At 60.5% G+C, this 56,653-nt stretch carries 52 protein-coding genes and 2 pseudogenes (2 of these 54 only partly in view); 35 read left to right on the plus strand and 19 right to left on the minus strand.

Annotated features, from left to right (window positions below; genetic code table 11):
- The 3 genes in view from K6N12_RS21210 to K6N12_RS21220 are tightly spaced (at most 18 nt apart) and all read right to left on the minus strand, a layout consistent with a single transcriptional unit that may run on beyond the window.
- Positions 1–156 carry the 5' portion of a VOC family protein gene (locus K6N12_RS21210; protein ID WP_047622188.1) on the minus strand. 255 nt of this gene lie to the left of the window's left edge, so the window shows 156 of its 411 coding nt (coding positions 1–156); its start codon is at positions 154–156; its stop codon lies off the left edge, out of view.
- 18 nt (positions 157–174) lie between these two features.
- Entirely contained in the window at positions 175–1,272 is a 1,098-nt protein-coding gene (locus K6N12_RS21215) for a Gfo/Idh/MocA family protein (protein ID WP_097627861.1), read from the minus strand.
- Positions 1,273–1,282: 10 nt separating this feature from the next.
- Positions 1,283–2,293: a Gfo/Idh/MocA family protein gene (locus K6N12_RS21220; RefSeq protein WP_222148966.1), complete on the minus strand. Its 1,011-nt coding sequence runs from the start codon at positions 2,291–2,293 to the stop codon at positions 1,283–1,285.
- A 367-nt stretch (positions 2,294–2,660) separates the two neighbouring features.
- Between K6N12_RS21220 and K6N12_RS21225 the strand changes: the two genes are divergently transcribed.
- Entirely contained in the window at positions 2,661–3,821 is a 1,161-nt protein-coding gene (locus tag K6N12_RS21225) for a fumarylacetoacetate hydrolase family protein (RefSeq protein ID WP_097627859.1), read from the plus strand.
- A 63-nt stretch (positions 3,822–3,884) separates the two neighbouring features.
- On the opposite strand, the gene scpA is transcribed toward K6N12_RS21225, so the two are convergent.
- Entirely contained in the window at positions 3,885–6,023 is a 2,139-nt protein-coding gene (scpA, locus tag K6N12_RS21230; RefSeq protein ID WP_097627858.1) for a methylmalonyl-CoA mutase, read from the minus strand.
- A 233-nt stretch (positions 6,024–6,256) separates the two neighbouring features.
- Between scpA and K6N12_RS21235 the strand changes: the two genes are divergently transcribed.
- The gene (locus K6N12_RS21235; protein WP_097627857.1) at positions 6,257–7,615 is read left to right on the plus strand and encodes an LLM class flavin-dependent oxidoreductase; all 1,359 of its coding nucleotides are present in this window, start codon (positions 6,257–6,259) and stop codon (positions 7,613–7,615) included.
- Position 7,616: 1 nt separating this feature from the next.
- Here K6N12_RS21235 and K6N12_RS21240 read toward each other — a convergent pair whose 3' ends face one another.
- The 5 genes from K6N12_RS21240 to K6N12_RS21260 form a co-directional block, all read right to left on the minus strand.
- Positions 7,617–8,270, minus strand: a complete 654-nt coding sequence (locus K6N12_RS21240) for a methionine ABC transporter permease (RefSeq protein WP_097627856.1) — start codon at positions 8,268–8,270, stop codon at positions 7,617–7,619.
- Complete coding sequence (locus K6N12_RS21245) at positions 8,251–9,336, minus strand: methionine ABC transporter ATP-binding protein (protein ID WP_097627855.1); 1,086 nt, start codon at positions 9,334–9,336, stop codon at positions 8,251–8,253. Before K6N12_RS21245 ends, K6N12_RS21240 begins: the two co-directional genes overlap by 20 nt.
- A gap of 89 nt (positions 9,337–9,425) precedes the next feature.
- Complete coding sequence (locus K6N12_RS21250) at positions 9,426–10,265, minus strand: MetQ/NlpA family lipoprotein (RefSeq protein WP_097627854.1); 840 nt, start codon at positions 10,263–10,265, stop codon at positions 9,426–9,428.
- Between the two features lie 243 nt (positions 10,266–10,508).
- Positions 10,509–11,069, minus strand: a complete 561-nt coding sequence (gene msuE / locus K6N12_RS21255; protein WP_097627853.1) for an FMN reductase — start codon at positions 11,067–11,069, stop codon at positions 10,509–10,511.
- Between the two features lie 217 nt (positions 11,070–11,286).
- The gene (locus K6N12_RS21260) at positions 11,287–12,489 is read right to left on the minus strand and encodes an MFS transporter (protein ID WP_131711317.1); all 1,203 of its coding nucleotides are present in this window, start codon (positions 12,487–12,489) and stop codon (positions 11,287–11,289) included.
- A gap of 352 nt (positions 12,490–12,841) precedes the next feature.
- On the opposite strand from K6N12_RS21260, the gene K6N12_RS21265 reads away from it, so the two are divergent.
- The 6 genes from K6N12_RS21265 (at position 12,842) to repC (ending at position 19,708) form a co-directional block, all read left to right on the plus strand.
- Positions 12,842–13,300, plus strand: a complete 459-nt coding sequence (locus K6N12_RS21265; protein WP_097627851.1) for a helix-turn-helix domain-containing protein — start codon at positions 12,842–12,844, stop codon at positions 13,298–13,300.
- Between the two features lie 27 nt (positions 13,301–13,327).
- Positions 13,328–15,277, plus strand: coding sequence for an AfsR/SARP family transcriptional regulator (locus tag K6N12_RS21270; protein ID WP_097627850.1), 1,950 nt, complete (start codon positions 13,328–13,330; stop codon positions 15,275–15,277).
- A 130-nt stretch (positions 15,278–15,407) separates the two neighbouring features.
- A complete protein-coding gene (locus K6N12_RS21275; RefSeq protein ID WP_097627849.1) occupies positions 15,408–15,647 on the plus strand; it encodes a hypothetical protein in 240 nt (79 codons plus the stop codon).
- Between the two features lie 309 nt (positions 15,648–15,956).
- Complete coding sequence (repA, locus tag K6N12_RS21280) at positions 15,957–17,171, plus strand: plasmid partitioning protein RepA (RefSeq protein ID WP_097627848.1); 1,215 nt, start codon at positions 15,957–15,959, stop codon at positions 17,169–17,171.
- A gap of 42 nt (positions 17,172–17,213) precedes the next feature.
- On the plus strand, positions 17,214–18,266 hold the full coding sequence (gene repB, locus K6N12_RS21285) for a plasmid partitioning protein RepB (protein WP_097627847.1): 1,053 nt from the start codon (positions 17,214–17,216) through the stop codon (positions 18,264–18,266).
- Positions 18,267–18,415: 149 nt separating this feature from the next.
- Positions 18,416–19,708 carry a plasmid replication protein RepC gene (gene repC, locus K6N12_RS21290; protein WP_097627846.1) on the plus strand — a complete coding sequence of 431 codons (1,293 nt, stop codon included), beginning with the start codon at positions 18,416–18,418 and terminating at the stop codon, positions 19,706–19,708.
- A 142-nt stretch (positions 19,709–19,850) separates the two neighbouring features.
- Here the strand turns inward: repC and K6N12_RS34170 are convergent.
- Positions 19,851–20,069: pseudogene (locus K6N12_RS34170) on the minus strand (integrase); the annotation flags it as partial.
- 147 nt (positions 20,070–20,216) lie between these two features.
- Here K6N12_RS34170 and K6N12_RS21295 point away from each other — a divergent pair.
- The 3 genes from K6N12_RS21295 to K6N12_RS21305 all read left to right on the plus strand — a co-directional run bounded on the left by K6N12_RS21295 (position 20,217) and on the right by K6N12_RS21305 (position 23,658).
- Positions 20,217–20,744 carry a hypothetical protein gene (locus tag K6N12_RS21295; RefSeq protein WP_097627845.1) on the plus strand — a complete coding sequence of 176 codons (528 nt, stop codon included), beginning with the start codon at positions 20,217–20,219 and terminating at the stop codon, positions 20,742–20,744.
- 230 nt (positions 20,745–20,974) lie between these two features.
- The gene (locus K6N12_RS21300) at positions 20,975–21,541 is read left to right on the plus strand and encodes a sugar transferase (protein WP_097627844.1); all 567 of its coding nucleotides are present in this window, start codon (positions 20,975–20,977) and stop codon (positions 21,539–21,541) included.
- Positions 21,542–21,663: 122 nt separating this feature from the next.
- Entirely contained in the window at positions 21,664–23,658 is a 1,995-nt protein-coding gene (locus K6N12_RS21305) for a polysaccharide biosynthesis protein (RefSeq protein WP_097627843.1), read from the plus strand.
- A gap of 110 nt (positions 23,659–23,768) precedes the next feature.
- Here the strand turns inward: K6N12_RS21305 and K6N12_RS21310 are convergent, their stop codons facing one another.
- The 3 genes from K6N12_RS21310 to K6N12_RS21320 form a co-directional block, all read right to left on the minus strand.
- Positions 23,769–25,043 (minus strand): O-antigen ligase family protein, encoded by a 1,275-nt coding sequence (locus K6N12_RS21310; protein ID WP_097627842.1) that lies wholly within the window; start codon positions 25,041–25,043, stop codon positions 23,769–23,771.
- A 343-nt stretch (positions 25,044–25,386) separates the two neighbouring features.
- Complete coding sequence (locus K6N12_RS21315; protein ID WP_097627841.1) at positions 25,387–25,638, minus strand: hypothetical protein; 252 nt, start codon at positions 25,636–25,638, stop codon at positions 25,387–25,389.
- A 37-nt stretch (positions 25,639–25,675) separates the two neighbouring features.
- Positions 25,676–26,077: a DUF2934 domain-containing protein gene (locus K6N12_RS21320; RefSeq protein ID WP_097627962.1), complete on the minus strand. Its 402-nt coding sequence runs from the start codon at positions 26,075–26,077 to the stop codon at positions 25,676–25,678.
- 144 nt (positions 26,078–26,221) lie between these two features.
- On the opposite strand from K6N12_RS21320, the gene K6N12_RS21325 reads away from it, so the two are divergent.
- Both K6N12_RS21325 and uxuA read left to right on the plus strand, forming a co-directional pair.
- A complete protein-coding gene (locus K6N12_RS21325; RefSeq protein WP_097627840.1) occupies positions 26,222–26,941 on the plus strand; it encodes a GntR family transcriptional regulator in 720 nt (239 codons plus the stop codon).
- 44 nt (positions 26,942–26,985) lie between these two features.
- Complete coding sequence (gene uxuA / locus K6N12_RS21330) at positions 26,986–28,173, plus strand: mannonate dehydratase (protein ID WP_097627839.1); 1,188 nt, start codon at positions 26,986–26,988, stop codon at positions 28,171–28,173.
- A gap of 65 nt (positions 28,174–28,238) precedes the next feature.
- Here the strand turns inward: uxuA and K6N12_RS21335 are convergent, their stop codons facing one another.
- Positions 28,239–28,886 carry a TetR/AcrR family transcriptional regulator gene (locus K6N12_RS21335; RefSeq protein ID WP_097627838.1) on the minus strand — a complete coding sequence of 216 codons (648 nt, stop codon included), beginning with the start codon at positions 28,884–28,886 and terminating at the stop codon, positions 28,239–28,241.
- Positions 28,887–29,021: 135 nt separating this feature from the next.
- On the opposite strand from K6N12_RS21335, the gene K6N12_RS21340 reads away from it, so the two are divergent.
- Positions 29,022–30,206: an HlyD family secretion protein gene (locus tag K6N12_RS21340; protein WP_097627837.1), complete on the plus strand. Its 1,185-nt coding sequence runs from the start codon at positions 29,022–29,024 to the stop codon at positions 30,204–30,206.
- A gap of 24 nt (positions 30,207–30,230) precedes the next feature.
- Positions 30,231–31,814, plus strand: a complete 1,584-nt coding sequence (locus tag K6N12_RS21345; protein WP_222148967.1) for a DHA2 family efflux MFS transporter permease subunit — start codon at positions 30,231–30,233, stop codon at positions 31,812–31,814.
- Between the two features lie 82 nt (positions 31,815–31,896).
- On the opposite strand, the gene K6N12_RS21350 is transcribed toward K6N12_RS21345, so the two are convergent.
- Positions 31,897–32,763: an aldose 1-epimerase family protein gene (locus K6N12_RS21350; protein WP_097627961.1), complete on the minus strand. Its 867-nt coding sequence runs from the start codon at positions 32,761–32,763 to the stop codon at positions 31,897–31,899.
- Positions 32,764–32,861: 98 nt separating this feature from the next.
- Positions 32,862–33,191, minus strand: a complete 330-nt coding sequence (locus tag K6N12_RS21355) for a DUF6665 family protein (protein ID WP_097627835.1) — start codon at positions 33,189–33,191, stop codon at positions 32,862–32,864.
- Positions 33,192–33,334: 143 nt separating this feature from the next.
- Between K6N12_RS21355 and K6N12_RS21360 the strand changes: the two genes are divergently transcribed.
- The 6 genes from K6N12_RS21360 to K6N12_RS21385 all read left to right on the plus strand — a co-directional run bounded on the left by K6N12_RS21360 (position 33,335) and on the right by K6N12_RS21385 (position 37,874).
- Positions 33,335–34,957 carry an ABC-F family ATP-binding cassette domain-containing protein gene (locus K6N12_RS21360; protein WP_097627834.1) on the plus strand — a complete coding sequence of 541 codons (1,623 nt, stop codon included), beginning with the start codon at positions 33,335–33,337 and terminating at the stop codon, positions 34,955–34,957.
- Between the two features lie 104 nt (positions 34,958–35,061).
- On the plus strand, positions 35,062–35,448 hold the full coding sequence (locus tag K6N12_RS21365; RefSeq protein WP_097627833.1) for a VOC family protein: 387 nt from the start codon (positions 35,062–35,064) through the stop codon (positions 35,446–35,448).
- A gap of 69 nt (positions 35,449–35,517) precedes the next feature.
- The gene (locus tag K6N12_RS21370; protein ID WP_097627960.1) at positions 35,518–36,108 is read left to right on the plus strand and encodes a hypothetical protein; all 591 of its coding nucleotides are present in this window, start codon (positions 35,518–35,520) and stop codon (positions 36,106–36,108) included.
- Between the two features lie 101 nt (positions 36,109–36,209).
- Positions 36,210–36,374: a DUF1328 domain-containing protein gene (locus K6N12_RS21375; protein ID WP_003571841.1), complete on the plus strand. Its 165-nt coding sequence runs from the start codon at positions 36,210–36,212 to the stop codon at positions 36,372–36,374.
- 417 nt (positions 36,375–36,791) lie between these two features.
- Positions 36,792–37,313 (plus strand): DUF992 domain-containing protein, encoded by a 522-nt coding sequence (locus K6N12_RS21380; protein WP_097627832.1) that lies wholly within the window; start codon positions 36,792–36,794, stop codon positions 37,311–37,313.
- Between the two features lie 90 nt (positions 37,314–37,403).
- On the plus strand, positions 37,404–37,874 hold the full coding sequence (locus tag K6N12_RS21385) for a GNAT family N-acetyltransferase (protein WP_097627959.1): 471 nt from the start codon (positions 37,404–37,406) through the stop codon (positions 37,872–37,874).
- A 15-nt stretch (positions 37,875–37,889) separates the two neighbouring features.
- Here the strand turns inward: K6N12_RS21385 and K6N12_RS21390 are convergent, their stop codons facing one another.
- Positions 37,890–38,819: a LysR family transcriptional regulator gene (locus tag K6N12_RS21390; RefSeq protein ID WP_097627831.1), complete on the minus strand. Its 930-nt coding sequence runs from the start codon at positions 38,817–38,819 to the stop codon at positions 37,890–37,892.
- 72 nt (positions 38,820–38,891) lie between these two features.
- Between K6N12_RS21390 and K6N12_RS21395 the strand changes: the two genes are divergently transcribed.
- Entirely contained in the window at positions 38,892–39,809 is a 918-nt protein-coding gene (locus tag K6N12_RS21395; RefSeq protein WP_097627958.1) for a DMT family transporter, read from the plus strand.
- Positions 39,810–39,850: 41 nt separating this feature from the next.
- On the opposite strand, the pseudogene K6N12_RS21400 reads toward K6N12_RS21395, so the two are convergent.
- Positions 39,851–40,486, minus strand: a pseudogene (locus K6N12_RS21400) (hypothetical protein).
- 160 nt (positions 40,487–40,646) lie between these two features.
- On the opposite strand from K6N12_RS21400, the gene K6N12_RS21405 reads away from it, so the two are divergent.
- From K6N12_RS21405 to glpK, 13 genes are all read left to right on the plus strand, one after another.
- Positions 40,647–44,174: an AAA family ATPase gene (locus K6N12_RS21405; protein ID WP_097627830.1), complete on the plus strand. Its 3,528-nt coding sequence runs from the start codon at positions 40,647–40,649 to the stop codon at positions 44,172–44,174.
- 41 nt (positions 44,175–44,215) lie between these two features.
- Entirely contained in the window at positions 44,216–44,476 is a 261-nt protein-coding gene (locus tag K6N12_RS21410) for a DUF4242 domain-containing protein (RefSeq protein ID WP_003595804.1), read from the plus strand.
- Positions 44,477–44,904: 428 nt separating this feature from the next.
- Positions 44,905–45,369, plus strand: coding sequence for an Hsp20 family protein (locus K6N12_RS21415; RefSeq protein WP_097627829.1), 465 nt, complete (start codon positions 44,905–44,907; stop codon positions 45,367–45,369).
- Positions 45,370–45,421: 52 nt separating this feature from the next.
- Positions 45,422–45,655 carry a hypothetical protein gene (locus tag K6N12_RS21420; protein ID WP_097627828.1) on the plus strand — a complete coding sequence of 78 codons (234 nt, stop codon included), beginning with the start codon at positions 45,422–45,424 and terminating at the stop codon, positions 45,653–45,655.
- A 411-nt stretch (positions 45,656–46,066) separates the two neighbouring features.
- Positions 46,067–46,840 (plus strand): DeoR/GlpR family DNA-binding transcription regulator, encoded by a 774-nt coding sequence (locus K6N12_RS21425; RefSeq protein ID WP_097627827.1) that lies wholly within the window; start codon positions 46,067–46,069, stop codon positions 46,838–46,840.
- Between the two features lie 143 nt (positions 46,841–46,983).
- Entirely contained in the window at positions 46,984–48,498 is a 1,515-nt protein-coding gene (glpD, locus tag K6N12_RS21430; RefSeq protein WP_097627826.1) for a glycerol-3-phosphate dehydrogenase, read from the plus strand.
- 41 nt (positions 48,499–48,539) lie between these two features.
- Positions 48,540–49,619, plus strand: coding sequence for an ABC transporter ATP-binding protein (locus K6N12_RS21435; RefSeq protein ID WP_097627825.1), 1,080 nt, complete (start codon positions 48,540–48,542; stop codon positions 49,617–49,619).
- 9 nt (positions 49,620–49,628) lie between these two features.
- A complete protein-coding gene (locus tag K6N12_RS21440; protein ID WP_097627824.1) occupies positions 49,629–50,699 on the plus strand; it encodes an ABC transporter ATP-binding protein in 1,071 nt (356 codons plus the stop codon).
- Positions 50,700–50,701: 2 nt separating this feature from the next.
- The gene (locus tag K6N12_RS21445) at positions 50,702–51,568 is read left to right on the plus strand and encodes a carbohydrate ABC transporter permease (protein WP_097627823.1); all 867 of its coding nucleotides are present in this window, start codon (positions 50,702–50,704) and stop codon (positions 51,566–51,568) included.
- A gap of 1 nt (position 51,569) precedes the next feature.
- Positions 51,570–52,481: a carbohydrate ABC transporter permease gene (locus K6N12_RS21450; protein WP_003595819.1), complete on the plus strand. Its 912-nt coding sequence runs from the start codon at positions 51,570–51,572 to the stop codon at positions 52,479–52,481.
- Positions 52,481–52,777 (plus strand): DUF2160 domain-containing protein, encoded by a 297-nt coding sequence (locus K6N12_RS21455; protein ID WP_054184982.1) that lies wholly within the window; start codon positions 52,481–52,483, stop codon positions 52,775–52,777. Before K6N12_RS21450 ends, K6N12_RS21455 begins: the two co-directional genes overlap by 1 nt.
- Positions 52,778–52,858: 81 nt before the next feature.
- Positions 52,859–54,583 carry an ABC transporter substrate-binding protein gene (locus tag K6N12_RS21460; protein WP_097627822.1) on the plus strand — a complete coding sequence of 575 codons (1,725 nt, stop codon included), beginning with the start codon at positions 52,859–52,861 and terminating at the stop codon, positions 54,581–54,583.
- 149 nt (positions 54,584–54,732) lie between these two features.
- Positions 54,733–56,235, plus strand: a complete 1,503-nt coding sequence (gene glpK, locus K6N12_RS21465; protein WP_097627821.1) for a glycerol kinase GlpK — start codon at positions 54,733–54,735, stop codon at positions 56,233–56,235.
- Positions 56,236–56,258: 23 nt separating this feature from the next.
- On the opposite strand, the gene K6N12_RS21470 is transcribed toward glpK, so the two are convergent.
- Positions 56,259–56,653, minus strand: partial view of an ABC transporter permease gene (locus tag K6N12_RS21470; RefSeq protein ID WP_097627820.1) — the 3' end only. 610 nt of this gene lie beyond the right edge of the window; 395 of the gene's 1,005 nt are visible here — the last part of the coding sequence; the start codon falls outside the window, past its right edge; its stop codon occupies positions 56,259–56,261.

Below are 56,653 nucleotides of genomic sequence, written 5' to 3' on the forward strand. Positions count from 1 at the left end.
CAGCATGCCGCCGCCGGCATCGAGGAATGCTACTTGCATGCCATTCGCCATCGTCTTGCGCAGCACCAGGCTGAGTCCGAGCAGGCCACAGTAGAAATCGACGGTGCGGTCCATGTCGCTGACCGTCATGCCGACATGCTCGAAGGATTTCAGCATGGGAATGCCCTTCCCAGTTCAGACGGTAGCCGCAGCACGCCATTCCCCTGCCGGCAGCCAGGAGCGATAGAGCGGATGATCGGCGGCGATCGGCATCGGCGTCGGTTGTCCGGTTCGCTGCGAGAAATAGGCGGCCGTTACCAGTTCCAGCGAATTGCGGGCATCCTGCAATGTCACCGGTGGGTCGGTGTCCTCGACGATCGCCTTGTGGAAGAGCTCGAACTGACGGGTGTAGCCATCCTCGCCAGGCACATAGGCGGCGAGCACTTCGTCGATCCGCGCCTGATGTTCCTCTGTCCCGGCGACGAAAGTCCACGGGTCACGGCCCATCGTATAGGGTTCGATGATGCTTTCGGCGACGAGGTCGTTGAAGCAGAAGCGCAACCGCGAGATCTCCTTGCGCGAACCCAGCGTCATCGAGAGCGTCGCCAGCGAGCCATTCTGCATCTTCACCGAAAGGGCTGCCGTATCCTCGACCTCGATCGGATTGACCAGCGTCGCCCCATAGGAAAACACCTCGGCGCAGGGGCCATGTACATAGTTCAGCATGTCATGAGCGTGGATGGCGTGGCCGAGAAGGCCGCCGCCGAGTTCGCTCGCCCATTTGCCGCGCCACGGCACGGCGTAATAATCCGGCCCGCGCCACCAATGGGTTTCGATCGTCGTCAGGAACGGCTTGCCGGCAAGGCCGCTTTCGATCAGTAGCTTCAGCTTCTGCAGGCCGGAGCCGTAGCGATACTGGAAGATCGGCATCAGCTTCCTGCCGGGGTAACGATCGAGGATGCGCCCCATCTCGTCGACCTCGGCGATCGAGCCGAAGAGCGGCTTCTCGCAGATCACGTGCTTGCCGGATTCGATGCCCTTGCGGCAAAGTTCGAAATGCGAGCTCGGCGGCGTCGAAATGTCGATGATGTCGAGATCGTCACGGGCAAACAGCGCATCCGCATCCTGCGTGTATTCGCCAATGCCGTATTCCTCGCACAGCCCCTTGCCGCGTTCCTCGTCGAGCGAGCAGAGCACGGGGACTTCGAAAAGCTCCTTGTTCCAGCCGAAGCCGGCCAGATGCCGCGCAGCGATGCCTGCGCCGATGACGCCGACGCGCAATTTCCTGGTCATGATTTCCTCCTCAGCGAGCGCCGATGCGAGCGGCTTTCGCCTGGGCTTCGAGCGAAAGACGGCAGACTTCAAAAACGTGATCCTGGGTCATCGCCGTCTGCGTGCGGTTGCCGACGTAGGCGGTGAACGCGTCGAAATAATCGAGCTTTTCGCCGCTGCAATCGATATGGGTCATTTCCTTGCCGTTGACCAGGAAGAGATGATCCTTGCCCGGCCGGCCGGCAATGTCGATATATTTGCGCAGCTCGATGTAACCTTCGGTGCCGAGGATGGTCAGGCGCCCGTCACCCCAGGTCGGCAGCGCCTCCGGCGTGAACCAGTCGACACGCACATAACCCGCCGCCTTGTCGGAGCGCAGAAGCACCTCGCCGAAATCCTCGAAGGCGGGCTTGTCAGGCATCCCGAAATTGCCGATCGAGCTTGCGATGACCTCGCCTGTGGTCGAGCCGGTATAGAACAGGAACTGGTCGACCTGGTGTGAAGCAATATCGACGATGATGCCGCCGAAGGCCTCGGGATCGAAGAACCAGTCCGGCCGGGTCGGCAGTTGCAGCCGGTGTGGACCGACGCCGAGCGTTTGGATCACTTGGCCGATCGCGCCTTCGGCGACGAGCTTGCCGGCCTTGACGGCGGAGCGCACGCAGTGGCGCTCGGAAAAGCAGATCGAGAAGATCTTGCCGGTCTCGGCAACGGTGCGCCTGACGTCCTCGAGCTGGGCGAAGGTCGTCACGCCAGGCTTGTCGGTCATCACATCCTTGCCCGATCTCATCGCGCGGATCGCAAGCCCGGCGCGGTCACGCGGGATCGCGGAAATGCAGATGACGTCGATCGACGGATCGTCGAACAGCTTTTCCCGGTCGATCTGCGGCGCGTCAGGATAGGTCTTCTCAAAGGCCTCGCGCAGTGCCGGCACCGAGGTCTGCGGGCAATAGCCGACGAATTCGCCGCCTGAAGCAAGCAATCCCTTCACGTGATCGAACGTATGCCCATGGTCGATTCCGACGACGGCAAATCTTAGCATCGCTGCAATATCCTCCCGGGGTTCTCGTGCGGCCGGCTGACGCCAGCCTCCTCCATGTCGCGCAAAACAGATAACGAAAGCCGGCTCCTGTCAAGGCGAGATGGAGGGCAAAATCGTCGCGGCCTGTATTTAAATATTTGAAATTTAACGGTAATTTTGTATCTAAATAGTTATTTTGTGGCCTTTTGCAATTGGATTCCCCGAGGAAGCCCGCCGCTTGAGCCGATCAGACAAAGGTCTTTTTCCCCCACGCATCTTGCCCCGCCTTCATGAATGTGATCGATTTTGGTCGTCGCCGGGTCGGAGGGCGGCAACACCCCGCAATTTTTAAAAGAGCTCTTCTCGCTCGCCTTGATGGAAGATCACCATGTCTCAAGCTCTTCTCGATGTCGCCGCTTCGGATGGTCTTTTTGTCGGTCGCATCTGGAATCCCGAAGCGGAGGGACCGAGCATTGTGACGTTACGCCAGGGCATGCTGGTCGACATCACGTCGCGCGAGACGCCGACGCTGAGCGCCCTGCTCGAGCGGCAGGATGCCGTCGCCTTCGTCCGTGCAGCAAATGGCAAGGCGGTTGGCTCGCTGGCGGACATCGCCGCCAACAGTACCGGAGCTCCGGATCAAACGCGCCCGTATCTCCTTGCGCCCGTCGACCTGCAGGCAGTCAAGGCCTGCGGCGTTACCTTTGCGCAGTCGATGATCGAGCGCGTCATCGAGGAGAAGGCCGCCGGTAATCCGGAGCGTGCCGCCTCGATCCGCGAGCGAGTCAGCACGCTAATCGGCGGCAGCCTCGCCAATCTCAAGGCCGGTTCGCCGGAGGCTGCCAAGGTCAAGCAGGCGCTGATCGACGAGGGCATGTGGTCGCAATATCTCGAGGTCGGCATTGGGCCGGATGCCGAGGTTTTCACCAAGGCGCCGGTGCTTTCCTCGGTCGGCTGGGGTGCGGATGTCGGCCTGCATCCGATCTCAACCTGGAACAATCCCGAGCCGGAAATCGTGCTCGCGGTCAACAGCCGCGGCGAAATCAAGGGGGCGACGCTCGGCAACGACGTCAACCTGCGCGACGTCGAGGGCCGCTCGGCGCTGCTGCTCGGCAAGGCCAAGGATAACAACGCCTCCTGCTCGATCGGTCCTTTCATCCGCCTGTTCGATGCCGGCTACAGCCTCGATGATGTACGCAAGGCCGAACTCGACCTGAAGGTGTCAGGCCAGGACGGTTTCGTGTTGCACGGCAAGAGTTCGATGTCAAAGATCAGCCGCGACCCGACCGACCTCGTCAAGCAGACGGTCGGCGCCCATCATCAGTATCCCGATGGTTTCATGCTTTTCCTCGGCACGCTGTTTGCGCCGACGCAGGACCGCGACGCGCCGAAGCAAGGCTTCACCCACAAGATCGGCGATGTCGTCGAGATTTCCTCGGCAGGCCTCGGTGCGCTCGTCAACACCGTGCGCCTTTCCACCGAATGCTCGCCCTGGACCTTCGGCATTTCGGCGCTGATGAGCAACCTCGCAAAGCGCGGGCTGCTCTAATTCTTTGATTTTGCGCATTTCCGGGCGGAAAATCGCGTCGCACTTTTCCTGGAAATGCTTCAGCTACTGGTTTCTTCGCCTGCCCTCCAGCAGATCGAGGACGGAGTTTGCCGCCTCGAGAACATTTGTCCCCGGGCCGAACACGGCTGCAACGCCGTGTTCGTGCAGGAATTCATAGTCCTGACGCGGGATAACGCCGCCGCAGACGACGATGATATCGCCACCGCCCTGTTCCCTCAGCCTGTCGATAAGCTGTGGTAGCAGCGTCCTGTGACCGGCCGCCAGCGACGAGACGCCGACGACATTGACCTTTTCGCTGAGTGCGACGCCGGCAGCTTCCTCCGGTGTCTGGAAGAGGGGACCGGCGAGCACATCGAAGCCGATGTCGCCGAAGGCCGAGGCGATCACCTTTGCGCCTCGGTCGTGTCCGTCCTGACCGAGCTTGGCAACCATGATCTTCGGCCGGTGCCCCATGGCTTCCGTCACCTCCGTCATGCGAGTCTTGAGCACGGCGAGTTCCGGCTCATTTTCATAGGCCTCGCCATAGACGCCCTTGATCACCACAGGGGTGGCGGCATGATCGCCGAAGGCAGCACGCATCGCGTCCGATATTTCGCCGACCGTGGCGCGGGTTCGGGCCGCTGCGATCGCTGCTTCCAGCAGGTTGCCCTTGCCGCTCTGTGCGATCTCTACCAGGGCCGCCAGCGCCTCGCGCACGGCTCCGCCATCGCGGCGCCGCTTCGTTTCTTCGATACGTCTGATCTGCGCTTTGCGCACCGCGCTATTGTCGATCTCCAGAATGTCGATCGGCTGCTCGTTGTCGAGCCGGTAGCGGTTGACGCCGACAATGACCTCTTCGCCCTTGTCGACGGCCGCCTGACGGCGTGCGGCCGCTTCCTCGATCAGCCGTTTCGGCAGGCCTTCCGCTACGGCCTTGGTCATGCCGCCCAGTGCCTCGACTTCCTCCATCAAGGCCCAGGCCTTGTCGGCAAGCTCGGCCGTCAGGCTTTCGACATAGTAGGAGCCCGCCAGGGGATCGACCACTTTTGTCACGCCGGTTTCGTGGCTCAGGATCAGCTGCGTATTGCGGGCAATGCGCGAGGAGAATTCCGTCGGCAGCGCGATCGCCTCGTCGAAGGAGTTGGTGTGCAGCGACTGCGTGCCGCCGAGCACGGCCGACATCGCCTCGAAAGCGGTGCGGATGATGTTGTTATAAGGGTCCTGCTCCTGCAGCGAGACGCCGGAGGTCTGGCAATGGGTGCGCAGCATCAGCGAGGACTGTTTCTCCGGATGAAACCCTTCCATGATCCGCGTCCAGAGCAGGCGGGCGGCGCGCAGCTTGGCGGCTTCCATGAAGAAGTTCATGCCGATGGCGAAGAAGAAGGACAGGCGGCCGGCGAATTCGTCGACGCTCAGGCCTTTGGCGATGGCGGCGCGCACATATTCGCGGCCGTCGGCCAGCGTGAAGGCCAGTTCCTGCACCAGCGTCGCGCCGGCTTCCTGCATGTGGTAGCCGGAGATCGAGATGGAGTTGAACTTCGGCATCTCGCGGGCGGTATAGTCGATGATATCGGCGACGATCCGCATCGAGGGTTCGGGGGGATAGATATAGGTGTTGCGTACCATGAACTCCTTGAGGATGTCGTTCTGAATGGTCCCCGAGAGCTCGGCCTGGGGAACGCCCTGCTCTTCGCCGGCGACGATGAAAGAGGCGAGGATCGGAATGACGGCGCCGTTCATGGTCATCGACACCGACATGTCGCCGAGCGGAATGCCGTCAAAAAGGATCTTCATGTCCTCGACGCTGTCGATTGCCACACCCGCCTTGCCGACGTCACCCTCGACGCGCGGATGATCGCTGTCATAACCGCGGTGGGTGGCAAGATCGAAGGCGACCGACAGGCCCTTCTGGCCGGCGGCCAGATTGCGGCGATAAAAGGCGTTCGATTCCTCTGCCGTCGAGAAGCCGGCATATTGGCGGATCGTCCAAGGCCGGCCGGCATACATCGTCGCTCGCGGGCCGCGGGTGAAGGGAGCAAAACCGGGAAGCGAACCAAGGTGCCCGGCGCCGTCGAGATCCTCAGCCGTATAGAGCGGCTTGACGGCAATGCCTTCCGGCGTCTGCCAGGTCAGCGTTTCGGGCGAGCGGCGCAGTTCCTTTTGCGCAAGCTCCGCCCAATCCGACAGTGTCTTCTTCGTCATGCGGTTCCTCCGGCTTTTTTCATCCCCACCCTACCATTTTATAGGCTCCTCGTGCGATAGAGCCCGAACAGGATGATTTTAGGCCGAGCCGGCCCAAAATCTGAATCCTGTTCTATATTATATAGTTAGAGCATGATGTCGTCCGAAAACCGCTCGCACTTTTCGGCTTCATGCTCCAGGATAATTAATGCGGCAAATCCTTGATTTCTATTGCCGGCATTGGGACCCGCCTCATGAAGACCATGCAGATCTATGCCTTCGATATGAACTGCGTCGGGCACATCAACCACGGCCTGTGGACGCATCCGCGCGACTGCTCAGCACATTATACCGATCTCGACTACTGGACAGAGTTTGCCAAGACCGCCGAACGCGGCAAGCTGGACGGCATCTTCCTGGCCGATATCGTCGGTGTCTATGATGTCTACAAGGGTAGTCCGGCGCCGGTGATCGAGACGGGCGCGCAGATCCCGGTCAATGATCCGCTGATTCCGATTTCGGCGATGGCCTATGTCACCAAACATCTGGGTTTCGGCGTGACCGTCAACACCACCTATGAGCCACCCTTCCTGCTGGCGCGGCGCATGTCGACGCTCGACCACCTGACCAAGGGACGGATCGGCTGGAACATCGTCACCGGCTATCTCGACAGTGCGGCCCGCAGCATGGGTTTCGACAAGCTGCCGGAACATGATGCGCGCTACGATGCGGCCGAGGAATATCTCGAAATACTCTACAAGCTCTGGGAAGGGAGCTGGGACGACGATGCGGTGCTGCGCGACAAGGCGGGCGGCATCTATGCCGATCCCTCCAAAGTGCGCACTGTTCGTCACGACGGCAAATATTACCGGATGGAAGGCATCCATCTTTCCGAGCCCTCGCCGCAGCGCACGCCCCTGCTCTTTCAGGCCGGCGCCTCGGCACGCGGGCAGGATTTCGCCGCACGCCACGCCGAATGCGTCTTCATCGCCGGGCCCAATCCCAAGGCGGCCAGGCCGACCGTCGATGCGCTGCGGGCGAAGGCGGAGGAATTCGGCCGCGGCGCCGACGCATTGAAGATCCTGAGCCTGATCACTGTTGTCGTCGGGCGGACGGAGAAGGAAGCGCAGGACAAGCTCGAGGACTATCGCCGCCATGCGAGCGTCGAGGCCTCGCTTGCGCATTACTCCGCTTCTGTGGGCATCGATTTTTCGAAGTATGGATTGGACGACGTCATCGACCGGAACTCGACCAACGCCAATCAGTCCGCACTTGCGGCCATTACGAAACAGGCAGCGAAGCCGGTGACGCTGCGTGACATCATCGACCAGATGGTCCTCGGCAGCCGGATGAAACCGATGGTGGGCTCGCCCGACCAGATCGCCGATCATCTCACGGCATGGATCGAAGAGAGTGGCATCGACGGCTTCAATCTGGCGCGGACAGTGGCGCCGGAAAGCCTGCGCGATTTCGTCGAACTGGTGGTGCCGGTGCTGCAGGAGCGCGGCGTCTTCAAGGCGGACTATGCTGCAGGACCGTTGCGGCAGAAGCTTTTCGGCGGCGGGAACGGCAGGTTGCCCGCCGCTCATCCCGCCGCCCAATTCCGGCGCTGATTTATCGGTGGTCCAGTCTGGCGACCAGCCGGTCGCCAAGCCACTGGATGCCGCAGACGAGCACGATGAGGACGGCCACCACCGCGATCATCACACTGGTTTCGAAACGCTGATAGCCATAGCGGATGGCGAGATCGCCGAGGCCGCCGGCGCCGATCGCGCCCGCCATGGCCGAGGCGCCGATCAGCGTCACCAGCGTGACGGTGAAACCGGCGACGATGCCTGGCAGCGCTTCGGGCACCAGCACCTCGCGGATGATCGTCCAGCGGCTGCCGCCCATGGCGCGCACGGCATCGATCAGCCCTCGGTCCACCTCGCGCAGCGATACTTCGGCGATGCGGGCGTAATAGGGCGTTGCGGCGATGGCGAGCGGCACGATGGCCGCCCAGGTGCCGAGCGCGGTGCCGACGATCAGCCGCGTCAGCGGGATCAGCGCCACCAGCAGGATGATGAAGGGCACCGAACGGAAGCCGTTGATGACGCCGCCGAGCACGCGGTTGATCCAGAGGTTTTCGGCAATGCCGCCGCGCGCCGTCGCGACCAGTGCAAGGCCAAGCGGCAGGCCGGCGACGAGCGAGATCACTCCCGAGGCGATGGTCATCAGGATCGTCTCCCTAAGGGAGCGAACAAGCAGTTCAAGCATGATCGGTGTCATAACCAAGTACCTCCACCCGGGCGGACCGGGCCGTCAGGAATTTTTGGACCTTTCCGGCAAGCGCGGGGTCGCGCGCGGGAACGGCGATGAAGAACCGCGCCACCGGCTGGTTCTGGATGTGGTCGATGCCGCCATGGACGAGGCGGAAGGAATGCGGCAGCGCCGCCGAGAGTTCGGCAAACAGCGCGCCCTGCGCCTGCGGCCCGGCGAGATCGACGCTGAGGATCGCTTCGCTGCCCGCCGTCGCCGACAGCCGGCCGGCGATATGCTCGGGAAGCTGCGGCCGGATGCCGCCGAGCAGGCTGCCGGTGATATCAGCCTGCGGGTTGGCGAAGATCGACCAGACCTGTCCCTCCTCGACGATCCGCCCGGCATCGATGACCGCGACGCGATCGGCAATGCCGCGGACCACTTCCATCTCATGGGTGATCAGCAGAATGGTCAGCCCGAGCTTACGGTTGATGTCCTTGAGCAGCGTCAGGATCGACCGGGTCGTTTCCGGATCGAGCGCCGATGTCGCCTCGTCGGACAACAGCAGGGCCGGGCGTGCCGCGAGCGCCCGGGCGATGCCGACGCGTTGTTTCTGGCCACCGGACAGCGATGCCGGATAGGCCTTCGCCCTGTCGGCAAGAGCGACGAGCTCGAGCAGCTCATGCGCCCGTTTCAGGCGCTCACTCTTTGCAAGACCCTCGATCTTCAGCGGCAGCGCGACGTTTTCCTCGACGGTCTTGGCGGAAAGCAGATTGAAATGCTGGAAGATCATGCCGATGCGGCGGCGCAGCGGCTGCAGGTCCTGTTCTGAAAGTCCGGTGATATCTCGGCCTTCGATGAGGATCTCGCCGCTATCGGCGCGCTCCAGGCCGTTCAAGCAGCGGATCAGCGTCGATTTGCCGGCGCCGCTGCGGCCGATGATGCCGAGGATTTCGCCTCTCTTCACCGTCAGCGAAATGCCGTCGAGGGCGGCCGTGGTTCCGAACCGCCGCTTCACCTCGGTCAGCCTCACCACCTCTTCGGTCGCCGTTTGCGGCTCTGCCTCGATCGCCGTGGTGGAAACAAAGGAATTCATGTGTTTTTCCTTACAAATGCTGAAGGCGGCCCGGGCAAAGAACGCCCGGACCGCCTCTCGGCAGGCCTTAACCCCAGCCCTGTTTCGGATCAATAGGCGCTGAGACCGGTTCCCTTGTAGACCTTGTCGAACTCGGCCTTGACGGTGTCGTTCTGATAGGAAGACACGAGCGTCTTGACCCATTCTGAATCCTTGTTGTCGTCCTTGACGGCGATGAAATTGCGATACGGATTGTCGACAATCGGCTCCTGCGCGATGCGTTCTGCCGGAGAAAGACCGCTCTTCAGCGCCCAGTCGGTGTTGACGACACCGGCATCCAAATCGTCGATGGACCTGCCGACGATGCCTGCGTCGAGCTCCTTGATGTCGATCTTCTTCGGATTGTCGGTGACGTCGGCGATCGTTGCGAGAATGCCGGTGCCGTCCTTCAGCTTGATCAGGCCTTCGTTCTGGAGAACGCGCAGCGCCCGGCCTTCGTTCGAGGGATCGTTCGGCACGCCGATGACGGCACCTTCCGGGATCTCGGCGACGGACTTGTACTTCTTGGTGTAAAGGCCGATCGGCCAGACGCCGGTATAACCGACGCGCGTGATGTGGTAGCCGTGCTGCTTGATCTGGTTGTCGAGATAGGGCTGATGCTGGAAGGCGTTGGCGTCAAGTTCGCCGCGCTCCAGCGCTTCGTTCGGCTGTGTATAATCGTTGAAAGTGATCGTTTCGATCTTGAGGCCCTTCTTGGCCGCCTCGGTGGTGACCACGCGCCAGATGTCCTCCTCCTCGCCGGCCATGATGCCGACCTTGATCGACTTGTCCGCGGCAAAGGAAGGAGCGGGTGCTGCAAAAGCAAAGAGCGTGGCAGCGGAAACGGCGACGGCGGCAAGAGCCGCGCGGCGCGAAAGGGGGAAGCCGTGAAGATTGTTGTTCTTGATCATTGTTATATCCCGTCTGACTGAATGAGGCCAAGCGCCCCGAGCAGACAGATCATGGCAAATGCGCCCATCGGGAGCGAAGCACGAATGTCCGATGTCGAGGAAGGCTTGGAAAAACTCTTGCCCCGCCATCGATATCAGCAGGATAAATTTCCACCAAATTTATGGATTATCATGGCTTGCAAGAATGGCCCGAACGAGAAACGGCGCCTCGAAGGCGCCGTTTCAAGTCTGTGCGGGTACTTTTCACTCGGCAGCGATAAGAGCCTGCTTTTGGGCAGGAAAGAAGGCTGCGAGCTCGCCGATGACCTCGCCGATCCGCTTGGAAAGCGGTTCGGATGAGACGCGGTAATCGGTGAAGTCACGATCGGAGGCGTAGACGGCTGTCGGCAGCGTATGAGACATGAAGAAGCCGAAGAGCGGGCGCAGCTGATGCTCGACCATCAGCGCATGCCGGTCGCCGCCGCCTGTCGCGGTGATGATGACCGGCTTGGCGCGCAGCTCATGCGGGTCGATCAGGTCGATCAGGTGCTTGAACAGGCCGGGATAGCTGCCCTTGTAGGTCGGCGCGCCAATGACCAGCAGATCGGCATTGACGATATCGTCGATGACTTCCCTGGCGCGGCTGTCGAGATCGTCGCGGCGTAGCGCCTGGCCGAGCGACGGACCGACATCGGTCAGATCGTAGAGGGTGTTGTCGAAGCCGTATTTGTCACCGGCAAGGCCGGCGATGTTTTCGACCAGCGTGAAGGTCTTCGAGGGACGGTTGAAGCTACCCGCCAGGCCGACCAGTTTGTAAGCAGACATGCCATTTTCCTTCCGATATCGTGCCGGGACCGATTATTGGATAGATATTATCTATAAAAATAGTGGATTAAAGGAAGCCTATCCCTCTTCATCATGATGAGGAGAAAAATACATTCTCATCTGCGGGTGGTCGCCTGCTTGCGACAGCGCATCAGTCACCGAGCCCCGAATATGGCGGATATTTCGGGTCGATGCGTTGTCGAGGCGCGATATCGCCTCAGACTGGCTTTGGCTTCGGGATGCGCGGCAGGAAGATCGTCAGCAGACCGAGAAGCGGCAGATAGGAGCAGATGCGGTAGACGAAGTCGATGCCGTGGGTATCGGCGAAACTGCCGAGCAGTGCTGCACCGAGCCCCCCTGCCCCGAATGCGAAACCGAAGAAGACGCCGGCAATCAGCCCGACGCGTCCGGGCACAAGTTCCTGCGCGAAGACGACGATTGCCGAGAAGGCCGACGCGAAAATCAGGCCGATGGCGACGCTGAGCACGCCCGTCCAGAACAGGTTTGCATAGGGTAGGATCAGCGCGAAGGGAATGACGCCGAGGATCGAGAACCAGATGACGAAACGAGCGCCGAAGCGATCGCCGATCGGCCCGCCGAGAAACGTGCCGACGGCGACCGAGCCGAGGAAGAGGAAGAGCATCAGCTGTGCCTGCTGGACGCTGAGCGCAAACCTGTCGATGACATAGAAGGTGAAGTAGCTCGACACGCTGGCCATGTAGACGTTTTTCGTCGCCGTCAGCAGCACGAGGATCAGCAGCGCCCAGACCACCCTGTTCTGCGGCAGCGGCAGGGTCCGGCTCACCGCAGGCTTACTGGCGTTCTGGCGACGATGGCCAATATACCAGTTGCCGACCCAGCTCAGCACGACCATGCCGACCATGGCGATGGCGGCAAACCAGGAGACGCTGTGCTGGCCGAGCGGCAGCACGATGAAGGCGGCGAGCAGCGGACCGATCGCCTGACCGGCATTGCCGCCGACCTGGAAGAAGGACTGCGCGAAACCGTGGCGGCCGCCCGAGGCAAGACGGGCAACGCGCGAGGATTCCGGGTGGAAGACCGCCGAGCCGAAGCCGATCAGGCTGGCGGCGACGAGCAGCAGGGCGAAGCTGCCGGCATTGCCGAGCAGGATGAGGCCGCAAAAGGTGCTCGCCATGCCGAATGGCAGCGAATAGGGCATCGGCCAGCGGTCGGTGACGATGCCGACCAGCGGCTGCAGCAGCGACGCTGTGACCTGGAAGGTCATGGTCAGCAGGCCGATCTGGACGAAATCAAGATCGTAATTCGCCTTGAACAGCGGATAGAGCGAGGCGAGCAGCGACTGCATGATGTCGTTCAGCATGTGACAGAAGCTGACCGCCATCAGGATAGACATCGTTGTTTTTTCGAAACGGGGCGCGCGCTCGGCAACAGTTGCCATGGAATTCCTCCTGGACGGCCCGGTTGGTTGCCGTGCCGCGTCGCTTTATTCGATGGATTTCGGGCGATCGGGGCTGGGAAGACGATTGAGCGGCGGTCGCTGAAGTGCATTTAGCGTAAGGCGGGGGGCAGCAACAGCCCAGTTTCATCAGGATCGGTACGGCTTTTGTTCGATTTGCCGTTTTGCAGCCTATCCTGCGCTGCTTTACCCCTTGCCGGACGGGGGTTTTCCTACCACACTGGGTTGCGATCATGGCATGTATCGTATGCGATGTGAAAACAACCATGGAAAACGGCGACGGGGGATACTACAGCTGCGTCGATTGAAATGCGATCGAGGCTGAAAACACGCGATGAATGTCAAGACACCGAATGCAATAGACGGCTATGTCGGAGGGCGCATAAGAATGCGCCGGCAGTTGCTCGGAATGAGCCAGGAACGGCTTGCCGAGCAAATCGGCGTGACCTTTCAGCAGGTTCAGAAATACGAGAAGGGCATCAACCGCATCGGCGCGAGCCGTCTGCAGCGAATCGCCGATGTGCTTCACACGTCGCCAAGCTTTTTCTTTGAACAGGAAAATTCCGAGCCGTTGACGTTGCAAGGGCTCGATCTGCCGGCAAATAGCGACCCGGTTGCCGAATTCCTGCAAACGAAAGAGGGATTGGTGCTCAACCGCGCCTTTCTGAAGATCGCCGACCGGAATATCCGGGAAACGATCATCGCATTGGTGAAGGCGATGGCACAGGCGGAAAGCAGCGGCGTAACATTGGGTGCCCCGGTCGCGGATATCACCCTTCCGCTCGGAGAATAGTCAGGCATATCGGCAGGCATTATCCGCATGAAGCTCAGGCTCGAATCATTTGGTGAGTTGCGGCTGATCGACCCCGCCGGGCGACCGGCGGCGTTCCCGGAAAAAGGCCTGCTGGCGATTTGTTATCTGCGGGACCGTGATCTGCGGGACGGAGCCGGGAGCGAATATCCGCGCTCGGCGCTGGCGCGGTTCTTGTGGGACAGCCACGACAACTCTGACATCATGGCCAACCTGCGCAAAACCATATCGCGCATTCAGAAGCGTCAGACCGAGCTCGGTGCCGAGCTTTTGGCCTTCACGGCGACCGGCGTGCGGGTCAGGTCGGATGCATTTTCAGGTGATCTCTTCGAACTTGCCGACCCCGACGGCGACGACGCACTTGGCAGGCTGCGGCGGCTGGTTGCCATCCTTCGCCAGGATTTCCTGGCTGGGCTCGCCGACCAAAGCGTGAGGACGCGGCAGTGGATCGCCGGCCAGCGTGACCGGCACATGGCAGTTCTGGTGGATGCGCTGAAGACGGCGCTGCCCGCTGCCCGGTCGCGAGAGGATGTCAGCCTGATCAAGGAGGCGGCGCTCAGGATTTTCCGCGAGGCACCGGATGACGAGAATATTCGTCGCATCCTTCTCGATGCCTATGAGTCCGAAGGTCAGCTGGAGAAAGCGCGCCGCCTTTTCGAGACGAGCAGGCATCAGTTGGAAAGCGCAGTCGATATCGGCCTTGACGTGCAGGCGCTGGGAGAGGTCCGCAAGATCTTCGCCGGTAGTCGACCACCACAGAGCGTTGCGGTGCCGCTCATTGATGGCGGCGTTCGAGTTCCCGGTCCCCTCCCCCGTCTGGTGCTGTTGCCGCCGAGCGGGACGGATGCCATCGGTGCCTTGCCGATTCTCTCCGAGGCGCTGATCGAGGACGTGACCATCGGCCTTTGTGCGCTGAATACTGTTTCGGTGGTAGCACCCCATACGGCCGCTCGCATCGCACATAATGCCGACAAGGCCCAGCTGATCTTGCGCCATTCGATTTCCTATGTTCTCGACACGAGGCTGACCAATCGTGCGGGCAGCCCTGCGCTCTTTGTCCAGCTGATTTATGCCGGCAGCGATGAAGTCATCTGGGCCGAGCGTTTCAGCCTCGAGAAATACGAATTGATAAGCCACCGGCGCGACATTGCGCGGCAGATTGCCAAAGAGCTTGCCGGGCAGGTCCGCCGGCATGAGACCATGCGCGATTCCTTCGAGGGCAATTCGGCCGCCTATCACAGCTATCTTCTCGGTCTGCGGGACATCAAGCGGCTCGCCCTCCCCGATGTACGCCGCTCCCGGAAGGCTTTTCGCGAGGCGCTTCAGCACAGCGCACATTTTGCCCCTGCGCTCAGCGGATTGTCGCGCACTTTTCTTGTCGAATGGCTGTTGACGGCACGCGGCGACAGCGAGCTGCTCGGCCTTGCGGAGGAGTACGCGAACCGGGCGATCGTTGCCGATCCGTCGTTTGCGGCCGGCTTTCGCGAGCTGGGCGTTGCCAAACTTTATCTCAAGGACATCGATGAAAGCGTCGTGGCGCTGAGGCTCGCGGAAGAACTCAGCCCACATTATGCTGACGGCATTGCAAGTTATGCCGATACGCTCGTCCATGCGTCGCGCCCTGCCGATGCATTGGCCAAGATCGAGCGGGCCATCTCCCTCAATCCGTTGAGTCCGACCGACTATCTATGGACGGCGGCCGGCGCGAATTTCGCCCTTGGCCATTATGCCGAGGCGCTCGAGCAAATTTCTATCATGGACGATCGTACACCGGCCGACCGGCTTTCGGCTGCCTGCTGGGCGATGCTCGGCGATTTGAAAAACGCGCGTATCTATATGCGCAAGGTGCGCGAGATCTATCCGGATTTCGATGTCGACAAATGGCTTTCGGTCGTTCCCTTCAAGGAGCAATGGCAGAAGGAACAGTATCGCGAGGCATTACGCAGGGCCGGCTTCTGAAGTCTGGCGCCGAAAAGTGTAAGCCGGCAATTCCTGTCACGCCTGTGTCACGCGCGTCTTTCGTTCAAGAGGATTAAGCTGTCTTTGCTCTGTCGGAATGCGCCGGCAAGGGAAGCTGGAGAATTCTCAGATGCACGATGCAAACGAAGCAACCACGACGCCGAAAAGTGACGACGAGCTCAAGGAGCTGGTATCGCTCGCCCGGCTCGTTGCCTATGCCCGAGAGAACGCCAGAGATTTGAACGCCGAATTCTCCGCCTATTGCCTCGACCTTGCGTTTGGCGCCCTGATGCAAGACCTCGATAGAAGCGGCGTATCCCTGTCCCACGAAAGCGGTCAGGACGGTAGTCTGCTCGGCACGCGGCACTGAGCGGCGGTCGCAGTCCAGCTGACAGCCGTTGCAGGCTTGCCTGGAAAACTCCACGCATTCATATTTCGATTCCTGCTTGTGCCAATCGGCTATCATAGCGATACGGCGTTTGCTCTGGCGATTCGGTCTATAACACCCCGCGGCTGCGCCGGCAGCGCCAGCGGGCGCCATGTTCAAGCCTTTGAAAAGGATTGGACAACCTCGCGGTAGGGTCTTGTTAACCCTATTTGCCTTGCCACCCCTCCAGAATCGGCGCTAAATGCGGTTTCAAAGCTCGCAGGGCTTTTAAATCGCATTTTCGAGATTTCCATGAATATGGCACCGCAGATAGAAAAAGCAATTTCCGATGTCGATCAACTGATTATTGGTCAGGCGCAGGAACTATCCGACAAGCTGAAGCAGCATCGGCTCGAAATGTTTCCGCCGCGTGCGCTGAAGGGGCTTAGGGAATTTCAGCTGGCCGAAGCGGCGCGTTTTCTCGGCGTGACCAGCGGCTATCTTCGCAATCTGTCGCTGGAAGGCAAAGGCGCCCTTCCCCAGGTCACGCCATCAGGCCGCCGATCTTATACGGCCGAGCAGATGGAAGAGATGCGCAGCTTCCTGGAGCACAATGCCCGCGCCGGAACGCATTATATGCGTCACCGTAAAGGCAGCGAACATCTCCAGGTCGTAGCCGTTGTCAATTTCAAGGGCGGCAGCGGCAAGACCACCAGTGCCGCGCATCTTGCCCAGCACCTTGCCCTGACCGGCCATCGTGTTCTTGCTGTCGACCTCGACCCACAGGCATCTCTCTCCGCCATCCACGGCTTTCAGCCTGAATTCGACGTCAACGAGAATGAGACGCTCTACGCCGCCATTCGCTATGACGATCAGCGGCGGCCGCTGAGGGAGATCATCCGGCCGACGAATTTCCCGAACCTGCATCTGGTGCCGGGCAATCTCGAGCTGATGGAGTTCGAGCATGATACGCCGCGCGTGCTTGCTCAGGGCAAGGCTGGCGACTATGGCCGTGTCTTCTTCGCGCGGCTGGACGAGGCGCTGTCTTCGGTCGCCGATGACTACGATGTCGTCATCATCGACTGCCCTCCCCAGCTCGGCTTTTTGACGATGAGCGCCATCTGCGGCGCCACGGCGGTTCTGATCACCGTCCATCCTCAGATGCTCGATGTCATGTCGATGTGCCAGTTCCTGCAGATGCTCGGCGAAGTGTTGAACACGCTGAAAGGTGCTGGCGGCGATATGAACCTCGACTGGCTGCGTTATCTCGTGACCCGCTACGACCCGCAGGACGGGCCGCAGACGCAGATGGTCGCCTTCATGCGTTCGATGTTCAAGAACCATGTACTGACCAATCCGATGTTGCGCAGCGTCGCGATCTCGGATGCGGCGATGACCAACCAAACGCTTTACGAGGTCGAGCGGAGCCAATTCACCCGCGCGACCTATGACCGCGCCATGGAGGCGATGGATGCGGTCAACAATGAGATCGTCGACCTTATTCACAAGGCCTGGGGGCGGAAATGACCGGAAAGTTTACTACGGTAAACAGGGACAAGGAGCCGGCTGATGGCGCGTAAGAACCTCCTCTCGGGCCTGATGGACGATTCCAAGAAGTTTACTGCGGTAAACAACGCGGACGAGCCACTTCAGAGGGACGAGAAACAGCAGATCACCTACAAGGGAATCGGCGCGCTCGGTGCCGTCACGCGCAGTATCGATGCGCTCGCTGCCAAGGCGGACGCGGCCAAAGCGATCGAGGAGAAGCTGGCAACCGGCGAGACCGTGATCGATCTCGACCCCGCCCTGATCGAAGATTCGTTCGTGACCGACCGGCTGGCGCATGCCGACGAACAGTTTCGCGAACTGGTCGAGGCGATCCGCCTGCGTGGTCAGGATTCGCCGATCCTCGTCCGCCCGCATCCTGACAAGGACGGACGGTATCAGATCGCTTTCGGCCACCGTCGCGCCCGGGCCGCCAAAGAACTCGGCAGACCTGTCCGCGCCGTCGTCAAGAAACTTGACGATCGCGACCATGTGATCGCACAGGGCCAGGAGAATTCGGCGCGCGCCGATCTCTCGTTCATCGAGAGGACAATGTTCGCCGACAAGCTCGACTCGTTGGGTTTCGATAGGGAAACGATCATGTCGGCACTCAGCGCCGACAAGACGACGGTTTCCAAGATGTTGTCCGTCACCAAGCGGATCCCGGCCGAAGTCCTGACCGCGATCGGCGCGGCAAAGACCACCGGCCGTGACCGCTGGCACGATCTGTCGGTAAAATTCGAGACCGAAAACATCTCTGCGGGGGCGATCGCGTTCAGCAGGTCGCCGGAATTCGAGACAGCGGAGCCCGATGCCCGCTTCGATATGCTGGTTGCCTTCATCAGTAGGAAGCAACAACCGGCATCATCGACAGCGACGCTTCAGCCCGCGGCTCACGCCTGGCAGCGCAAGGACGGCGCGGTCAAGGCGAAGATCAAGGATGACGGGAAACAATTCACCATTGCGCTGAAGGCGGAAAAGGCATCTGCCTTTGGAGCCTATATCGCCAGCAATCTGGATCGTCTTTACGAGGCGTTCGAGAAGACACAGGATTCGACGAAAAACGGAGATCAATAAGCAAAAGAAAAGGCCCCCGAACGTTGCCGTCGCGGAAGCCCTCTCTGATCTAGACACCCAGAGAATCACATTTCCGCGAATCATAGTCAAGAGTCTTTGGCACCGAATTTGGTGAGCTGCGTTCTTTTGCCTTGAAGAAGGCGAAGACAATGGAAAGCGGAAGTGTGACGACGCCCTTCGGGCGGCGGCCGATGACGTTTGGCATGCTGGCAAGCCAAGCGGCTGCTCGAAACATCGAGCCCGGCCAATCAATTGATAAGTGGAAACTCTATCGTGCGCTGTGCGAGGCGAGGCCGCTGCTCGGCGTCACCGACCGGGCGCTCGCTATTCTGAACGCCTTGCTGAGCTTCTACCCCAAGGGAGAGATCTCTGAAGACAACGGGCTTGTCGTGTTTCCTTCCAATGCACAACTCTCCCTGCGCGCGCATGGAATGGCGGAGCAGACGATCCGCCGGCATCTGGCGAGCTTGATCGAGGCCGGCTTGCTGATCCGCAAGGATAGCCCGAACGGCAAGCGTTACGCCCGCAAGGAGCAGGGCGGAGAGCTGCGCGAGGCATTCGGCTTCTCGCTGGCGCCGCTGCTCGCGCGCGCAGAGGAGATCGAGCGGCTGGCGGCGGAGGTGGTTGCGGAACGGTTGCACCTGCAGCGGCTCAGAGAACGTCTGACGCTTTGCCGGCGCGACGTCGCCAAACTTATCGAGATGGCGTTAGAGGAGGGGGCTGCCGGCGATTGGAGTGCGATCCATTTGCATTTCCGCAATGCCGTCGAGCGCCTGCCACGGTCGGCATCCGCGGAACAGGTCGCCGCCACGCTCGACGAATTGGAACTGTTGCGCGAAGAGATCGTCAATCAGTTGGAAATGCAGGTTAAAACCCGCAATCAAGGCGGCAATGCCCAACACACTGAGCGGCACATACAGAATTCAAACTCACAATGCACTTCTGAACTTGAACCAAGCTTCGAAACGAAGCAGGGCGCGAGGTCGGATGATCGATCGGCAGGTCGGGCCGAACCGATAGCCCAAATACACAAAGATGAACGGAAGAACGAGCATGTGTCCAGGGCACACGCTGCCTCCGCTGCCAATGGTGGGCTCAAATCCTTCCCGCTGGGGCTGGTGCTGCAGGCCTGCCCTGAGATTGCAGCCTATGGACCACAAGGGTCGGTCGACACGTGGCGCGATCTGATGGGGGCGGCCGTGGTCGTTCGTTCGATGCTCGGCGTCAGCCCCTCTGCCTATGAAGAGGCCTGCGAGATCATGGGGCCTGAAAATGCCGCAACCGTCATGGCCTGCGTCCTCGAAAGGGCAGGCCATATCAACTCGGCCGGCGGCTATCTGCGCGATCTGACACGCCGCGCCGAGAAAGGAGAATTTGCCATCGGTCCGATGCTGATGGCCCTTGCCCGCGCCAATTCGCCGATCAGAGGGAAGACAGGATGAAGGTTCGCTTTTCAAGACCGATCCAGCACAACTTTTATGGTTAACGAAATGTGACGGAAATGAAAGCGGAGATAACTTCTGATTGGGGGCTTCTTGCTTTTGGATCATGCAGTTAGATGGTTGCACATGGCGCGAACAGGTCGCCCGCGGATACCGCGTCCGGCACCTTCTCGACGAGGCGCGTCACTTCTTGGTCGTTGAGGCGGTCCGGTCCAACATCCTTGCCTTGGCCACGGACGCGGCGGGAGAGGGGACCCTCTGCAATCCGGGCAAACTTGATCCAGGTCTCAACCTCGATCCAACCGGTCGTACCACGCAGCGTGACGAGCAGGCCTTTGTCAGCCGCGGCCGCGGTCCAGCCCGGTGATCTCCGAGCGAGGGCGACGGGTGGTTTTGTCTCTGAATATGCCAATGACCACTCTGCTTCCAACCTGGAAACACGTGTTGCGTTTAACGCGCGTGTGTTAGGAAACCCGAATTCAAGACGAGAGATCCACGGGTGAGGCCCATGAACGTTGCTCTATACGCGGACTACATTGCGGACCTGAGGACCTTGTTTGCCGAACTGGATACGCATCCTGAACGATTTCAGACTTTTAACGTTCGTCTGGAGTTGGTGGCGGCGGGCGGCCTCATCGTCTATGAGACGAAACGGCGCAAAGGCCTGACGGACAGCATCTATTACGGCCACTCGGCTGAAACCGCGTCCAACCATCAGATATCGCAGTCCACGGCTTTTTCCGCAATCGACCGGTTTTTCGCTCTTGGTCAGTTCGTCGCAATGGCCGGCGGGATTGATAAGCGCGCCGGAAGCGGCAGTGCATCTGCGCGCGCAGTGGACGCCCAATACCCCCACTGCGCAGTCAATTTTTCCTATCGCAAGAAGGGTCAGCCGGCAGCCCGGTCGATGCTGATGGTATTCATCGGGTTTAATGATGAGGCGGATGCTTTGCAGCGTCTGTCGACGATCGACGATCCGTCTGCCTTGGTGGCGGAGCGGCCGTACCGCTCGCTTAAGTCCTACGAGTGGAAGTGAATGGCCCAGGCCTGTATTGCCGATACCGTTCCCGTCATCCCTACGTCCAGCTATCAGGCAATGGCACGACGGCATCGTCTGATGGCTAATTCTTCCAGGCGAGAGCGGGCCGCCAATATGTCGGGTGATTCACGATGTCTCGCAGTTGACGCGAAACGCTTTTTGACGATACGGCAAGGCGATAGCGCAAAGAGCGGTAAGCGCCGGTGAGCAAGGAAGAGCTGCGGAACATGGACTTGAAACGGGCGGTGGATTTTTTCCTGGCTGTGATTGCTTCGATGATCCTGTTCGTTCCGATCCTTATCGTCGCTCTTTGTGTTCGCCTCACTTCGCCGGGACCAATCCTCTATTGGTCAAAACGTGTCGGCCGTTTCAATCGGGTCTTCCTGATGCCGAAATTCCGCAGCATGCGGGTAGACACGCCAACCGTCGCCACGCATCTGCTCGAAAATCCGGATCGGTTCTTGACACCCATCGGCTCGTTTCTGCGCAAATCGAGCCTCGACGAACTGCCGCAACTCTGGTGCATTCTGGGGGGCAGGATGAGTTTCGTCGGCCCACGGCCGGCGCTTTACAATCAGGATGATCTGATCGAGCTGCGGACGGCCCATGGTGTCGACCAGCTTCTGCCCGGATTGACCGGGTGGGCGCAGATCAACGGCCGCGACGAGTTGCCTGTTCCGGAGAAGGTGAAATTCGACGTCGAATATCTTAAGCGGCGTTCATTCGGCTTCGACATGCGCATCCTGTTTCTGACCGCGGGCAAGGTAATCCGCCGCAAGGGAATACGGCATTAGGCTACCTACTTCTGATAGATAAGCGGTGCGGAAGACCTTGGTTTCCGATTATTTCAGTTGCGCTCGTTGCAGAAAGCGACAAGAAGGTGGTTGTCTGTTGATCTGCGAGACGCTGGTGAGCGATGCCTGAAAATTCTCCCTCTGAGACCTCGCGCTCACGATGGTTGTTAGTGCCGATGCAAGCGCTCGTCGCCCCTTTGCTGGCGATGCCGCGGGTTGCCAAACGCGCTCTGGCATTGCTGGTGGATTCCAGCTTTTGTGTGTTGACGATCTGGCTGGCCTATTGCTTCCGGCTGAATGAATGGACGGTGCTGACCGGCGTGCAGTGGTTGCCGGTTTTCGTTTCGCTGTGCATGGCGCTTCCCATCTTCATCGTCATGGGCATGTATCGGGCGATCTTCCGTTATGCCAATCTGGCCGCTTTCATTACCGTTTTAAAGGCGATTGCGATCTACGGCTTCGCCTTCATGACGATATTTACGGCTCTCAGCGTGCCTGGTGTCCCGAGAACCGTCGGCATTCTCCAGCCTTTCCTGCTGCTGATCGGGATCGGGCTGTCGAGGCTGGGAATCCGTTATTGGCTCGGCGATGCCTACCAGCGTATCCTACACAAGAATATGCTCGCCAAGGTCCTGATCTATGGGGCGGGCAAGGCAGGGCGGCAGCTGGCTGCCGCTTTGACGAACAGCGCCGAACTCAACGTCGTCGGTTATCTGGATGATGATCCGCGCCTCAAGGGCGGCGTCATGGGTGGTTTGCCGATCTATGACCCCTCGGATCTACCGGTGCTTGCCGAAACCCTTGGCGTGCACAATGTGCTTCTTGCTTTGCCATCTGCCTCCCGGCAGCGACGCAACGAAATCCTGGAGCATATCCGCAAAGCCAGGGTGAATGTTCGCACATTGCCTGATCTCACGGCGCTCGCTCAGGGACGTGTCGCCGTCTCCGACATTCGTGAGCTGGAGATCGAAGATCTGCTGGGGAGAGAAGCGGTCGCGCCGCGTCAGGAGTTGCTCGACAAGGCGATGCGCAACAAGGTGGTGATGGTCACCGGCGCCGGCGGCTCGATCGGCGGCGAGTTATGCCGCCAGATTCTGCGCAATGCGCCTTCCAGCCTGATCCTCCTCGATCAGAACGAGTTTGCGCTTTATAATATCGATGCCGAGTTGCGGAAGCTCGCCGAACTCTACGAGCATGAAAATCTGCAGATCGTTCCGATCCTCTGTTCCGTCCGCGATCAGGATCGCATCGAGCATATCATCCAGAGCTGGCGACCGCAGACGCTCTATCATGCCGCGGCCTACAAGCATGTGCCGCTTGTCGAGCACAATGCCGTGGAAGGCATCAAGAACAACGTCATGGGTACGCTTGTTGCGGCGCGCGCGGCGCGTAAATACGGCGTCTCGAATTTCGTGCTGATCAGTACGGATAAGGCCGTGCGTCCGACAAATGTGATGGGCGCCAGCAAGAGACTGGCGGAGATGGTTCTGCAGGCGCTCGCCGCAGAATCGGCAACCGACAGACTGCGAACGAATTTTTCCATGGTCCGCTTCGGAAACGTCCTCGGCTCCTCCGGATCCGTCGTGCCGCTTTTCAGGCAGCAGATCAAGGAGGGCGGCCCCGTCACGCTGACGCATCGTGAAATAACCCGCTATTTCATGACCATTTCGGAAGCCTCGCAGCTCGTCATCCAGGCCGGCGCGATGGGCGAGGGCGGCGATGTGTTCCTGCTCGATATGGGAGAACCCGTTCGCATCGCCGATCTTGCCCGCAAGATGGTGGAGCTGTCCGGGCTGAGCGTCCGCGACGAGAACAGCCCCGAGGGGGATATCGAGCTTTCCGTGACCGGTCTCAGGCCCGGCGAGAAGCTCTATGAAGAACTTCTGATCGGGGATAATCCGGAAACAACCGAACATCCTCGGATCATGAAGGCGCGTGAGGATTTCCTGTTCTGGCCGGAGCTTTTGAAAAGGCTCAACTCGCTGAACGCGGCATTGGATCGAAACGATATGGTCGCTGCACGTGCGATATTGGCCGAGCTTGTTTCGGGCTATTCGTCGACGGGTGAGGTCTCGGATCTAGCTTTCACCGGCGCCGAAACCAATACGGCCGCCTGAGCCGTCGCAGACGACGAAGCGCGTCTGCGTCAAACCTGATTTATGCAATGCGCTTTAGTTTTTATACATGCCGTCATCCATAGCCGCCCACTTCCGCGGGCGACAGGCAATTAGCTTCGAACGACGGGCGCAAAGCCCGTGCTGCCGCGATCGACGCAAATGAGAGCGACGAGATAGGCGAAGATCGGATCCAGGGCCTTCTGATTGAACATGATGCCGAAGCTGCCGGTTATAACGTAGCTGCTGACGAGCAGCAAAGCGAGCGCGATGGCCAGATCCCGGCCCGGCCCGGCTTCCTTTCTCCAGGCGCCGATTACGGGTGTCGCGAGCATCAGCGAAAGCGCTGCAATGCCGAAAATGCCGGCGTCGATCCCCGCGGTCAAAAAACCGTTGTGAACATGGGAATAGGTCAGTTGCGGCCTTAGGCTGTCGGGCAGCTCTGCCAACACCGAAGCCATCCGGTTTTGCGGACCATATCCCGTCAACGGGTCCTTGCTGATTGCCGATACTGCGCCTTTGTAAAGAGCAAACCGTGCACTCAGCGATGTGACCTCGCCGTCGCTGCGTTCGAGCGATGCCATGTTTTGCTGCAGCGCTTCGATGCGATGAAGGATTTGGCCGCTGCCCAGGGCAATAAGTCCGGCAAACAGCAAAGAGCCGGTAATGGCGAGGCTGCGCAAGCTCAGATGGAAACTGTGTTTGCGAAAATACCAGAGAAAGATGACGATATGAACGGGAATGACCAGCCAGGCCGAGCGCGTTCCCGATAGTAGGACGCAGCCCAGACCGGCGGCATATCCCAGTATGGCAATTCGTTGCTCGACACTCTTGGGTGATTGAACGTTGAGAAGCGCGATTCCACCGAAGAGAACGCCTATGACGCCCAGCAGCGCGGCGTTCGATGTCCCGGCCTCCGCTCTTTCCATCAGGAACATGATCTGCAGCAGACTGAAAAGAAAGGTAACGATCATGCCGATACCTGCGCCGAGGATGAAAAGCGGCACAAGGCGGCCATCGGGGGAGTGGCGCATTCGCGGCAATAACAGCCAGACCGAAAAGAAAGGCAGCAGCCGGAATATCCAGTCCAGTTCTTCGGAGTAGGGTGGATTGACGAATATGCTCGCGATCATCACCAATGGGTAGATCGAGATGCCGATGGCAACCAGCCGGTCGGATTTGGACAGGTTCAAGGCCAGGCCGCCCGTAGCCAGACAGCAGAGACCCCACACCATCGATCCGAGAAGAATGAACGAGTTAAAGTTCGGCGAAAGTCCGGGAAGGATTGCGAACAGAAACACCGCAATGCGGTTGTTCCGATCTAGTGCGCTTCCCGCCCCATTTTCGGGATAGAGCACTGCTATCTTCAGTTGTCTGAGGTATTTCACTTGCCGATCCTGACCACGCTCATGCCGCTTCGCTAAGGATCGTGATCACGCCTGTCAAGCAGGGGATTGCGCGCAATCTATGGCTTTAAGCCTCGTGGTATTCCAGCAACAGGATCTATGGGCGAAGGTGCTTCCATGGAATGTCGCAATCCGACATATCGCCAGCTTCAGCAGTAGACACGTTTGAGGTGCAGGTTGGCCGGAGGTTTGGCGGCATTTATTTTCGCATGAGATCGCCGAACTCGACGTCACGCCCGAGGACGCAGTGCGGGCGCGATGCATCGCCGGAGATGATGCGAAGGTCGCGGTCGTACGGTCGGCTTGGACCTCGCGGCAGTAACGGCTATCGCCAATAGCGGCGTGTCATATTATCGGTCGATGATCGACCGAGGAGATAGCCGAGGCCGAATGCAAGAATGCCGGTGCCGAGCACCAAGGCGGTTGCGGTTTGCGGGTGAGCCCTTGCGCCGGAGACGACGGCGTAGGCCTCCCGCTTCACCCCATCGGCGGCCGATATCGCAGCTTTGGTCAACCCCTCTGGCTGCTCGGCGGGTGTTCCGGTAAATCCGGCGTTCAAGTTTTGTTTGTCGGCCATGTCGGGACCTTTCCTGAAATGAGCTGGAGGGAGACGTTCAACTCTGCTCGCGCGTGCCGGGGGAGGCTTCGCGTTGATCGGCATCTTCGAGATCCGTTTTGACGAGGAAGGCATCGGTATGTTCGCGCCCGGCCTCCCGCAGTGCTGCGAGATTGGGAGTATTGCCGATTTCGCCCCGTGCATCGAGTTCATGCTCGGCCAGGGCCCAATGATGCCGGTGCTGGCCTTCCGGCCTGCCTTCTTTCTCCCAGAGGGAATATGCCCTTTTTCGAATTTCCTCCTCGCGGGTCGCTGACGGCGATCCGCCACTCTGCCTGTCGATTTCGCTTGCGGCTTGCCGAACCTTCTTCCGTCCGCGTGTGTCCGCGGCAGATGGCAATTCCGGCTGGGCGCCGAGTGCCTTGGTTTCGCTTGCCTTGCGTCGTGCTGGGTTTTTCATGAGCGTCTCCTTGCGGATTTCAACCAACTCGGTCGATCTAAGTTCCAAAAAGAGTGTCTACTCATTAGCTCAGGGAATAGCTTGGCAGGGCTGTGATAACTGGTATACTAGTATGCCAAGCAAACTTCAAAGTCCGGGTATGTTATGCCGCAGGCGTCAGAAACCAAGGTTTTGGTCGTCCCGTCGCAAGAGATCGGCGGCAGGCTGCGCCGGGTCACCACCGCGGGCGCCATTTATGAGCGCCTGCATGCCAATATCGTTTCCCTTCGGATGCCGCCTGGCATGTCACTGCAGGAAAAGCGCATCGCCGAGGATTTCGGCGTCAGCCGCACACCGGTCCGCGAGGCGCTTCTGAGGCTTTCTGAAAGCGGGCTGGTCGATATCTATCCGCAGTCGGGTACCGTCGTGTCGCGGGTGCCGGTCTCGGCGATCCCTGAAGCGGTCGTCGTGCGCAAGGCGCTCGAAGGCACGACCGTCGAGACTGCTGCTCTGACTGCCACCGCTGCCGATATTGACCGTCTCGACGCCATCATCGCCCGGCAGCGGTCGCATGCCGCAACCGGCAATGCCTCGGGCTTCCATGAAGAGGACGAGGCCTTTCACGAAGCGATCGCGCAGATATCAGGTTATCCCGGCATATGGGCAATCCTGAAGACGGTAAAGGTGCAGATCGATCGGGCGCGGCGGCTGACGCTGCCGGTGCTCGGGCGAATGGACAATGTGGTGCACGAACATATCATCATCCGCGATGCGCTCGCCGCCCATGATGCGGCGGCGGCACGTGCTGCAATGATCCATCACCTGAGCGCCGTCATTCCCGATGTCGACGAGCTGCGCTCGCGCTACCCCGATTATTTCTGCTGACGGCAGATCCAGACACGAAACGAAAAGCCAAGGAAGGAAGAAGGATGCGGCAAGGTTGGAGATGGTTTGGGCCGGAAGCGCCGGTGACGCTCGATGATGTCCGCCAGACGGGCGCGACCAACATCGTCTCTTCGCTGCACCAGGTGCCGATCGGCAGGGCCTGGACGGAAAAGGAGGTGCGCGAGCGCCAGTCTCTGATCGAGACGACGCCTGGCAACCGTTCGCCGCTGGTCTGGTCGGTGGTCGAAAGCATTCCGATCCCCGATGCCGTCAAGCGCAAGGGCGGGGAGGCGAAGGCTGAAATCGAGGCGTGGATCGCCAGCCTTGAAGCAGTCGCCGCCTGCGATATTCCGATCGTCTGCTACAATTTCATGCCGGTGGTCGACTGGACCCGCACCGATCTCGACTTCGTGACGCCGACGGGCGCCACCGCCATGCGCTTCGATCATGAGCGCTTCGCGGCCTTCGACCTCTTCGTTCTGGAACGGCCGGATGCGGAAAAGCAATATTCCGCGGAAGACCGCGAACGGGCCCGTGTCGTCTTTGAGGCGATGTCGGAAGAGGAAATCGCCGAGATCACCCGTATCATCACCTCGGCTTTGCCTGGTTCGACCACCGAGCCTCTGACCATTCCAGCCTTCCGGGAAAAGCTGGTCGCCTATAGCGGCATCGACGCCGCACGGCTGCGCCGGCATCTGATTGAATTCCTGGAGGCGGTAACCCCGGCTGCCGAGGCCCGCGGCGTCAAACTGACGCTGCATCCCGATGATCCGCCGCGTTCGCTGTTCGGTCTTCCCCGCATCGCCTCGACGGGCGACGATTATGCCGCTCTCTTCGATGCCGTGCCATCGCCAGCAAACGGCATGTGTTACTGCACCGGCAGCCTCGGCGTACGCGCCGAGAACGACCTGCCGGCGATCGCCCGGCGCTTCGCCTCGCGCATCCACTTTGCCCACCTGCGTGCCACGACCCGCGAGGGCGACGGCCGGACCTTCCATGAAAGCGCGCATCTCGAAGGCGATGTCGACATGGTCGCGGTGCTCAGGGAACTGGTCGCGGAAGATAAGCGCCGCAGTGCAGAGGACACCATCGTCTTCCGCTCGGACCATGGCCACCGCATGCTCGACGATCTCGATAAGACCGTCACCCCCGGTTACCCGGCGATCGGCCGCATGCGCGGCCTCGCCGAACTGCGCGGCATCCTGCATGCGCTGGGCGCTCCGCCGAACTGAGGCGACCCGGACGCCGCGTCGCGCCTTTAGCGGAAATCGTCGCGCTCTGAAGCCCAATCGATGCTTCAGAGCGCGCAGCCCTTCAAGAACAGATCTGTGCACATCCTCGCCCTTGCGGCGATCTCTTCAATCCCAGGCGGCTGTTGCTGACGCAGCATCGCGGCGCGCTGCGGCTCCAAAATCATCATGCCGCGCAGCATGCCGCAGGCGGCATGCGGATCCTCAAGGGTTATCAGCCCGCGGTCGATCTGCTTGCGAAGCCAGTTCTCCATCAGCGTGTTGGTTCTGACAATGGCTTTCTCATAGAAGCTGGTGGCGATTTCGGGAAAACGGTCCGACTCGCTGATGACGAGCCGGGTCACGGTGATCGTATCCAGCGAGAGCGTCAGCATGCCATAGGCCGTCAGCATGCGCTCCAATCCCTGCCTCAGGTCCGCCACGGCGAGTGTGCCGGGGTCGAGCGCCGTGACGAAGCGTCCCGTGCGCTCCGTGATCATTTCGGAAAAGAGATCCGCCTTCGTCGGGAACAGGCGGTAGAGCGTCTTGGTCGAAACCCCGGCGTCCTGTGCGATTGCAGCGATGCTTGCGGCGGCATAACCGCTCTCATGGAACTGCCGGTTGGCCGCCTCGATGATCACGCTTCTCGTATCGTCGTCGCAACGGACTTGCGGTCGGCCTCGTGGCCTCTTCTCGATTTCGTGATTTTGGACCATGACAATTTTCCAAATTCTCGTTGACATCCATTTTCTAATACATATTTTGGAAAACAGCAAGTTTCCAAAGTGCATTCCACCTGAATTCAATGGCCGCGGCCGATAGCGACAGCGACCACTCCCAGGAGAGAGACAATGTCCGTCAAAACGCTGCAGGCCTTGAACAACAACGCACCTGTCCCGGAGACCACGGCGGAAGCCGCCCCCGCAACCCTTGATGCCGGCGGCACACCGCACATCGTCGAACCTGCCGTCGTGTCAGAGCCTCCCGCCCGCAAGCGCGCCGGCCGCGGATTGCTGCTCGGCGCAACCGCCATCGTCCTGATCGCCGCCACAGCTCACTACGGCCATAACTACTGGACCGTCGGCCGCTTCGAGATCGCGACCGACGATGCCTATGTAAAGGCTGACAATAGCACCGTCGCACCGAAGGTATCGGGCTATATCGCCGACGTGCTGGTCAGCGATAACCAGGTCGTCAAGGCTGGCCAGCCGCTTGCCCGCATCGACGATCGCGATTTCCGCGCTGCCCTCGACCAGGCCAAGGCCGATGTCGCTGCGGCCGAAGCGACCTTCAACGCCAAGCAGGCCTCGCTCGATATACAGCAGTCGACGATTGCCGCCGCGCGCGCCACGGTCGAAGTCGACAAGGCCAATGAGACCTTTGCCGAACAAAACAACAAGCGTTATGCCAACCTCGCGACCAACGGCTATGCGCCGGTGCAGACGGCGCAGCAGGCGGCTTCCGCCATCGCCGCGGCTCAGGCGACCATTGTTCGCGACAGCGCCGCTCTCGATGCCGCCGTTAAGCAGGTCGATCTCCTGAATGCCGAACTCGCCCAGGCTAAGGCGGCCCTTGCGCGCAACCAGGCCGTCCTGCATCAGGCTGAGCTGAACCTCTCCTACGCAACCATTGCCGCACCTGTCGACGGCACTATCGGCAACCGGACACTACGTGCCGGCCAGTATGTGCAGGCCGGCACCCAGCTGATGTCGGTCGTGCCGACGAGCGCCGTCTATGTGATCGCCAACTACAAGGAGACGCAGCTTACCGATGTTCGGGCCGGCCAGCCGGTCGATATCGAGGTCGATACCTTCCCGGGCCGCATCTATCGCGGCCATGTCGACAGCCTTGCTCCGGCAAGCGGCCAGGAATTCGCGCTGCTGCCTCCCGACAATGCGACCGGCAATTTCACCAAGGTCGTGCAGCGCATCCCCGTCAAGATCGTCCTGGATGGGCAAACTGCCAATGCCGACCTGCGTCCCGGCATGTCCGTCCAACCGAGCATCGACACCAAGGCCGATGCTAGCCGCAACTAAGCGCAGGGACCAGGAGATCGTGTCATGTCCAGCATTGCAGCCACCGCTGGGGCCATTCCGCAACCGCGCGCCAGCACCAGGGAATGGATCGCCGTCCTCGCCGGCATGATCGGCGCTTTCATGGCGATCCTCAACATCCAGATCACCAATGCCTCCCTCCTCGATATCGAGGGCGGCATCGGAACAGGGGTCGACAACGGTGCGTGGATCTCCACCTCCTACCTGATCGGCGAGATCGTCGTCATTCCGCTGACGGCCTATTTTAGCAGCGTGTTTTCGTTCCGCCGCTATATCCTCGTCAACTCGATCCTGTTTCCACTGTTTTCGATCGCCTGCGCCTTCGCCCATGATCTCGGCACGATGATAGTGCTGCGCGGCCTGCAGGGTTTTGCCGGCGGCGTGCTGATCCCAATGGCCTTCACCATGGTGCTAACCAAGCTGCCGAAACCGCAGCAGCCGCTCGGCCTGGCGATCTTTGCGCTCTCGGTCACCTTCGCGCCGGCAATCGGCCCGACCATCGGCGGTTATCTCACCGAAAACTACGGTTGGCAGACGATCTTCTTCATCAACGCCATCCCGAGCGCGATCATGGCCGTGGCTCTTGCGCTGACGCTCGACAAGCAGCCGATGCAGCTCCACCTGCTGAGGCAAGGCGACTGGGCGGGAATTATCACCATGGCGATTGGTCTCTCGGTGCTGCAGACGGTTCTCGAAGAAGGCAACAAGGAGGACTGGTTCTCCTCGCCCTTCATCGTCAAGCTCAGCATCCTTGCCTTCGTCTTCCTTGCCGCCTTCATCTGGATCGAGCTGACCGTCAAGAAGCCGCTGGTCAAGCTCAGCCTGCTGACGCAGCGCAATTTCGGCATCGGCGTTGCCGTCAACGTGCTGGTGGGCGTCGCCCTCTTCGGCACCGTCTATATCCTGCCGCAATATCTCGGCCAGGTGCAGCGCTACAATGCCGAGCAGATCGGCATGGTGCTGGCCTGGACCGGTCTGCCGCAGCTGCTGCTAATCCCGCTCGTTCCGCTGATGATGAAGCGCTTCGATGCGCGTTACATCGGCTTTCTCGGCATCTCGATCTTCGCGATCAGCTGCTTCATGAACGTCACGCTTTCGGCCGATACCGCAGGCGACCAGTTCTGGATCCCGAACATCGTTCGCGCCATCGGCCAGGCGCTGGTGCTGACGCCGATCACCGCCATCACCACCGCCGGTATCGCGGCAACAGATGCAGCCGCCGCCTCGGGCCTGACCAACATGCTGCGCAATCTCGGCGGCGCCGTCGGCACGGCAACGCTCGGCACGGTGCTGACCAAGCGCGAGCAGTTCCACTCCAACATCATCGGCCAGTCGGTAACGCTCGGCCGCGATGAGGTCCGCGACCGGCTTGCACAAACGACCGCCTATTTCATGCAGCACGGCATTTCCGACCCCGCTCTCGCCGGGCAGAAGGCCGTTGTCGCTCTCGGTCAGATCGTCAGGCGCCAGGCGCTCATCCTGGGCTTCGCCGATACCTTCGCCGTCATCGGCGTGGTTCTTGCCATTGCTGCCGTCGCCCTGCTGCTCACCCAGAAGCCGCGGGCTGGCGCTGGCGCCGGCGCGCACTGACAACTGCCTCCAGCTATAGCCGCAAATACTGCCGCCGGAGAAAAGCCTGCGTCGCGCGCTCTGTCGGGCGCGCGACCTTCTATCATAAAATCTCGACGGTAAAGGCGAAGCGAGCGATCGCGCCCGGTGCCAGGATCGTCGTCGAGGGCCGCTTCGAAAGCTCGCCCGAGCTCCCAGCCTCCGCGGCGGTTCCATGCCAGGGCTCGATGCAAAGGAAGGGTGCACCCGGTTTGGTCCACAGGGCAAGATTGGGCAGATTTTCGAACCGGAACCGCATGGTCGGCCCGTCTTCGGCGCTATAACTTAAGCGTTCGCCCGCTCCTTGCGGAAAGATCATCGCATCCGCATCAAACATTGCGTGATCGAGCACCAGCCGGCCATCCTTGAACGGCGAGGGCAGCGGCACAGGATTGATAAGGCCACCCTGCAGCCGCACAAGCGGCGGCTCGCCCTTATTGTCGAGCGTAACGACATGGGCGTGCCCGGCAGCACCCGGCAGCGGCCAGGCAAAGGCCGAATGGAACCCGAGGCCGAACGGCATCGCCTTTTGGTCGCGGTTGGTAACTTCTGCCGTCACCGTCAAGGCGCGTCCCTCGATCGCATGGGTCACAGCTAGCTGAAAGTCGAAGGGATAAACAGCCTGGGTGGCCGCCGAGGTGACCAGTTCGTATCGGCACATTGTCGCGGTGGTTTCCGCAAGCGCAAATTCGCTGCGGCGGGCAAAACCATGCTGAGCCATCGGATAGATCGTGCCGTCGATTGTTATCTTGTCGTCCGGCGCCTTGCCGACGATCGGGAAAAGGATCGGCGACCGTCCGCTCCAGAAGGCCGCATCGCCCGTCCACAGCCATGAGCGCCCGTCGCTGGTGGAGAGCGCCTGCATCTCGGCCCCGAGGGAGGAGACGTCGACAGTGAGATGCTGGTTTCCAATCCGGATTGAGCTTGGCATCGCAATTCCCTTTCGCTGGTTCGGCACCAAGCCATATCTTTCTGCGCCGTTGATTTCCACTCAATAGGGAAGGGAGCGGCCTCCGCCCTCGCAACGCGTTATTTCCGCACCGCGCCCAATCTCGCGATTACCTCGTTCGGAATGCCGTAGCGCTGAATGGCGTCGCGGTTGTTTCTGAGCCCGCAGATCTCACGCTGGATGAAGAAGGCCCATACCGCGTCGGACGCTGCATCGAGAAGTGTCTCGCGTTCTTCGGCACTCTGGCGGTCGGCGGTCCAAGCCTTCAGCGCGGCAAGTGTTGACTCAACCTTCAGCCCGTGACGCCCGAGCGCATCGGCGCGTTCCGACATCAACTCGTATTCGAGGACGTTGAAACCGTTTCTGTCCTGCTCGGATTGTCTGAAGGACTGCGGCGGACGAACGCTCATTGGCACAGGTCTCCGTTGGCGCGAGCGGCAATAATATCCAAATCAAACGTGCAGATCGAGAGGGTCGGAAACGGGACTATCCCCCGATTTCCCAGCATGGCATAAGCGCGGCAAAATCTCTTTCCCAGGCTCCCACGCACATCATGATTCGTATCGAGAATATCAGCAAGCAGCTCAGCCACCGCATCCTCTTCATCGAGGCATCAGCAGCGCTCAATAGAGGCGAGAAGATCGGTCTCGTCGGCCCGAACGGCGCCGGCAAGACGACGATCTTCCGGATGATCAACGGTGAGGAACAGCCCGACGAAGGGCAGGTCTCCTGTGAAAAGGGCGTCACCATCGGTTATTTCAACCAGGACGTCGGCGAAATGGCGGGCCACAGTGCCGTCGCCGAGGTGATGAACGGCGCCGGCCCTGTCAGTGTCGTTGCCGAGCAATTGCGTGAGCTCGAGGCGGCCATGGCCGATCCCGAGCAGGCCAACGACATGGACAAGATCATCGAGCGTTATGGCGAGGTGCAGGCGCGTTACGAGGAGCTGGACGGTTATGCGCTCGAAGGACGCGCCCGAGAAGTGCTCGCCGGCCTGAGCTTCAGCCAGGAAATGATGGACGGCGATGTCGGAGCCCTGTCGGGTGGCTGGAAGATGCGCGTGGCGCTCGCCCGCATCCTGCTCATGCGCCCCGATGTCATGCTGCTCGACGAGCCGAGCAACCATCTGGATCTCGAAAGCCTGATCTGGCTGGAGGAGTTCCTGAAAGGCTACGAAGGTGCGCTGCTGATGACCTCCCACGACCGCGAGTTCATGAACCGCATCATCACCAAGATCATCGAGATCGATGGCGGCGCATTGACGACCTATTCGGGCGATTACGAATTCTACGAGCAGCAGCGGGCACAGAACGAGAAGCAGCAGCTGGCCCAGTTCGAACGCCAGCAGGCGATGCTGGCCAAGGAAATCAAGTTCATCGAGCGGTTCAAGGCGCGGGCGTCACATGCCTCGCAGGTGCAGAGCCGCGTCAAGAAGCTGGAGAAGATCGACCGGGTGGAGCCGCCCAAGCGCCGCCAGGTTGTTTCCTTCGAATTCCAGCCAGCGCCGCGATCCGGCGAGGACGTGGTCAGCCTCAAGAACGTCTACAAGAAATACGGCAGCCGAAGCATCTATGAAGGGCTGGATTTCATGGTGCGGCGGCGGGAGCGCTGGTGCATCATGGGCATCAACGGCGCCGGCAAGTCGACACTGCTGAAGCTGGTGACGGGCACCGCCGAGCCTGATCAAGGCAGCGTCGCTCTCGGCGCCAGCGTCAAGATGGGCTATTTCGCCCAGCACGCCATGGATATTCTCGACGGCGAGCATACCGTCTTCCAAGCGCTGGAAGACCGGTTTCCGCAAGCGGGGCAGGGGCCTTTGCGGGCGCTTGCCGGATGTTTCGGTTTTTCCGGGGACGATGTCGAGAAGCGGTGCCGCGTGCTGTCGGGCGGCGAGAAGGCGCGGCTGGTCATGGCGATGATGCTGTTCGACCCGCCGAACCTGCTGGTGCTCGACGAGCCGACGAACCATCTCGACCTCGACACCAAGGAGATGCTGATCAAGGCGCTCTCGCAATATGAGGGCACCATGCTGTTCGTCTCGCATGACCGGCATTTCCTCGCCGCACTCTCCAACCGGGTGCTGGAGCTGACGCCTGAGGGCATCCATCAATATGGCGGCGGCTACACCGAATATGTGGCGCGCACCGGCCACGAGGCGCCGGGTCTCAGGAGCTGAGATTATTTTGTGCGGCATGTCGAAACCGTCGGCGCCGAAGCGACCAGCAACGAGCCGGCCGGCGATATCGGTCGGATGGTCGGAGCAACGGAGGAGAACTGCCCATGCTGCTGGATAGGATCGAGGTCATCACCCTGTTCGTCGACGAGATCGACGCGGCGAGGGCATTTTACCAAAAGGTCTTTGCCGCCGATGTCGTCTATCAGGACGACGTCTGCTCGGTGCTGAAGTTTTCGGAAACGATGGTCAATCTGCTCCAGGTGACCGAAGCGCCGCAGCTGGTCGAGCCCTCGACGGTGGCGGCATCCGGCTCGGGCAGTCGCGTCCTGCTGACGATGAAGGTCGACAATGTCGATGCGGTCTGCACGGAGCTGCGCAAGCTTGGTGTAACACTGCTCAACGGTCCGATCGATCGTCCATGGGGCCGCCGCACGGCCGCTTTTGCGGATCCGTCCGGCCATGTCTGGGAGGTTGCGCAGGAACTGCGCTAAACATTGCATCCAATGCCTTGGCGGGCCGCTTCCTTCACGCGGAGGACGGTTTCGGTGCTTATTGCCACGATGATGACCAAATTCCGTGGTGTTCGGAGCCCTCTTCATGCAATCGGGGACGGGCGCATCGGCATGGACTGGATCAATCGCTACATCGATCAGCCGCTACTGCACGGCGCGGCGGGCTTGCTGCGGAGCTGGCATCTTCGCACACGGCAACCGCCGGAGCTGCTGGAGCCGACATGGAATCTCGTCGTGCTCGCCTTTCTCCTGATCGCCAGCGGGCAAGTCCTGGCCGGCAAACCTTTCGCGCTCGGTGTTACCGCGCTGATCATGCTGGCGCTGCCGTCAGCACGAAAACTGCTTTCGGCGATGAAGGCGAGGGGAGGCGGCTACGGCGCCCGGGAATACAAGTCACTGAGAGCGCGCGCCATCGCCAAACGTGAGGCGGAGTGGTCGGTGCGGATCATCGTCCTGTTTTCCTCCGCCTGCCTTCCCTTCATCGCCCGCATCGACGATCCGGCGGGAGCCTGTTTCATGCTGGGGGCGAGCATCTGGTTCGTCCTGACTGGGCCGCTCAAGGCCTATCTCGATGCAGCCGAACCTCCCGAGCCGAATGAAGGCGACCGGATGTTCAGCGGCGCCCTCCATTTCGGCTGAACCGGGCCGATGCGACGTTGCATGCGCCGGCCGTGAGAGGGACAGGGAACCAAATGGGGGCGGCTTCCGTTATGTGAGCAGCAACGTAAAAGGAGATTGCGATGCTTTATTACGCTCTGGTGTTTCTCGTTGTGGCCTTGATTGCCGGCGTCCTCGGATTTGGCGGTATAGCAGGTGCTTCAGCTTCTATTGCCCAGGTTCTGTTCTTTATTTTCCTGGTGCTGTTCGTCGTATCTCTCGTCATGCGCTTTATGCGAAGAGTATAAAGCGGATCGAACAAGTATAAAAACCCGGCGAACACATCGCCGGGTTTTTCTTTGTTGCGCCTTTGACGTCCCCACCACTGATGGTTCCCGGTTGCGGTCGGCCCCTGCAAAATCCGCATGAGCCGCTGCATGAATGCCGTCCGCGAAGTGTCGACGGCGAGCAGGACCGTGCCTTTCCGGCAACCATTCCTGACAACATCATGAAATAACCGGATGGCGTGAATTAGTGCCTTCGAAATGTCCCATTGGGGGCTGAACCGTAAACCTGTTTGTCGCTTGCGCCTCCCAGGCGCTTTGACTTGCGATGCGAAAATGGTGCGGGATCGGATCGTTTTGCGGTCCCGTCCGTTATCTGTTGCCGAATCTGGTGGCGAGTAGCCGGGTATGCTCCCGTCACGATTTGAGAAGGAGAGACTTATGAATAAAATTCTTGCGACGGCGTTTGCCGCGGTATCGTTGACGGTTGTCGGCGCAGGGGCGGTCAATGCCGCCGACCTCGTCACCAGGACATATGAAGAGCCGGACCTGCGCAATGGCGTCAAGATCGGTTACCTCACCTGCGATATCGGCGGCGGGACGGGTTATGTGCTCGGTTCCTCCAAGGAGGCCGATTGCATCTTCCAGTCGACCGTCGGCAATGAGCTTTCGGATCGTTATACCGGCGAAGTGAGAAAGCTCGGCATCGACCTTGGCTTCACCACGCGCAGCCGCCTGATCTGGGCGGTGTTCGCGCCGACGGCCGGTTATCACCGCGGATCGCTCGCCGGCCTTTATGTCGGCGCCACCGCCGAGGCGACGCTCGGCGCCGGTGTCGGCGCCAATCTGCTAGTCGGCGGCACTTCCGGCTCGATCCATCTGCAGACGGTCAGCCTGACCGGCCAGCTCGGCCTCAATGTTGCCGCCGGCAGCGCCTCGATGACGTTGACGGCCGACAATTGATATGCCTTTTTGACGCTCCCTGCCGCGGACGGCAGGGAGCGTCACGTCATTGAGGCCGATTTCGTGTTCGCAGCCCAGCCGGATTACGACATGATCGATATTCGAATGGCAACGCCCGATGAGGACGAGGTCCTTGTGGGGCACTATCTGAAGATCTGGGACAGCTACGGTACGCCACCGGAACATTACAGGCCCGATGCGGCGGCGCGGATCTTGTCTTTCATCAGAAGCGGCCGCGAGGAGCGGCGTCTGACGTCGTTCCTTGCCATCGTCGACGGTGAAATCGCCGGTTCCGCATCCTGTCAACTGCACCAATCGCCATTTCCGGAGGTCATCCGGGAAGAACAGCGGCTGCACGGCTACATCTGGTCCGTCTATGTTGCCGACGCCTTTCGCCGGCGCGGTATCGCATCGGCGCTGACCAACAAGGCCGCTGAGTATCTGAAATCGATCGGCTGCACTACAGCCGTCATCCATGCCTCGGATGCCGGCGAGCCGGTCTATCGGGCCGCCGGTTTCGAACTGGCCAAGGAAATGCGCCTGCAGTTTCCGGCGGAGTAACGAAGAATTCTCCGCTTAAGTTTTCGCCCGGCCGGGTGCGACAAAAGCGGCGATCGTCGCTTCATCATGGCCGGCCTCGCGCAGGAAGCGGCTGGCGAATTCGATGGCTGGGCTTCTGAGCGCATCGTCCGGTCGGATCAGATGAAAGGCCACATGATAATCGAGCGTCCGCGGCGACACGGCGACGACGCGCCCGGATGCCAGCGCGGCATCCGATAGCGGCGGCCGGGCGAGCGCGATGCCGAGCCCTTGCGCACAGGCATCGATCACCAGATTGTAATCCTCGAAGCGGCGGTCATGGCCGCGTGGCGTATAGTCGACGCCCTCGCGGGCGAGCCAGCGGCGCCAGCCTTCGATATTGGAATCGTGCAGGATTGGCAGCTCCAGCAGCGAAAGAGCGTCGGATCGCTGGCCAAGCCGGTCTGCCAACGCCGGGGCGGCGATCGGAAACGACTTTTCCTGCCACAGCGGCAAGGCGCGCACGCCGGCCCAAGGGCCTTTGCCGCAGCGGATGGCAAGGTCCGTGCCTTCGCCGAAATCCGCCAGCCGGTGTTCCAGCGTCAGTTCGACATGCAGCTCGTTTCCTTCGAGCTTCGGCAGACGTTGAAACAGCCACAACGAGGCGACGGAGGGCGTCACCGAAAGACGCACCACCGCCTTGTTGCGGCGAGGCAGCCAGCGCTCGCCGCTATTGCCGAGCAGCGCAAGCGCTTCCTCCGCCCGCGCGAAAAACCGCATGCCCTCCGGCGTCAGGCGCACACCTCTGGCTTCGCGTGCGAAAAGCCGCACCCCCATCCAGCGCTCGAGGCGCGAGACCTGCCGCGACACCGCGCCATGAGTGATGCCGCTTTCCTCGGCCGCGGCGGAAAACGATCCGAGCCGGGCAGCGCGGGCAAAGGTCTCAAGTGTATCGAGCGGCGGAAGAACCGGGGAGCTGTGAACCATAGACACATTTGATCATCGATTGCGATGCTTTTCAAGCACGCGTCGAAGGGCTACTCACTGTCACAGGAACATATGGAGGCGAAAATGAGCATGGCGGCAAGCGCACCGATTTCGACGAAACAGCAAGGTGGGTTGGATCTGGTGGCCTTTGCCGCGATCGTCGTCACCATCCTCTTCTGGGCGTCTTCCTTCGTGGTGATCCGTATCTGCCTCGGACCGCTGACGCCGATCGAGCTGGCGACGGCGCGTTACGTTGCCGCCGGAGTCATCGCTCTGGTCTATCTCGCCATCTATCGGCCGATGCCGGAAAAACGCGATTTCGTCCGTCTTTCCGTTGCCGCCGTGCTATTCATCGCCGCTTATGCGGTTCTGTTGAACACCGGCGAGCAGACTGTTGCAGCAGGGCCGGCGAGCTTCATCATCAACACCATGCCGGTCTTCACCGCCCTTATCGCCACATTCGCGCTCGGCGAGCGCTTCGGCCGCTGGGGCTGGGCGGGCACCGCCATTTCCTTCGGCGGCGTGGCGCTGATCGCGGTCGCCTCAGACAGCGGCTTCAGGCTCGATCCGAATGCCGTCCTCATCCTTGGCGCAGCGCTCTGCTCGGCGATCGCCAGCGTATTGCAGAAGCCGCTGCTCGGTCGGCTGCCGGCGCTAGCAGTCACCGCCTGGATCCTGCTGATCGGTTCCGTGCCGCTGTTTCCGGCTGTCCCGGCAACGGTCCAGGCGTTGGCCGCCGCCCCGGCGGAGGTGAATTGGGGTGTTGCCTATCTCGTCATCTTCCCGACGGCGATCGGCTACCTCACCTGGGCGATCGCGCTGAAGCGACTTACGGCCGCCCGCGCTTCGAATTTCCTCTATGGCGTCCCGCCCGTCGCAACGCTGATCGGGTTCGTCTGGCTGGGCGAGACGCCGACGGCGCTCGGTGCAGCCGGCGGCGTCATGGCGATCCTCGGTGTGCTCGTCGTCAATGTGATGCGGAAGCGATAGGCGCAATTTGCCCCGGAAGGTGATCGGGGTCTCATCCAGACCTAGCGGAGCAGCCCGTCCCGCCCAAACTCTTTCCAGCCCCGCAGCTTTGCGGACGCTTCGTCGGTGACGTCCTGCGATGCCGCAGTCGCCTTGCTGTCCTCCTTCAGGGAACGCGTCAGCTTCGCCTTGTAGGCAGCATTCCGCCTGTTTTCCATGGCAGCCGCGGCATCCTCTTCGCGCCCCTCTTCGACAGCGCCCCGGTCGAGCAGATCCTCGACCATCTGTGGTTCGAAGACGTGGAAGGTGATCTGCCTGGCGCGGCCCCGAAGCTTCACGGTTCGCGTTCCCCCGCTGGGCAGACGGCCGTCCTCTAGCCAGCGACGTCTCTCGGTCGTTCAGATTGTGAGGATGTCCTCGATTTCGCGCGGGATGACCGGCAGGCTTTCGATGCCTTCGAGCGACTTCGCAATGATCGCCGAGGCATGCCGAAACTCGCTCCTTGCGTTTTCAGGCATTGCCAGCGTCAAAAACCTCCCGCTGATATCCAGCGATTTTCGCATGGACGACGGGAGGCGCGCACGGATTTCCAAGAGGATGCCCTTGGCGCGCACGGAAGACCCTAGAGTGGCCGCGGGCGATAGCGTCGTCCACGTTTCGAGCAGAGAAGGTATGTCATTCTTCTTGTTTTTCGCCATGCGCACACAGATGGGATCAAGGCGCGGCCCCGTCAACGATCACCACAATTGATACAGTGAGTCCTCGCTTCCCGCCAAGACGAACAGTTCCTGCGCCACGGCGTGGCACGACACCGGCGTTCGTGGTATTTTTAAAAACGGTGGAGCAGGATCAACGTCGATGCAGACGATTGAGGATTGGCTAGGTCAACTCGGTCTCGGCAAGTACGCCGACACCTTCATCGAGAATGACGTGGATCTGCGAGCGCTCCCTCATCTTGCCGAATCCGACCTCCAGGAGCTCGGTGTCTCGCTGGGGCATCGGAAGATTATTCTAGCTGCCATAAACCAACTTGCGGATCAACGGTCGGACGAACAGCCTCCTGCGTCGGTCGCTACCGAGGCCGTATCCGAAGCTGCGGCCGACCGGCGACTGCTCAGCGTGCTCTTTTGCGACCTGGTCGGGTCGACAGCGCTGTCAGCAGAGCTCGACCCGGAAGACATGCACGAGTTGACCCGCCGTTATCAGGATAGCGTCGCCGGCGCCGTCACCCGCTTCGGGGGCTACGTCGCGAAATATCTCGGCGATGGCGTGCTAGCCTATTTCGGGTGGCCAATGGCTTACGAGGACCATGCCGAGCGCTCAATCCGGGCCGGCCTCGCGGCGATGGCCGCCGTCGACGCCCTGCAGCCGCCGAACGCAGAGCGATTGAAGGCCCGCATCGGCATCGCATCTGGGCGCGTGGTCGTTGGCAACACTGACGGCAGCGCGAAGGAGCGGGCATCGATCGCAGGAGACACTCCCAACCTGGCAGCACGCCTGCAGGCCGCGGCCGCCCCAGGCCAGATCGTGATCTCCGACAGCACCCGCCGCCTCGCCGGGCAGTCGTTTGAAATCGAGAGCCTCGGCGCGCAGGAGCTCAAAGGCTTCGCCTCTCCCATTGCGCTGTTCGAAGTCCGCGGTCAGCGAGAGGTGGATAGCCGTTTCGAAGCCGCGCATGCCAGCGGGCTTTCGAAATTTGTCGGCCGCGTTAGCGAGATCGGCCTGCTGCTCGAACGGTGGGAGTTGGCGAAGGCCGGGCAAGGCCAGGCGGTCTTCCTGTTGGGGGAGGCTGGCATCGGGAAATCCCGGCTTGTCGAGGCTTTCGAAGAACACCTGCGAGAGACACAGCATGAACTCATCCGATTGCAGTGCTCACCCTATCACGCTACCTCGGCCTTTTACCCGATCGTTGAGCGACTGAGCCGGGTTGCATCGTTTACGCCGGCAGATGACCGGAACACGCGCATCGAAAAGTTTCGCACGCTTGTGCGCCGCTACGGCGAAAATCCTTCCGACGTTGGCGCCATCTATGCCGAGCTGCTTTCGCTCGACGTCGGCGACGAGTTCAAGCCGCCGGATCTCTCCGCCCACCAGCGCAAGGAGCTTCTCGTTCGCACATTGGTGAACCGCTTGCTGCTTGCAGCCAGGATCGCACCAGTGCTCATGGTTTTCGAAGACGCGCACTGGATGGATCCATCCACCAGCGAAGTGCTGAGAGAACTCGTCAGCCGGCTGCACGGCGCCGCCGCCCTCGTCGTTGTGACCCACCGACCGGAATGGAGCGCGAACTGGGCAGGCGGACTGGCGCAGGTGACGACGCTCTCCGTTAGCCGCCTGACCAGGCAGCAGATGCGTGAACTGATCGAATCCATGGTGTCCGACATTCCCGAACAGCTCGCCGAAAAGATTGCGGAGCGGACGGACGGGGTGCCGCTGTTCGTCGAGGAGTTGACCCGCTCGGTCGTGGAGAGCGGAAAGCCGTCGTCGCTCAACGCAGAAATCCCGGACAGTCTGCAGGGCTCCCTGATGACACGTCTCGATCATTTAGCGCCGACGGCCAAGGAGATCGCGCAGATTGCCGCCGTAATAGGCAGGGAATTCGATCGCGGCCTTCTTTCGAAGATCGCAGGCGTCGACGACCGAGCGCTCGAGACAGCACTGAACCAGCTCGAGTCCAGCCAGATCGTCGTCGAAGGCGGCGTCTTGCATGATGCGCTCGTTTTTCGACATGCGCTCATTCAGGATGCGGCTTACCAATCGCTCCTCAACCGGCGCCGGCGGCATTTCCACGAGAGGATCGCAAGGGTTCTCGTCGAACATTATGACGATGTCGCTGCCACGCAGCCCGAACTCATCGCTCAGCACTACGAGAAAGCCCAACGGATTGAGCTCGCGCTTCCCTACTGGATGAAGGCTGGAGAGCGCGCCCTCGCACGATCCGCCAACTACGAGGCGGTCGACAATTTCCAGAACGCCTTGGCAATTGCAGAGCAGTTGCCTGAAGGGCCTGAGCGGCAAAGAGACCTGCTCACCGCGATCCTCAAACTCGGCGACGCCCTGTTCGCTGCGGGTCGCATGACGGATTCGCTGGCGAAATATAGGCTGGCCGCGCCATTGGCCCGCAAAGCGGCCGACACACAAGCCTTTATTCGTGCAGTGATTGGTCTAGACGGTACCAAATTCCTCTCCTCGAATTCGCTTGCCGAAACGATGCCGCTTCTCGAGGAAGCCCTCGAGATGGTTGAACCAGCGGATATGAGTTCACGGTGCCAGATTCTCAGCCGCCTTGCGCGGGCATACACCTATCTCAGCGACGGCCAGAAGGCTGCAAAATGCCATGATGAAGGAATAAAGCTGGCTCGACGCGTTGGAGATAAGACTGCGCTTGTGGAGCTTTCCGCTCTGCCATTCCTGACGCCGGCACCGGTCAGGTCCGCCACGGAAAGAAACGACCGAATCGCTCGTATCGATGAAATAAGGCGCCTCGCGGATGAGATCGATGACGACGATGTGCGGAGCCGAGCGCTTTCCGTTGACGCCTATGTCTCCACGGAACTCGGCGATCGCGCGCGAGCCGATCGGGCTGTTGACGCGCTCGACGAACTTGGTACCGCGCGGCAGCATCTCAACGTCCAGTTCTACGCTCGCACCGCAAAAGCGATGATGGCCATCCTCGATGGAAGGTTCACCGTCGCCGAGGAATTTGCAGAGGAAGCGCTAAAGCTGGGTATGCGGATCCTTGGCGCTGCGCCGGAGGGCGTTTACGGCATGCAGATGTTCGCGATCCGACGGGAGCAAAGCCGCCTCTCGGAGGTTGCACCCGTCATCAAGCTGTTGATTGAGGAAAGCCCGGAGGGAACCACCTGGTTGCCGGGTTTTACGTTGGTTGCCTTTGACCTCGGCTATCGCGATGCGGCCCAGCGGAGGTTGAGCGAGCTTGCCCGCACCGGCTTTGCCCTTCCGCTTGACGGAAAGCGAAGTGCGTCCCTCTCGTTCCTGACGGAAGTCGCCGCCGGTCTCGGCGACGCAGATGCTGCCCAGACCCTCTATAAGCTTATGCTCGACTACAAGGAGATGACCGTCACCATCGGTATGGCGACCGTTTGCTTCGGCGCGGCAAGCCGCTATCTGGGCGTGCTGGCAGCGGCGCTGGGTGAATTCGACAGAGCGTCGGAGCACTTTGAGCACGCACTTGAGATGAACGCGGCGATCGGCTCGCGGCCGTGGCTCGCACACACTCAGGCAGATTATGCGGACTTGCTAATGAAAATAGGTAGCCGGGCCGCGATAAAGAGAGCAATGTTGCTATCCGAGAATGCCCGTTCAACCGCGGCCGACCTGGGAATGGTCCGGCTGCAACAGCGACTGAAGCCAACGATTCATTAGAACCAACAGTTCGTTGCTTTTGGTGGGAAGAAGGTCTCGTCATGCCACGCTACATCATTGAAAGAAACTTCGCGGAACAACTCGATCTGTCGAAAGAGGGGGTAGAGCAAATCAACCTGATCAATGACCAGGAAGGAGTGAAGTGGATCTTTTCCTTCCTCAGCGCCGACAGGAAAAAGACTTACTGCCTCTACGAGGCGCCTAGTACGGAAGCCATTCTCGCTGCGGCCCGGAGGAACAATGTCCCCGCGGATGTGATCATAGAAGTCAGCGAGGAGATCGGTCCCAATATGTTTGCGTAGCGCTCCTCGGCCACGCCCGGAGCAAGGCATTGCCGCGCTTCCAGTTAGAAAATTCACCAAACCGTAAGGGCCGCTTCGGTCGGCCGGCGTTGTTGCGACCGCAGGATCTAGGATCCTGCGAATGCCCAGAAGCCATCTCCTTGGCATGCACGCGCTCGTGTCCTGCCAGGGGTCTGCGACAACTGCCCGAGCTTCCTGGATCATAAAAACCTTCGAGGCGGTGCCCGTGAGATTATTCCACATTTTCAGTCTTCACGAGCTGTCCTGTGGTCCAATATGCGAGGTCCAAATTTTTTCAAAAGGGCATCTTGAAACCGAAAATACCGAAAACCAAATCGATATCGTCGGCAGCCCAGAAGGGGGCCGACAGCCGGGGACGCAGGTTTCCGCCGCGTTCCTTTCCATCTCGCTTCTAGGAGGTTTTGGTCATGAGAACTGAGTTTGACTTCGCACCGCTCTACCGCTCCAGCATCGGCTTCGACCGGGTTTTTTCGCTGCTGAACAATCCGCAGCGCCTGCAGGCCGTCGACGCCTGGCCGCCCTACGACATCCTTAAGGTCGGTGACAATGAGTACCGCATTGTCATGGCAGTCGCGGGCTTCGAGGATGGCGATCTCGATATCACGCAGGAGCGCAACGTGCTTCTCGTCAAGGGCGGCAAGGCCGATGACACCAAAGCTGAATACCTGCACCGCGGTATCGCCACGCGGGGCTTCGAGCGCCGCTTCGAGCTTGCCGACCATGTGAGCGTGGAAAACGCTTCGCTGAAAAACGGTCTTTTGCACATCGATCTGAAACGCGAGATTCCAGAGGCGATGAAGCCACGCAAGATCGCGATTGGCGACGGCGCACAGGTGCCGCTGCAGATCGAAGGTGAGAAGCAGGTCGCGTAAGTGTCGATCGAGGGAGGCGGGCGACGCTTAAGGCGTCGCCTGCTGCAAAACGATGAATACATCCGGTTTCGATAAGCCAGACTACTTCGGAGCTGCCGATCTGCGTATTTGCCAGGGCGTCTTCGACATTGTCACTTCGGAAGCAGGAGTGGAGCCGAGGTCTGAGGAGGGCGAGCGCATCGCGGCCATCGTCGTGCAGCTCTATCGCCAAGGAGTGAAAGAGCCAGACCGCCTGCGGGTTGTGGTCGAATCCGCCCGCGGGATTAATATTGCGAAAGCTGCGTAAGGGGTAGGACGCCGCACGACAGCGGCGTCCTTCATCCCGCCTGGTCATAATCCCGTCGTCATCTTGAGGTGGCGGTTCCAAGCAGCCCGGCTCTCGCGGCTCAAGCCTTCGTTTTTGGTCATGAGGCGGCGGCGACTTTACTTGGACGCTTTCGGAGCGGATGTGCGTCCGGCGGGTCGATCCGTACGTAAATCTCAAAATCGTGAATCAGATCGGCTGAATTACCCTATAGCACGGGTCCGAGGAAGAAGGTTTAAGGTGCAGATGTCGTTTAAAGACGATGTCCATCCGGCAAGAGCTTCGCACCGCAAAAATGGTTATCTTACTCTCAGGTTGAGAGCAGGTGACAGATAGCCATTGCGCAGGCGTTCGCTTTCTTTAAAACGAAAGCTGATCGAAAGGTGCGCGCCCATGTTCTTGACCGACCGGCAAACTGAAATCGTGGCGATAGCGAGGTCGAGCGGTAGGGTTCTGGTCGAAGAGCTCGCTTCCCGCTTTTCCGTAACGCCGCAGACGATCCGCAAGGATCTGAACGATCTCTGCGATGCGCAAGTGCTCACGCGCATCCATGGCGGCGCCACATTCCCGAGCGGAACCGAGAACGTCAAATACGAGGCGCGCCGCCAGATCGCCGCCTCCGAGAAACAGGCGATCGGCATGGCTGCGGTCGAGCTGATTCCGAGCGGGGCCTCGCTTTTCATCAATATCGGGACGACGACCGAAGCGGTGGGCGAGGCGCTCGCCAACCATCACGAGCTGATGGTCATCACAAATAACATCAATGTTGCCAATAGGTTGCGCTTGCTTCCGGCGATCGAGGTGGTGATAGCCGGTGGCGTCGTGCGCGGTTCAGACGGCGGCATCGTCGGCGAAGCGGCTGTCGATTTCATCCGCCAGTTCAAGGTCGATTACGCCGTCATCGGCGCATCGGCGATCGATATGGACGGCGCGCTTCTCGACTATGATTTTCGCGAGGTCAAGGTTGCTCAGGCGATCATTGCCAATGCCCGACACGTCATTCTCGTTGCTGACTCCACCAAGTTCGAACGCACCGCGCCGGTCAGGATCGGCCAGCTTTCCCAGGTTCACACCTTCATCACCGACCACTGTCCGGTGCAGTCCATCCGCAATCTCTGCCTCGAAAACAATGTGAAGCTGATCGAAACGAATGGCAGGTTTCGCTGAGGGCGAGCCAGCGAGGCGTTCCGAAACGAAGATCCGCGAAACATTCGTTTGACATTCGTATTCCTTTCGTTTTAACTGCCCTCACTTTCGCAATCGCGCAATTTTTGTGCGATGCGAAATCCGCAGCGGGCTCGGAGGGGATATTGGGCCGAGAGATCTACGACATATTCGTCATCGGTGGCGGCATCAACGGCTGCGGCATTGCGCGCGATGCCGTCGGGCGCGGTTATTCCGTGGCGCTGGCCGAGATGAACGATTTCGCCTCCGGCACCTCATCCGGCGCTACGAAGCTGATCCATGGCGGGTTGCGGTATCTCGAGCACTACGAATTTCGCCTGGTGCGCGAATCGCTGATGGAGCGCGAAATCCTCTGGGCGATGGCGCCGCACATCATCTGGCCGCTGCGCTTCGTGCTGCCTTACCACAAGGGCGGCATCCGGCCGGCTTGGCTGATCCGGCTCGGCCTCTTCCTCTACGATCATCTCGGCGGCCGCAAGCTGCTGCCGGCGACTGCGGTGCTCGACATGCGCCGCGACCCGGCCGGCAAGCCGCTGAAGGCGCTATTCGCCAAGGCTTTCGAATATTCCGACGGCTGGGTCGATGATGCCCGCATGGTGGTGCTGAACGCCCGCGATGCCGCCGACAAAGGGGCGACCATCATGCCGCGCACCAAGGTGATGTCGGCAAGGCGCGAGAACGGCCTCTGGCACATCGAGACCACCGATACGGTGACCGGCCGCAATGACAGCCACCAGGCCCGCATGCTGGTCAATGCCGCCGGCCCCTGGGTCGATCATGTCATCCGCTCCGCCTTTGGTCAGAACGAAGCTCACCATGTCCGCCTCGTCCAGGGCAGCCATATCGTCGTGAAGAAGAAGTTCGACGACCCTCGCGCCTATTTCTTCCAGAATCCCGACAATCGCATCATCTTCGCCATTCCCTATGAGGGCGAGTTTACCCTGATCGGCACCACCGATCGCGATTACACCGCTGATCCCAGGGATGTCAGGATCTCCGAGGAGGAGACCGTCTATCTCTGCAATGCCGCCTCGGAATATTTCAAGGAGCCGGTCAGGCCGGAGGATATCGTCTGGACCTATTCGGCGGTCCGGCCGCTTTATGACGACGGCGCCTCGAAGGCGCAGGAGGCTACGCGCGACTACGTGCTGAAGCTGGAGGGCGAAGGAAATGCCGCGCCGCTGCTCAACGTGTTCGGCGGCAAGCTCACCACCTATCGCCGGCTTTCCGAACATGCGCTGGAGAAGATCGGCGCTGCGATCGGCGTCAAGGGCGCCCCGTGGACGGCCAAAAGCCATCTGCCCGGCGGTGACTTCCCGGTCCGAGGATACGATGCCGAGGTCGCCGATCTGAAACGGCGCTATCCGTTCCTCGCCGATCGGCATGCCCGCCGGCTGGTGCGCCGCTACGGCACGAGGACAAAGGCACTGCTCGGGGAAGCCCGTAGCCTCGACGATCTCGGACGGCTCTTCGGCGGCGATCTCTACGAGGCCGAGGTCACCTATCTCGTCGAACATGAATGGGCCCGGCACGCCGAAGACGTGCTGTGGAGAAGGACAAAGGATGGTCTGCGCCTTTCGAAGGAGCAGGCTCAGTCACTGGAGGAGTACATGGCTGCCATACCGGCGATGGTCGGATAGGCGGCGTGTGGTCCCCGCTGCGTGGAGGCACGGGAACAGGAATGCTGGAACTGCGGAAGGCCGCAAAGATGGTGGGAGGAGACTATCATATCCACCCGACCGATCTTGTTTTTGAAAGAGGAACGCTGAACGTTCTGCTTGGGCCGACCTTGTCGGGCAAGACCTCGTTGATGCGTCTGATGGCCGGTCTTGATCGACCGACAACCGGTACGATCCATTTTGATGGTGCTGACGTGACAGGTATGCCTGTCCAGAAGCGCAACATCGCTATGGTCTACCAGCAGTTCATCAACTATCCGGCATTGACGGTCTACGAGAATATTGCCTCGCCCCTGCGGATTGCCGGCAAGGACGCCAAGGTCATTGATCTGGAGGTGCGCAAGGCTGCCGAACTTCTGAAACTCGGTCCCTATCTCGATCGCACGCCGCTCAACCTCTCCGGTGGCCAGCAGCAGCGCACCGCGCTTGCCCGTGCACTCGTGAAGAATGCGAGCCTTGTTTTGATGGACGAGCCGCTTGCCAACCTCGACTACAAGCTGCGTGAGGAACTGCGGCAGGAATTGCCGCGGATCTTCGCGCTGTCCGGCGCGATCTTCGTCTATGCCACGACGGAACCCTCCGAAGCCCTGCTGCTCGGCGGCAATACGGCAACGCTTAGCGAGGGCCGGATCACGCAGTTCGGCCCGACGGTCGAGGTCTATCGCCATCCGCTCGATCTGACGACGGCGAAAACCTTTGCCGATCCGCCGCTGAATTTCATTGATCTGGTCAAATCGGAAGGCAATTTCCTGCGCGACGGCGCTCTGATTTTTGCGGTGCCGCCGCATCTTCAGAATGTGCCGGACGGGCCGGCAACCATAGCGTTTCACCCGCATCATCTTGCACCAACAGCTCAGACGGCTGCTTCGGCGCGAATGACGGCGCGAACACAGGTTTCGGAGATCACCGGGTCGGAAAGTTTTGTCCACCTGCAATTTGCCGACACCCGCTGGGTGATGCTTGCGCACGGCATCCACAATATCGAGCCGGACACGGACATCTCCGTTTTCATCGATACACGCCACCTGATGGCTTTCGGCGCGGACGGCCGGGCGATCACCACCGCCAGGCAAGGGGGCTAGGAGAAAATCATGGCACGTATCACCCTCGATCATATTCGCCATGCCTATGGGCCGAACCCGAAGAGCGAGAAGGACTACGCTCTCAAGGAAGTGCATCACGAGTGGAACGACGGCGGCGCCTATGCGCTGCTCGGACCTTCGGGCTGCGGAAAAACCTCGCTGCTCAATATCATTTCCGGCCTCATTCAGCCGTCCGAAGGGCGGATTCTCTTCGACGGGCAGGACGTTACGAACCTGCCGACGCAACAGCGAAATATCGCGCAGGTCTTCCAGTTTCCGGTCATCTACGACACGATGACGGTTTACGACAACCTCGCCTTTCCCCTGCGAAACCGCGGCGTGGCCGAGGCGGATGTCGACCGGCGCGTCCGCGAAATCCTCGAAATGATCGATCTTGCCGGCTGGGCCAAGCGGCGCGCGCGAGGCTTGACGGCGGACCAAAAGCAGAAGATTTCACTCGGCCGCGGCCTCGTTCGCTCGGATGTGAACGCCATTCTCTTTGACGAGCCGCTCACTGTTATCGATCCGCATATGAAATGGGTGCTGCGATCGCAGCTGAAGCGCCTGCATAAGCAGTTCGGTTTTACCATGGTCTATGTCACGCATGACCAGACGGAAGCGCTGACCTTCGCCGACAAAGTCGTGGTGATGTATGACGGCGAGATCGTGCAGATCGGCACTCCGGCCGAACTCTTCGAGCGTCCGAGCCATACCTTCGTCGGCTACTTCATCGGTTCGCCGGGCATGAATTTCATGCCGGCCAAGGTGGAGGGCAGTACGGTTCGGGTCGGCGAGCACGCGCTGACGCTCGACTATGCGCCAAAGACGTCGACAGCGGCCAAGGTAGAGCTTGGAATCCGGCCCGAATTTATCCGGGTCGGCCGCGAGGGTATGCCTGTGACGGTCAGCAAGGTGGAAGATATCGGCCGGCAGAAGATCGTCCGCGCACAGTTTGCCGGCCAGCCGATCGCGATCGTCGTTCCTGAGGACGAGGAAATTCCGGCTGATCCCCGAGTGACCTTCGAGCCATCGGGCATCAGTATCTATGCCGACTCTTGGCGCGCCGGACGGGAGGCTTGATCATGGAAAAAACCTGGAACAACAAAGCCTGGTTTCTGGTTCTGCCAGTCCTCGTGCTGGTGGCTTTCTCGGCTGTCATTCCCTTGATGACGGTTGTGAACTATTCCGTTCAGGACACTTTCGGAAACAACCAGTTCTTCTGGAACGGAACAGACTGGTTTGTCGAAATCCTGCATTCCGACCGTTTCTGGGCCGCCCTGCAGCGAAACCTGATTTTTTCGTTGATCATCCTCGCCCTGGAGATTCCGCTTGGCATCTTCATTGCTCTAAACATGCCGAAATCAGGTATCGGCGTGCCGGTATGCCTGGTTCTGATGGCACTGCCGCTGTTGATCCCGTGGAATGTGGTCGGCACGATCTGGCAGGTGTTCGGCCGCAACGACATTGGTTTGTTCGGCTATTACGTCAACGCCCTCGGCATCGATTACAACTATGTGCAGGATCCGCTCGACGCCTGGGTGACGATCATCATCATGGATGTCTGGCATTGGACGAGCCTCGTCGTCTTGCTCTGCTATGCCGGCCTCGTTTCCATTCCGGATGCTTTCTATCAGGCAGCCAAAATCGACGGTGCGTCCCGTTGGGCGGTGTTCCGCTATATCCAGCTGCCGAAGATGAAGCGCGTTCTTCTGATCGCCGTGCTGCTGCGTTTCATGGATAGTTTCATGATCTACACCGAGCCTTTTGTCGTCACGGGCGGCGGTCCGGGCAACTCGACCACTTTCCTGTCGATCGATCTGGTCAAGACCGCCCTGGGACAGTTTGACCTCGGTCCGGCCGCTGCCATGTCGCTGATCTATTTCCTGATCATCCTGCTGCTTTCGTGGGTGTTCTACACCGTCATGACCAGCCACGACGCGGAGAATTGAAATGAGCGCCTCCAACGAAACGACAGCGAGCCGAAACGTCCCGGGCGTTACCAGTGTCGCGAGCGGTCTCTCCGCCGATGAGGTCAGCCGTCTGATGCGCCGGCGCGGCGAAGAATCGCGCTGGTGGTGGCTGGTTCCGACCATCTATATCATCGTGCTGCTGCTGCCGATCTATTGGCTCGTCAACATGAGCTTCAAGACCAATGCGGAAATCGTCAATTCTCTGACGCTTTATCCTCATAACCCGACGATCGCCAATTACGTGACGATCTTCACGGAAAAGGCGTGGTATTCCGGCTATATCAATTCGATCAGCTATGTCGTCATGAACATGGTGATTTCGGTGGCAGCCGCGCTGCCGGCGGCCTATGCCTTCTCCCGATATCGGTTCCTCGGCGACAAGCACCTGTTCTTCTGGTTGCTGACCAACCGGATGGCGCCGCCGGCAGTCTTTGCCCTGCCGTTCTTCCAGCTTTACTCGGCCTTTGGACTGATCGATACGCATATCGCCGTGGCATTGGCGCATTGCCTCTTCAACGTCCCGCTGGCGGTCTGGATCCTTGAAGGCTTCATGTCCGGCGTGCCGAAGGAAATCGACGAGACGGCCTATATCGATGGCTATTCGTTCCCGCGGTTCTTCCTGAAAATCTTCACGCCGCTGATTGCGAGCGGCATCGGTGTCGCCTGCTTCTTCTGCTTCATGTTCTCTTGGGTCGAGTTGCTGATTGCACGCACGCTGACGACGACCGACGCGAAGCCGATCGCCGCCACCATGACCCGCACCGTCTCTGCATCCGGCATGGATTGGGGCCTGCTCGCCGCCGCGGGTGTTCTGACCTTGATCCCAGGGGCGCTGGTGATCTGGTTTGTGCGCAATTACATCGCCAAGGGCTTCGCCCTGGGGAGGGTTTGATGAGCTTTTCGCTTCCCGATTTTTCATGGATGGCATGGACCTGGCCGACGGCCGCTTTCTTCATCGTCATCGTATTGCTGCTGATCGGCATGGGTGTCTGGGAGTATGCCGTGCCGGGCGGCAATCCGCGGATCGGAATCCTGCGCTTCGAGACGACGCGCGGTGACCGACTTTTCCTTTCGCTGCTCGGCAGCGCCTTTATCCATCTTGCCTGGCTTGGTCTCGCGGGATCAAGCCTCTGGTGGGCTCTCGCTCTCTCCGTGGTCTACGCCATCGGCGTATTCCGTTACGTGTGAGGCAAACTGATGCAGACGGCCGGGGATTTTTCTGGTCGCCTGAGACGTGAAGACTGCAATCGCAAACCCTGGGAGGATATTATGCGAAGGCATTTATTGACGACGACAGCAGCGGTACTGCTGGCCATGACCGGGTCGGCCTATGCCGGCATGGACGAGGCAAAGACTTTCCTGGATAAAGAGGTCGGCGACATGTCGACGCTCTCTCGCGCCGACCAGGAAAAGGAAATGCAGTGGTTCGTCGATGCTGCGAAGCCCTTCGCCGGCATGGAGATCAAGGTCGTTTCGGAAACGTTGACCACCCACCAGTATGAGTCCCAGGTTCTGGCTCCGGCCTTTACTGCGATCACCGGGATCAAGGTCACTCACGACGTCATTCAAGAGGGTGACGTTGTCGAGAAGATCCAGACTCAGATGCAGACCGGTCAGAATCTTTATGACGGCTGGGTCAACGACTCCGACTTGATCGGTACGCATTGGCGCTATCAGCAGGTGCGCAACCTGACCGACTGGATGGCCGGCGAAGGCAAGGACGTTACCAACCCCGGCCTCGATATCGACGACTTCATCGGCACCAAGTTCACGACGGCACCGGACAAGAAGCTCTACCAGCTTCCCGACCAGCAGTTCGCCAACCTCTATTGGTTCCGCTACGACTGGTTCAACGACGAGAAGAACAAGGCCGACTTCAAGGCGAAGTACGGCTACGACCTCGGCGTTCCGGTCAACTGGTCGGCCTATGAGGACATTGCCGAATTCTTTACCGGCCGTGACGAGAACGGCAAGAAGGTCTTCGGCCACATGGACTACGGCAAGAAGGACCCGTCGCTCGGCTGGCGCTTCACCGACGCCTGGCTTTCGATGGCCGGCAACGGCGACAAGGGCCTGCCGAACGGTCTTCCGGTCGACGAATGGGGTATCAAGGTCGACGAGAAGTCGCGTCCCGTCGGCTCGTGCGTCGCTCGCGGCGGTGACACCAACGGCCCGGCTTCCGTCTACTCGATCCAGAAATATCTCGATTGGTTGAAGGGCTATGCACCGCCGGAAGCTCAGGGCATGACCTTCTCGGAATCCGGTCCGGTGCCGGCACAGGGTAACGTCGCGCAGCAGATCTTCTGGTACACGGCCTTTACTGCAGACATGGTCAAGCCTGGCCTGCCTGTCATGAACGAAGACGGTACGCCGAAATGGCGCATGGCACCGAGCCCGCATGGCGTTTACTGGAAAGACGGCATGAAGCTCGGCTATCAGGACGTCGGCTCGTGGACGCTGATGAAATCGACCCCGACGGACCGTGCGAAGGCCGCCTGGCTCTATGCACAGTTCGTGACCTCGAAGACGATTGACGTGAAGAAGAGCCAGCTCGGTCTCACCTTCATTCGCGAATCCACCATTCGCGATAAGAGCTTTACGGAGCGTGCTCCGAAGCTCGGCGGTCTGATCGAGTTCTATCGTTCGCCTGCGCGTGTTCAGTGGTCGCCAACCGGCACCAACGTTCCCGATTATCCGAAGCTGGCTCAGCTTTGGTGGCAGGCAATCGGCGATGCGTCTTCCGGTGCGAAGACACCGCAGGAAGCCATGGATTCTCTTTGCGGCGAGCAGGAGAAGGTCATGGGCCGTATCGAGAAATCGGGCGTCCAGGGCGATATCGGCCCGAAACTGGCCGAAGAGCATGATCTCGCTTATTGGAACGCGGATGCGGTGAAGAAGGGCAACCTTGCGCCGCAGCTGAAGATCGAGAACGAGAAGGAAAAGCCGGTCACCGTCAACTACGACGAACTCGTCAAGAGCTGGCAGTCGAAGTAAGGCGGACCTCGGCCGGAGGCAACGAGGCTTCCGGCCGTCACTTCCTGCCACCGGCCACGGCCGGTGGCACCCACAATCTTTCTCTCATGAAATCTCCGCATCCGCCCTCCTTGCCGGGCGGAGCGGTTTCGTGCGAGCCGGAGACGGATATGAGCGGCTATATTCTTTCAATTGACCAGGGCACGACGTCGTCGCGCGCGATCATCTTCGATGGCGGCATGAAAATGGCCGCCTCGGCCCAGGCGGAGATCACCCAATATTACCCGCAGCCCGGTTGGGTGGAGCATGACGCCACTGAGATCTGGCAGTCCGTCGTCGATACGGTGCGCAAGGCGATTGCCGATGCCGGCACGAATGCCGCTGCCATTGCCGCGATCGGCATCACCAACCAGCGCGAGACGGCGGTCGTCTGGGACCGACGGTCGGGCGCGCCGCTTCACCGGGCGATCGTCTGGCAGGACAGGCGCACGGCCGAAATGTGCGAGAGCCTGAAGGCCGACGGATATGAGAAGCTGTTCAGCGCCAAGACCGGCCTGCTGCTCGACCCCTATTTCTCCGGAACCAAACTGCGCTGGCTGCTCGACAATGTCGACGGCCTGCGGGAGAAGGCGGAGGCGGGCGAGGTCTGCTTCGGCACGATCGACAGCTGGCTGATCTACAATCTGACTGATGGTCGTGTGCACGCCACCGATGCGACCAACGCGTCGCGAACCCTCCTTTACAATATCGACGACGGCGTTTGGGACGAGGAGCTGCTTGGCATTCTCGGCATCCCGGCCGTGATGCTTCCCGAAGTCCGGGAATGCGCCGATAATTTCGGCCGTGTCGACAAGGCGCTGTTCGGCGCGGAGCTTCCGATCCTCGGCGTCGCCGGCGACCAGCAGGCGGCGGCCGTGGGCAATGCCTGCTTCGAGCCCGGCATGATGAAATCCACCTATGGCACCGGCTGCTTTGCCCTGCTGAACACCGGCAGGGATCGTGTTTCCTCATCCAACCGGATGCTGACGACGATTGCCTACCGGCTCGACGGCGAGACGACCTATGCACTCGAAGGCTCGATCTTCATCGCCGGCGCCGCCGTGCAATGGCTGCGCGACGGGCTCGGCATCATCGGCCAGGCGTCGGAGGCGGGCGTGCTTGCGGCCAAAGCCGATCCGGGGCAGCAGGTCTATATCGTCCCCGCCTTTACCGGCCTCGGCGCGCCCTACTGGGATCCGGGAGCGCGCGGCGCGATCTTCGGTCTGACGCGAAATAGCGGACCGGCGGAATTTGCCCGCGCCGTGCTCGAATCTGTCGCCTACCAGACACTCGACCTGCTGGTGGCGATGAAGAAGGACTGGGGCGTCAACCAGCTGGAAACCGTGCTGCGCGTCGATGGCGGCATGGCGGCTTCGGATTGGACGATGCAGTGCCTGGCTGACATGACCGGAAATCCCGTCGACCGCTCGGCGATCCGCGAGACGACAGCGCTGGGTGCCGCCTGGCTTGCCGGCTCGAAAGCCGGCATCTGGCCCGGCAGACGGGATTTTGCGCAGGCCTGGGCCTGCGACCGCCGCTTCAGCCCCGCGATGGAAGAGGGCGAACGGCAGGCCAAGATCATCGGCTGGAAGAATGCCGTCTCCCGGATGATTTCGGACGCCTCGGCGGGCTGACACCTGTCCCGTATGGCTTTCTCTTATACGCTGCCGGCGGCTTTCCTGTTGATGAAGCTGAGAGCCAGCACCGCGAAGATCAGCGTTCCCGTGCCGACCTGCTGCCAGTAAAAATTCAGATCGGTCAGCAGCAGCCCGTTGGCGACGATCCCGAGCAGCAGCGCACCGAGAACGGTGCCGGCGACATTCGGCCGTCCGAGCGGGCTGAGCGTCGTGCCGATGAATGTCGCGCCGATGGCGTTCAGCAGGAAGGCATTGCCCGAGGAGGGGATGTAGGTGGTGACGGTCGCGGTCAGGATCAGGCCGGCGATCGCCGCGATCAGCCCGACCAGGATGAAGGTCACCGCGACATGGGCCGGTGCTGCGATGCCGGAATAACGCACGACGCCCGGCTGGATGCCGATCGACAGAATGACGC

The sequence above is a fragment of the Rhizobium redzepovicii genome, assembly GCF_019793435.1.
Taxonomy (GTDB): domain Bacteria; phylum Pseudomonadota; class Alphaproteobacteria; order Rhizobiales; family Rhizobiaceae; genus Rhizobium; species Rhizobium redzepovicii.

Bases quoted from the DNA above. Each gene is read 5' to 3' on its own strand.
- K6N12_RS21215 (WP_097627861.1), bottom strand. From the start codon at position 1,272: ATGACCAGGAAATTGCGCGTCGGCGTCATCGGCGCAGGCATCGCTGCG.
- K6N12_RS21220 (WP_222148966.1), bottom strand. From the start codon at position 2,293: ATGCTAAGATTTGCCGTCGTCGGAATCGACCATGGGCATACGTTCGAT.
- K6N12_RS21225 (WP_097627859.1), top strand. From the start codon at position 2,661: ATGTCTCAAGCTCTTCTCGATGTCGCCGCTTCGGATGGTCTTTTTGTC.
- scpA (WP_097627858.1), bottom strand. From the start codon at position 6,023: ATGACGAAGAAGACACTGTCGGATTGGGCGGAGCTTGCGCAAAAGGAA.
- K6N12_RS21235 (WP_097627857.1), top strand. From the start codon at position 6,257: ATGAAGACCATGCAGATCTATGCCTTCGATATGAACTGCGTCGGGCAC.
- K6N12_RS21240 (WP_097627856.1), bottom strand. From the start codon at position 8,270: ATGACACCGATCATGCTTGAACTGCTTGTTCGCTCCCTTAGGGAGACG.
- K6N12_RS21245 (WP_097627855.1), bottom strand. From the start codon at position 9,336: ATGAATTCCTTTGTTTCCACCACGGCGATCGAGGCAGAGCCGCAAACG.
- K6N12_RS21250 (WP_097627854.1), bottom strand. From the start codon at position 10,265: ATGATCAAGAACAACAATCTTCACGGCTTCCCCCTTTCGCGCCGCGCG.
- msuE (WP_097627853.1), bottom strand. From the start codon at position 11,069: ATGTCTGCTTACAAACTGGTCGGCCTGGCGGGTAGCTTCAACCGTCCC.
- K6N12_RS21260 (WP_131711317.1), bottom strand. From the start codon at position 12,489: ATGGCAACTGTTGCCGAGCGCGCGCCCCGTTTCGAAAAAACAACGATG.
- K6N12_RS21265 (WP_097627851.1), top strand. From the start codon at position 12,842: ATGAATGTCAAGACACCGAATGCAATAGACGGCTATGTCGGAGGGCGC.
- K6N12_RS21270 (WP_097627850.1), top strand. From the start codon at position 13,328: ATGAAGCTCAGGCTCGAATCATTTGGTGAGTTGCGGCTGATCGACCCC.
- K6N12_RS21275 (WP_097627849.1), top strand. From the start codon at position 15,408: ATGCACGATGCAAACGAAGCAACCACGACGCCGAAAAGTGACGACGAG.
- repA (WP_097627848.1), top strand. From the start codon at position 15,957: ATGAATATGGCACCGCAGATAGAAAAAGCAATTTCCGATGTCGATCAA.
- repB (WP_097627847.1), top strand. From the start codon at position 17,214: ATGGCGCGTAAGAACCTCCTCTCGGGCCTGATGGACGATTCCAAGAAG.
- repC (WP_097627846.1), top strand. From the start codon at position 18,416: ATGGAAAGCGGAAGTGTGACGACGCCCTTCGGGCGGCGGCCGATGACG.
- K6N12_RS21295 (WP_097627845.1), top strand. From the start codon at position 20,217: ATGAACGTTGCTCTATACGCGGACTACATTGCGGACCTGAGGACCTTG.
- K6N12_RS21300 (WP_097627844.1), top strand. From the start codon at position 20,975: ATGGACTTGAAACGGGCGGTGGATTTTTTCCTGGCTGTGATTGCTTCG.
- K6N12_RS21305 (WP_097627843.1), top strand. From the start codon at position 21,664: ATGCCTGAAAATTCTCCCTCTGAGACCTCGCGCTCACGATGGTTGTTA.
- K6N12_RS21315 (WP_097627841.1), bottom strand. From the start codon at position 25,638: ATGGCCGACAAACAAAACTTGAACGCCGGATTTACCGGAACACCCGCC.
- K6N12_RS21320 (WP_097627962.1), bottom strand. From the start codon at position 26,077: ATGAAAAACCCAGCACGACGCAAGGCAAGCGAAACCAAGGCACTCGGC.
- K6N12_RS21325 (WP_097627840.1), top strand. From the start codon at position 26,222: ATGCCGCAGGCGTCAGAAACCAAGGTTTTGGTCGTCCCGTCGCAAGAG.
- uxuA (WP_097627839.1), top strand. From the start codon at position 26,986: ATGCGGCAAGGTTGGAGATGGTTTGGGCCGGAAGCGCCGGTGACGCTC.
- K6N12_RS21335 (WP_097627838.1), bottom strand. From the start codon at position 28,886: ATGGTCCAAAATCACGAAATCGAGAAGAGGCCACGAGGCCGACCGCAA.
- K6N12_RS21340 (WP_097627837.1), top strand. From the start codon at position 29,022: ATGTCCGTCAAAACGCTGCAGGCCTTGAACAACAACGCACCTGTCCCG.
- K6N12_RS21345 (WP_222148967.1), top strand. From the start codon at position 30,231: ATGTCCAGCATTGCAGCCACCGCTGGGGCCATTCCGCAACCGCGCGCC.
- K6N12_RS21350 (WP_097627961.1), bottom strand. From the start codon at position 32,763: ATGCCAAGCTCAATCCGGATTGGAAACCAGCATCTCACTGTCGACGTC.
- K6N12_RS21355 (WP_097627835.1), bottom strand. From the start codon at position 33,191: ATGAGCGTTCGTCCGCCGCAGTCCTTCAGACAATCCGAGCAGGACAGA.
- K6N12_RS21360 (WP_097627834.1), top strand. From the start codon at position 33,335: ATGATTCGTATCGAGAATATCAGCAAGCAGCTCAGCCACCGCATCCTC.
- K6N12_RS21365 (WP_097627833.1), top strand. From the start codon at position 35,062: ATGCTGCTGGATAGGATCGAGGTCATCACCCTGTTCGTCGACGAGATC.
- K6N12_RS21370 (WP_097627960.1), top strand. From the start codon at position 35,518: ATGATGACCAAATTCCGTGGTGTTCGGAGCCCTCTTCATGCAATCGGG.
- K6N12_RS21375 (WP_003571841.1), top strand. From the start codon at position 36,210: ATGCTTTATTACGCTCTGGTGTTTCTCGTTGTGGCCTTGATTGCCGGC.
- K6N12_RS21380 (WP_097627832.1), top strand. From the start codon at position 36,792: ATGAATAAAATTCTTGCGACGGCGTTTGCCGCGGTATCGTTGACGGTT.
- K6N12_RS21385 (WP_097627959.1), top strand. From the start codon at position 37,404: ATGATCGATATTCGAATGGCAACGCCCGATGAGGACGAGGTCCTTGTG.
- K6N12_RS21390 (WP_097627831.1), bottom strand. From the start codon at position 38,819: ATGGTTCACAGCTCCCCGGTTCTTCCGCCGCTCGATACACTTGAGACC.
- K6N12_RS21395 (WP_097627958.1), top strand. From the start codon at position 38,892: ATGGAGGCGAAAATGAGCATGGCGGCAAGCGCACCGATTTCGACGAAA.
- K6N12_RS21405 (WP_097627830.1), top strand. From the start codon at position 40,647: ATGCAGACGATTGAGGATTGGCTAGGTCAACTCGGTCTCGGCAAGTAC.
- K6N12_RS21410 (WP_003595804.1), top strand. From the start codon at position 44,216: ATGCCACGCTACATCATTGAAAGAAACTTCGCGGAACAACTCGATCTG.
- K6N12_RS21415 (WP_097627829.1), top strand. From the start codon at position 44,905: ATGAGAACTGAGTTTGACTTCGCACCGCTCTACCGCTCCAGCATCGGC.
- K6N12_RS21420 (WP_097627828.1), top strand. From the start codon at position 45,422: ATGAATACATCCGGTTTCGATAAGCCAGACTACTTCGGAGCTGCCGAT.
- K6N12_RS21425 (WP_097627827.1), top strand. From the start codon at position 46,067: ATGTTCTTGACCGACCGGCAAACTGAAATCGTGGCGATAGCGAGGTCG.
- K6N12_RS21435 (WP_097627825.1), top strand. From the start codon at position 48,540: ATGCTGGAACTGCGGAAGGCCGCAAAGATGGTGGGAGGAGACTATCAT.
- K6N12_RS21440 (WP_097627824.1), top strand. From the start codon at position 49,629: ATGGCACGTATCACCCTCGATCATATTCGCCATGCCTATGGGCCGAAC.
- K6N12_RS21445 (WP_097627823.1), top strand. From the start codon at position 50,702: ATGGAAAAAACCTGGAACAACAAAGCCTGGTTTCTGGTTCTGCCAGTC.
- K6N12_RS21450 (WP_003595819.1), top strand. From the start codon at position 51,570: ATGAGCGCCTCCAACGAAACGACAGCGAGCCGAAACGTCCCGGGCGTT.
- K6N12_RS21455 (WP_054184982.1), top strand. From the start codon at position 52,481: ATGAGCTTTTCGCTTCCCGATTTTTCATGGATGGCATGGACCTGGCCG.
- K6N12_RS21460 (WP_097627822.1), top strand. From the start codon at position 52,859: ATGCGAAGGCATTTATTGACGACGACAGCAGCGGTACTGCTGGCCATG.
- glpK (WP_097627821.1), top strand. From the start codon at position 54,733: ATGAGCGGCTATATTCTTTCAATTGACCAGGGCACGACGTCGTCGCGC.